Consider the following 57,671-nt stretch of genomic DNA (forward strand, 5'->3'; position numbering starts at 1 on the left):
CCTGATCAATGATCTTAAGTTTTAAGTCAAATCCAACGGATTTTTTTTGACAGTCTGGTTTCTTTTCTTTCATGTTGTCCTGTAAATAGTTGTTGATTTTTTGTCAACCTATTTCAGGATTTTACATGGGGTAATATAACCGCAAACGTCTTGGCGCTTGGCGAGGTATGGGAGTAAAGATGCGAGATTTTTCCATTAAACACAAATTTTACAAATACAAAACCATCTTTAAATTAAGCCTAAAACCCAAATATCTTGTAACGGCTGTTGGCAGATGGTTTTTTTATTTATTCTGATTGTCCGTTTCCATTATTCACTTTGACTTTGACTTTTTTAAAATTTCCATTTTCATCTTCTTCCAATTTATTTTCTCCAATTAAATAATATTTGCCTTTTTCTTTAATTATTCGATTTTCAAAATCTTTATCTTCTGATATAAACGCTTTTGTTTCTGCAATTTCATTCCAAGTTCCACTTTTTAAAGACCAAACAGAAACTTTATTCCACCAACCTTCAGTTGTTCGAGAAAAGATTATTATTTCATTTGCATTATCATTATTTAAATCTTCAATTTTCGCAACAACAATTCCTAAACTTTGTGCTATAGTTATTTTTGGAATATTCTCTGTGAACTCAATATTTATATCACAATTATTTTTCCCGCATTCAATTTCATTTGTTTCTAAATTCCATTTATAATTTACAAATGCAGTATCGTTAATTTCATCATTATTAATATCTCCAATAAAAAACTTTCTGTTTTCTATTTCAATTTTCGAGTTTTTAGAAATAGGTTTTTCTGTTTTAGTTTGACAACCAAAAAAGATTAAAATTAATATTAAATATCTGATTTTCATATAAATATCTTTCATTTTCTGTCGCTCGAAACTGTCTGCTAACGTTTCGCGGGTTGCAGAAGTGGCGAACTTCGTAACCGCAATTTTTCTGCTAAGATAAAATATCTTGCGAAAGATAAACGTGAATTTACCACATATTTCGCCATTTTTGCAAACCGCTGTTGGCAGAAGTATTTTTATTTATTATTGATTTGGTAATAAGTACAGAATATTTTTTTTCCAATCTATAGTCAATAAATAATCTTCAAAAAATCCATTGCCGATTAGTGACGAAACGCCTTTTTCTAATAAAATAGTTTGATTAGTTAGTTCAATTTCGCCAATTCTAATTTTTTCAATTTTAAATGTTTGTTTTGCTTCTTGGCTGTTTTTTTGTTCTTCTTTTAAATTTCCTACAAACGAACTGTTCGCAGTAAATCTTCCACTTGAACCAGTATCAAAAATAAATTTATGTTTTGTATTATTTATTTCAATATCTAAATATGATAATCCATAATTTTCTTTATGCATTTCAACTTTTTTATGTTCTCTACTTGATAAATCAATTTTATCAGTAAATCTGATTACTTTATTTTTAAAATCAATTTGCCAATTTGCTTTTCTCATTAAGTTGTTTCCTATTACTCCGTCTATTTTTAAATTTTCATAATCCTTTTTTATGAAGTTTAAATCTAGAAGCATTCCATATGTATTTTCAAAAATAATATTTGAGATAGAAACTTTTGGTAATTCAATCAAAGCGTTTTTTTGTGCAGAAATTGAACTTCCAGAAGCTTCGCCTTCTTTTTTAAATTTATATTCTATTTCTTTTGAGATTTCTTGGTCAATTAAAGTTACTGCCGCACCAGTATCAAAAATAAAGTTGTATTCTTTGTTTGAAATATTTACCTTAATAAAAATATGTTTTTTATTATATTCAAAAGGTATTTCTGTTATATAATCTTTTTGGTTTACAAATCCGCTTTTACAAATTTGTTTTAAATTTTGACTTACACAATTGTAGTTTGTCAAACATAATATTGTTAAAAGTAATAATGTGATTTTTTTCATAGTTTATTTTATTTGTGCAATTTTTCAGAATATTTTTGCCAACTTGTATATATGTATGACTTTATTGTACCTATATAACTAAATCTGTGTAGATAAGTATAGAAACGTTCCTACATTACTTTATTTCAAATATATAAAATAATTTCTTACAAATTTATATTTATGCAGTTTTACCATATGAAAAATGTTGTTATGCGTATAAAAAAAAACGGCAGTTAAAACAATTTTTAAATGCCGTTTTTGATTATCAAAAAATAAAATTTAAATTATCTCTTCTACAAATTCCTTGATTTTTCCAGTTCCATTTTGGGTTAGATGTTTGATAAAAGCACTTCCTATAATGGCACCTTTAGCATATTGAGTGGCTTGGTTAAAGGTTTCTTTATTGCTAATTCCAAAACCAATTATTTGTGGGTTTTTTAAGTTCATGTCAGAGATGCGTTTGAAATAATCAGCTTGTTCCGCACCAAAACCAGTTTGTGATCCTGTAACACTTGCCGAACTTACCATGTAAATAAATCCGTCAGAGACACTATCTATAAAGTTAATGCGTTCTACTGCAGTTTGTGGCGTGATTAGAAAAATATTTTTTAATCCGTATTTTTCAAAGGTTGCTTTGTATTCATCCGCGTAAACATCAACAGGAAGGTCCGGAATAATTAATCCATCAATTCCTATTTCGGCACATTTCTGGCAGAAATTTTCGATTCCGTATTGTAACATCGGATTGAAATAGCCCATGATCACTAAAGGAATGGTTACTGTTTTTCGGATGTCTTTTAGTTGGTCAAACAATACTTGAGTGTTCATTCCGTTATGAAGGGCTTTTGTTGAGCTGGCTTGAATTGTTGGTCCATCTGCCAAAGGATCACTGAAAGGCAAACCAATTTCGATCATATCGACACCATTTTTTTCTAAATCTTGAATGATTTGAACGGTATCGCTTAAATTAGGATATCCAGCAGAGAAATAGATGGAAAATATCTTTTTGGCTTCTTGTAATTTTTTATTTATTCTGTTCATTTTATATTTTTTTCTACTCTTTTACCAATTTTTGCATTAGTAGGTTTTAAAGAGAATTTATTTGTTTAAAATAATCAAGTTTTTGAAAACTATTTAGGTCATCGTATTGGATTCGCGTAAGGGATTGCAGTGTAAATCCTTTTCCTTTTTTTCTTAAAAAAGGAAAAGATTGCAACGAAAAGCCCGCCCGCCGCTGTAACGCTAGTGAAAGCGGGGAAACGCCCCAAAAAATCTTTTATAATTTAAAATAATCGATATATGTATTCAAATCTTTATCGCCTCGGCCGGAAAGATTGATCACTACGATGTCCTCTGGTTTAAATTTCATTTCGTCCAGAACGGCAAAGGCGTGCGCGCTTTCTATAGCGGGAATTAAGCCTTCCATTTTAGACAATTTGATTCCCCATTGCATGGCTTGATCATCTGTAATTGACACAAATTGAGCTCTTCCTGTAGCGAACAAATGCGCGTGCATAGGGCCAACTCCTGGATAATCTAGCCCTGCAGAAATAGAGTAGGGTTCTGTGATTTGTCCATCAGTAGTTTGCATCAACAATGTTTTACTACCGTGAATAACACCTACTTTTCCTAAAGCTGATGTAGCAGCACTTTCGCCAGAATGAACGCCTAAACCGGCAGCTTCGACAGCAATTATATTTACCTCTTCATTATCAAGGAAATGGTAATAGGTTCCGGCAGCATTGCTACCACCACCAACACAAGCAACCACATAATCCGGGTTTTCACGACCTTCTTTCTCTAATAATTGTTCCTTGATTTCCTTAGAAATTACGCTTTGAAAACGCGCTACCATGTCTGGATACGGATGCGGTCCCACAACGGAGCCAATAATATAGTACGTATCAACGGGATTATTAATCCAATCGCGAATGGCTTCATTAGTAGCATCTTTTAAAGTTTTAGACCCTGACATTGCCGGACGAACCTCGGCGCCCAACATTTTCATACGAGCTACATTTGGCGCTTGACGCTTAATATCGACTTCGCCCATGTACACAATGCATTCTAATCCCATAAGCGCGCAAACTGTAGCGGTTGCAACACCGTGCTGTCCTGCACCCGTTTCAGCAATGATTCTGGTTTTACCTAATCGTTTTGCTAAAAGGATTTGGCCAATGGTATTATTGACTTTGTGCGCTCCCGTATGACACAAATCTTCTCTTTTTAGATAGATTTTAGTGTTGTATTCTTCCGACAAACGTTTTGCAAAATAAAGGGGTGTAGGACGACCCACATATTCTTTTAGCAAAGCATCAAATTCAGCTTGGAATTCAGGTTCCGCTGTTATTTTTAAATAGTTTTGGCGTAGTTCTTCGACATTTGGGTATAACATTTCAGGAATGAAGGCACCTCCAAATTCTCCGTAATAGCCTTTTTCGTTTACGTGGTATGACATGATTTTTTCTTTTTATTGTTTTATATTTGAGATACGAATGATCGCATCTTTAGATAATTCTACATTCTTTAATCCAGGTTCTATTTCAAATTTGCTATTGACGTCAATGGCATGAATAGGTAAATTTGTTTTCAATATTTCTTGTACACTTTGTAATTCCTCAATTCCAATTCCGCCGCTTAGAAAAAAGGGTTTTGTAGAAGGATAATTTTCAAGTGTTTTCCAATCGAATGTTGTTCCGTTTCCTCCCGGTAATTTTCCTTTAGTGTCAAAAAGGAAGTAATCACAAACGGTTTCATAAGGTTTTAAAAGTTCAAAATCAAAGCTATCATCCACTGAAAACACTTTTATAATTTCGATTTCAGTGCGCATTTTATTTTTTAATTCTTTACAGAACGTAACAGATTCTGAGCCGTGCAATTGTATGGCTTGTAAATCGTGCTTTTCGGCTTTCGCCAAAATTACGTCTATAGTTTCATTTACAAAAACCCCAGTTTTCTTAATCGATTTCGGTAAAATTGGAATAATTCCATCAAAATAACGACTTGATTTTTCCCAGAAAATAAATCCCATATAATCGGGTAGGAGCGATGCTACTTCGAGTATGTTTTCAGGATATTTCATGCCGCAGATTTTGATCCCAAATCCCCCAGCCCCCCGAAGGGGGAATTGTTGCGACGGATTTGCACCGCAATTTTTATTGTTATTATTTCTTGAAAATGATTGCATAATAAAATTTATTTATCTGTTGCTAGTTCCCCCTTCGGGGGTTAGGGGGATTAAATTTTACTAATAAACTCTTTGGCTGCCTTTCCAGCATTATCCGTTTTCATAAAATTTTCTCCTATTAAGAAACCTTTGTAGCCAAATGGCTTTAATTCGGTTATTGCTTCAATTGACGAAATGCCACTCTCTGATACTTTTACGAAATCATCTGGAATTTGTGCTGCTAATTTCTTGCTGAAATCTAAACTCACTTCGAATGTTTTTAGGTTCCTGTTATTTACGCCAATCATATCTAGTGTAGGCATTATTGATTTTTCTAATTCCTCCTGATTGTGGACTTCTAGTAAAACTTCTAAGTTTAAACTTTTTGCAAATTCAGATAGCGATTTGATTTCTTCACGAGTTAAAACTGCAGCAATTAGTAAAATTAAATCGGCTCCGTGGGCTTTTGCTTCTAGTATTTGGTATTCGTCAACGATGAATTCTTTACGTAAAAGTGGAATATTTACCGAGGCTCTAGCCAAAAGTAAATCGTCTAACGAACCTCCAAAATATTTTCCATCGGTTAAAATTGAAATTCCGCAAGCACCAGCTTCTTCATATCCTTTTACCACTTCTTCGACAGTAAAACCATAATTGATTTCTGCCTTTGAAGGCGAACGACGTTTGTGCTCGGCAATAATTCCTGAGGTGCTATTTTTTAAACTTTTACTCAAAGAAATAGTCTTTTTTTCGAAGAAAATCGATGCTTCCAATTGAGAAACTGGAATGATTGATTTCTTGAGAATAACTTCTCTTTTTTTGTCGATTATAATTTTGTCAAGTATATTCATATTTGTTTTTACTGCTAAGGAATTCTTTTAATCTTTTTTTGCCACTAAGGCGCAAAGGCACTAATTTTTTATTCTGTGTTAATCTGTGTTAATCTGTTTGCAAATTTTTATACTGCAAGCACTTAGATTCTTAATTTGTATTTATCTACTCAATTCTTGTAATTTCTTCAAAGATAAAAGTCCTTTTCCAGACATTAAACTCTCTTTTGCTATTTGAAATCCTTCTAAAGGACTACATTTTGTCACCGTCGCAATGGCCATTCCTGCATTGGCACAAACCACGTTGTTTTGCGCTTCAGTTCCTTTGCCTGATATAATATCGATAAACATTTGCGCCGATTCATCAATAGTAGTTCCGCCTTCTATCTGGCTTTGCGCCAAAAGAGAAACACCAAAATCTTCTGGATTCAGCATTCCTTCTCGATTGTTGGTTATCATCTTCGTTGGTCCTGTCAGTGATACCTCATCATAACCATCAAGCGAATGCAAAATCGTGAAATTTGTGTTTGTATTTTGGTACAAATAGGCATACATTCTTGCCAATTCTAAATTGAAAACACCTACTAATTGATTTTGAGGAAAGGATGGATTTACCATTGGCCCAACCATATTAAAAAAGGTTTTTACTGCTAATTCTTTTCGGATGGGACCTACGTTTTTCATAGCAGGATGAAATAAAGGAGCGTGCAAAATTGCAATTCCAGCTTGGTCAATACTACGTTCTATAAAATCAGATTCATTGCTAAATTTAATTCCTAATTTTTCCATTACATTACTTGATCCTGAAATAGAGGAGAGACCGTAATTTCCGTGTTTAGCGACTTTAATTCCAGCTCCTGCAGCTACAAATGATGCTAAAGTAGAGATGTTAAAAGTATCTTTTCCGTCACCACCCGTTCCACATAAATCAACCGTATTGTACGCCGATAAATCGATGCGAATACACAAATCAAGTAAAGCTTCACGAAACCCAGAAAGTTCGTCGATACTTACACTACGCATCATGTAAACAGTCAAGAAAGAGGCGATTTGGCTAGTATTGTAACTGCCGTTGGAAATGTTTACTAAAACATTTTTAGCTTCTTCCTTCGAAAGCGTTTCATGATTGATCAATCTGTTTAATATATTTTTCATTTTTTTTTAAGATTCAAATGGGGTATATGATTTTGGATTCTTTTTTTTAAGGCTAATTAAATCCTACTCGCTTTTTTTATGTTGTGCCATGTATTTTAAATAATCAACTATTTCTTGGGACTGCTGTTGGGTTATTCCTAAAGTCGGCATTTTTACTTTATGTCTAAAAGAGGCAGGATTAACTATATAAGCAACCAATTCTTTTTCCTTCCAATACTCGGTAACACTTTTTGGATAGTTTAATTCTGGGCCCATAGTTCCTCCAATTTCATTTATGGCATGACAGGTAATGCATTGATTTTGAAATAAATTATAGCCTATTTCAACTTTTTTATTATCTATAGGAAATAATTCATTACGGGATGTATTACTAGGTTCAAGATGAATTTTTATCAAATTATAAGGCCATTTGTAACGGCTATCTTTTTCTGAAACGGATTCGTAAACGATATAAAAAGGCGTAGCGTCCATTTCGTTTTCATTTTTAATTATTTTCTCCCATTTCAAACCTTTTGGAGCTTCGACATCTTGGAAGGCTAGGAAAGATTTGGTGTTCAAAAATAATTCTAATGGCATTTCGGGTTTGTAACCGTCAATACACTCAAAAACAATTTTAGTGTTTTTTATATCAATTGTACTTAATTCAACTTGGCTTTTAATCAATTTTTCAGCGTTTACTGCTTTGTATTTTTTTATTTTATGATAAACAGGATCATTAACAATTGTAACAATGGTATCTTTTCCTAACTTATTTTTTGCTTGTAAATCAAGCAAGTCCAATGTTATTTTTTTTTGCGTAGAATTTCTAGTTTCTATTTTTTGCTCCGTATTTTGATGACAAGAAATAAAACTGAAAGTAAGTAGTAAAATAAATACAATATGGATTTTGACTATTTTCATTTTTTAAAAATAAAAGTGGAACCGATTTTTAAGGACTGCTAATTATTAATTATTAGTTTTTTACCCAGTTTTCTAATATCTTTTTTCCATTTGGTGTTAGCACGCTTTCAGGATGAAATTGTACGCCTCGGACATCAAAAGTTCTATGGCGTAACGACATTACCTGCCCATTTTCGTCAAAAGAAGTTGCTTCTAGAACATCTGGTAAATTAGTATCTACAACCCAAGAATGGTAGCGACCTACTTCAAATTCGTTTCCTAAACCTTCAAATAAAAGCTCATCATCAACTACTGTTTTTACCATTGTTGCTACTCCATGATAAACATGATCTAAGTTAGAAAGTGTTCCGCCAAAAACTTCGCCAATCGCTTGTTGTCCTAAACAGACTCCAAAAATACTTTTTGTCGAAGCATATACTCGGATTACTTCTTTTAGCAATCCTGCTTCATCTGGAATTCCTGGGCCTGGAGAAAGTAGTATTTTATCAAAAGCTGCAATTTCTTCAATATCAAATTCATCGTTTCTAAAAACGGTTACCTCACAATTTAAATCTTCAAGATAATGCACTAAATTATATGTGAAACTATCGTAATTGTCTATGACTAGTATTTTTCCCGTAGCCCCCGAAGTTGGAACTGTTGGTTTAGTTGTATTTTTATTTTCCATTTTAAAATTTTTTAGTCTCGTCTTCCTCCCCTTCGGGGACGGCTTGGGAGGGGATTTATATTGTTTCGGCTAAATCTAAAGCGGCATTTAACGCTCTTAACTTGTTGTAAACTTCTTGCATTTCGCTTTCTTCATCAGAGCTGGCAACAATTCCTGCACCGGCTTGTGAATGCAATTGATGGTTTTTACTGAGGAAAGTACGAATCATTATAGCATGATTAAAATTACCTTCAAAATCCATGAAGCCAATCGCTCCTCCATAAAAATTACGATTTGTTTTTTCGTAGTCTTCAATCAATTGCATAGCGCGATGTTTAGGCGCTCCGCTCAAAGTTCCCGCAGGAAATGTATCGGCAACTACTTGCATGGTTGTGGCTTTTTCATGTAAATGTCCCGTTACTTTTGAAACCAAATGAATTACATGCGAGAAGAATTGTACTTCTCTGTATTTTTCAACGTTCACATCATGACCATTGCGACTCAAATCATTTCTGGCTAAATCTACTAACATTACATGTTCGCTGTTTTCTTTTTTATCTTCTGATAATTGTTTAGCAAGAACGGCATCCTTTTCGTCATCACCTGTTCTTTTGAATGTTCCTGCAATAGGATGGATTTCCGCTTTACGATCTTTTACGATAATTTGAGCTTCAGGAGAAGATCCAAATATTTTAAAATCGCCATAATCAAAAAAGAATAAATAGGGTGAAGGGTTTATGCTTCTCAAGGCGCGATATACATTAAACTCATCTCCTTTAAAACCTTGAGTAAATCGTCTGGATAACACCAATTGAAAAACATCGCCTCTAAAACAATGTTTTTTAGCCAAAGAAACATTGTGCTTGAATTCCTCGTCGGTTAAATTAGAGAAACCTTCTCCTTCTTTACTGAATTTATAAGAAGCAATATTTCGGGATTGCAGTAATTGCTCAATCTCTGAAATGTTGTTTCTATCATCAACACTATGACAAAAAATATATGCTTCATTTTTAAAATGATTAATCGCAATAATATTTTGATAAACTGCATAATAGACATCAGGAATCGTATTACTATTTTCTTTTTTGGCAATAGCTACTTTTTCAAAATAACGAACGGCATCATACGAAATGTATCCAAATAATCCGTTATTGATGAATTTAAAATCATTTTTCTCTGATTTAAATTGATGTGAAAACTCCTCAATGATTTGTGGTATATCGGTATTTGAGTCGATAATTATTTTCTCAACATTTCCGTCAGGATACGTTTTAGAGATAGTCTCATTTTCAATTTTTATCAAAGCAATAGGATTACAACAGATGTAAGAGAAACTATTATCATTACCGTGGTAATCACTACTTTCTAATAACAAACTATTCGGGAATTTATCTCTAATTTTAAGATATACACTCACAGGAGTGATCGTATCAGCGAGAATTTGTTTGTGTTTTGTATTTAAGATATACTGTTTCAAGAGAAATAAATTTAATAATTACTATTTTATTGGCACAAAAAAAAGGCTTGTCGTGATGACAAGCCTTTTATATTTATAGTTCAAATAATACTATAGGAGCTTAGTTCACGACGTTTGACGTAAATTGTTCCACCACCAAGTATTGTTTAAAATTGTGTTCATGTTTTATTTTATTGCAGCAAATATATAAATGTAATTTGATTATTCAAATAGATCAAATGTTAATTTTTTTTATAAATGGTTTTATTTTTTCTTATTTAAAAAAATAAAACCCCAACAATTTCTTGCTGGGGTTTGTAAAATGGTGTTTTGTAAATTAGAATTTTAAAGCTACAGTTAAATAGAAATTATCATTGATAGCTTTGTCTCCTAGGTTATCAAAGAAACTTCCAGAACCATATTTAATATCATATTTAGTTCTGTCAATTTTTAAATTAGTTGTAGCAGTATTTGCTGTTGTAGCAAGATCAAAAATTACTGGTTTAGTAATGTTTTTTATTGTTAAATCAGCAGTTACAGTATATAAATTAGGTGATTTAGTAACAATTTTTTTGAAAACTAAAGTAGCTGTAGCAAATTTATCAGTTCCAAAAAAGTCATCCGCTTTCAAGTGACCTTCTAATTTCTCTTTACCTTGTCCTTCTTTTAAGTCAGTTACAATCATTGAATTCATGTCTACTGTAAATGTTCCACCTACAACATTTTTCCCTTTAAAAACAAGACTACCGTCTTTTAGGTTTACTGTTCCTTCATGTTGTCCTGTTACTTTTTTTCCTGTCCAGTTGATTGTACTTTTTGTAACATCTACTTTTTTTGTTTGTGCTGATACTGATGTTGTAGCTAGAACTACTACTAATGCTAATGCAATTGCTTTAAAATTTTTCATTTTTTTTGTAAATTTAATTTAAGGTTTAATAATTATAGAGTAATAAATAATTCTTCGTTTGATTTTCTAACTTTTTTGAAATGTTGCGTAGCATCTTCCTCATGTCTGTAGCCAAGAGTTGCTATTAATGTGGCGTTCAGTCCTAATTTATCAAGTCCTAATGCTTGGTTAACTTGAGCTGGAACAAAACCTTCCATTGGAGTAACATCAATTTTTAAGTCAGCCGCCGCATTCAAAAGATTTCCTAAAGCCAAATAGGTTTGTTTGGCAGACCAGTTGTTTTTTTCATCTTCTGATAGTGCTGTGATCGTCTTTTTCATAAAATCAATGTAGCCTTTCATACTTTCAAGAGTAACATTTCTTGTTTCACTAACATTTTTAAAATAACTGTCAATTCCAGTTACTCCAAAATTTAACTCATTAGCAAAAATAATGATATGAGAAGCATCTACTATTTGTGATTGTCCCCAAGCCGCTGGTTGCAATTGGGCTCTTAATTCTGGATTTTCGACAATAATAATTTTATATGGTTGTAATCCGTAAGAAGAAGAACTTAAACGTATAGCTTCTTTTAGGATAGCAATTTCTTCATTTGTTATTTTTTTGGAGCTATCGAATTTTTTTGTAGCGTATCTCCAATTTTGATTTTCTATAAAGGTATTCATGTTGTTTTTATACGTTATTGGTTTCTAAATTTCTCTAATAAATAGTTTAACTGAATAATTTCGTCTGAACTTAAGTTATTAGAAAAAAACTGCTCGTGCTGTATTACTTTAGGATCAAGATCTTTAAGTATATCTAATCCTTTTTGGGTAATTAGAACTTCAATTTTACGTCTGTTTTCTGGGCAAACTTTTCGGGTAACGAAATCTTTTAATAATAGTTTGTCAACTAATCGGGTGGTATTACTCGTTTTAGCCAGCATTCGTTCTTGTATCATCGACATATTTGCAGGATTTCCTTTTTGACCTCTTAATATTCGAAGTACATTATATTGTTCTCCGGAGATATCATAAGATTTAAGTATTTCATTAAATTTATCGGTAATCATACTCTGCGTGTACAAAATATTTAGGATGATTTTTTTAGAATTATCCATCGGTACTGTTGACTTTAAAACCTCTTCAATTTTCATATTTTATCTATATGTAATTTGTTGGTACAAATGTAACACTTTTTTTATTTGTATATACAAATGTTATTAATTTTTTTTATTAATTTTTTAATTATGCTGTTGAGCAATAACTGTTGTCTATAAAATTGGTAGCTTACTTTATAATTTAAAAGCTAAAGTTTCAAATTATATTAATTAACAAAAGAGATTTTCTACTTCATTTTTTGAGACTCAATTTTATTGCAATGCTAATGAAGTATTATTTCAGGTTTAAGTATTTAGTGTTAAAAAATATTTAAGTTTTTCGTTTTTTATTTACAATAATATTTTGTTATATTTAACTTTTAATCAAATTCATAAGCATGAATAATGACGAGCCTACCTACAATGATTTACTTGATCTGATAAGAAATAAGGATCTAGAAATAAATAGGCTATTAAAAAAGGAGCAATCTTTCTTAAACTTTGATTTTTACCAAAAAGGATCTCAAGATTTAGTTTGCATCGCTGGCTTTGATGGGTTTATTAAAGAGACCAATCTCGCTTTTCTAAAAACCTTAGGTTATAGCTTAGAGGAATTACTATCTAATCCTCTTCAGAACTTTATTCATCCTGATGATCGCTATAAGACAAATGAAGAATTGGTGTTATTATCAAAGTTTCAATCTTCGATTTACTTTGAAAATCGCTATATAAAAAAGAATGGAGATATTGTTACGATAGAATGGACAATCACTTTGTCTCCCACACAGGAATTTGTTTATGGAATAGGTAAAGATATTTCGGAAATTAAAAAGAGTCAACTGCACCTACTTTCAAATCAAAAATTACTTAGTGATGCTCAAAAAATTGCTAAAATAGGCAGTTGGGAACTAGACATGCAAGATCAAAAAATGATTTGGTCTCAAGAGTTATATGTACTCTATGAAATAGAAACATTCTCCGATCAAAACCTCTTTGAAGAATTTACAAGTATTTATTCAGAACAAAACAAAAAATATTTTTTTAATAAAATTGAGCAATCACTCATTAATAAACTACCATTTGAAGTAGAGAAAAAGGTCACTTTGTCAAATGGTAATAAAAAATGGTTTCGTTCAATCGTTACTCCATTAATTGATAAAGAAGGATTCGTTATAGCCTTACGAGGAAATACACAAGATATTACAGAGAAAAAAAGCGCTCAAAAAGCGCTTAAAAGTCAGGAAAAGGCTTTAACCGACTTTAAACTGAAATTATTTGAGCAAGAAAGCAATGCAAAGTTTAAGAATTACATTGCTAATGCTCCTGATGGAGTTTTTGTAATCGACAATGAAAGAAATTATTTAGAAGTCAATGAAGCTGCCATTCAATTGACGGGTTATTCTAAAGAAGAACTATTGAAAATGAAATTTGGGGAACTTTCTTTTAGTAATGATCTTGATCATTCAATTGCTAAATTCCAGTTGTTAAAGAAAACGGGAATGATGAAAGGCGAAGAAAGAATTCGTCGTAAAAATGGGGAACAAATATGGTGTTTTCTTGATGTTGTAAAACTTTCTGAAACATTATATCTTGGTTTTTTTAAAAATATTACAGAAAAGAAAAATACAGAGAAAAAGATTGAGCAAAATGAAAAAAGATTTCGTGCTCTAGTAGAATATAATGATGGGATTATTGCCATATTAGATAAAGATCTCAATACTATTTTTAGAAGTTCTTCGTCAGAGCGAATTACAGGATATTCAGATGGCGAATTTAAAATAATCAAAAATTCAGACTACTTTCATCCCGATTACTTAGATTATGTCAAAAAAAATATAGAGAAATCTCTTGAAAATCCCGGAATACCAATACCAATACTTGTTCAAATTAAACATAAAAATGGACATTATATTTGGTTACAAGGAGTTTTGAATAATAGAATTTTAGATCCTAATGTTGGTGGCATCATTTTGAATTTAAAAGAGGTAACAGAAGCTAAAATTGCTCATGACACTATTGTAAGTGAAAAAGAAAAATTTGATAAAATTGCTGCAACTTCGCCGGGTTTAATATATTCGATGCGACAAACCGTAGATGGAGCTTTACATTATTCTTATGCTAGTAATGCAATACAAGATATATATGGTTTTTCGTTTGAAGAAATTAAAAATGATGCCAATAAAATATTTAAACTCATACATCCACTTGATTATGAAAAAGTAGTTTCAAGTATAAAAGAAACTAAATTAAAATTAGTTCCATTAAAATGTGAATACCGTTATTTTCATCCACAAAAAGGTTTAGTTTGGCACGATGTCAATTCTTTGCCTGTTGTTGAGCCAGAAGGTACCGTAATTTGTCACGGTATTGTCACAGATATAACTCAGAGAATTTCTACAAAGCAAAAAATAATCAAGGCCAATAGACTTTATTCCTTTATAAGTCAGATGAATCAAATGATTGTTAGAACAGTAGATCAAGAAACGCTATTTAGAGAAGCCTGTAAGATTGCTGTAGCATTAGGCAAGTTTAAAATGGTTTGGATTGGACTTTTAGATGAAACAAATCATCAAATCGTTCCTGTAAGAATGGAAGGAATTGATAATGATTATTTTTCTAAAATAAAAACAATCTCTATAGAAGATGGACCTTTAGGGAGAGGACCTGCAGGTCGTTCTATCAGAGAAAATCAATATATTGTATGTAATGATATTGAAAACGACCCCATGATGTTGCCCTGGAAAGAACATGCATTATTGTGTGGTTATAATTCTTTAATGTCGGTACCAATAAAAAAGTTTGGTAAAACAATTGGAGCTTTTTCTTTTTATGCAGATGAGAAAAACTTTTTTGACGCAGAACAAATTCAACTTTTAGTAGGTGCTACCAGCGATGTTGCTTTTGCGTTAGAAATTTTTGAAAAAGAATTATTAAGAAAAAAAGCAGAAGAGGAAGTTTTAGAAAGCGAAAAAAGATACCACACGCTAACAGTAGTTTCTCAAGTTGGAATATTTAGAACTGATTTAGCCGGAGCTACAACTTATGTTAATCCTTACTGGTGTCAAGTTTCTGGTTTGTCCTATGAGGAAGCCATAGGAAAGGATTGGTTTAAGGCGGTTCATATAGAAGATAGAGCTTCATTGATTGAAGGATGGAAAAATGCTTCCAGTAATCAAGAATTATCTTTATCAGAATTTCGTTTTGTTCGTCCCGACGGATCCATTGCTTGGGTTATTGGTAAAGCCATGCCAGAACGAAATCTTAAAAATAAAATTATAGGATATATAGGTACCGTGACTGATATTACGGAGCGTAAGCTTGCCGAAGAGGCTATTTTAGAAGAAAAACAGCTCTCGGAAATGATAATTAATAATCTTCCAGGCATTTTTTATCTCTATGATGAAAAAGGAATTATTAGTAGATGGAACAAAAATTTCGAAACAGTTTCAGGATACAACACGGAGGAAATTGCTAAGATGAAACCAGTTGATTTTTATGATATAGACTTTAAGGATAAAATACAAAGTAGAATAAAATCATTGTTTGAGAAAAATTCACCTGGAATAGAAATTGAACTTTTTACCAAAGATAAAAGTAAGATTCCATTTTATATTAATTCCCATTGTCTAGAATACAAAGGGAAAAAGAGAATTTTAGGAATGGGATTAGACCTTTCTGATATTAAAAAGGCAGAACAAAAAATAAAAATTGCTAACGAAAGATATGAAATGATATCGGCCGCTACAAACGATGCCGTTTTTGAAGTTGACTTGATAACGGGTGAAAGTTGGAATAACAAAAGATTTGTAGAACTTTTGGGTTTTGGTAGTACCAACCGTACAGGTGTTAATAACAGTGTAATTTGGCGTTCAAGAGTGCATCCCGATGATCGAGAAAGAGTAACCAAAAAAATGGATGATTCGTATGCAAGCGACGTAAGTTTATGGTCTGATGAATTTCGTTTTCAAAAAGCAGATGGCACTTATGGAATTTTTTATGACAGAGGAATTATATCCAGAGATGAGGAAGGTAGAGCAATTAGGCTAAATGGAGCCATGATTGAAGTCACAGAATTAAAAAATATTAAAGAGCAACTTATTAGTAGTGAAGATAAATATCGAAGTTTGGTCGAGCAAGCCTCTGATGCTATTTTTATTAATGATATTTCGGGTGATTTATTAGAAGTAAATGATAGTGCATGCCAAATGTTGGGATATACCAATCAGGAACTTTGCTGTAAAAATATAAAAGAATTATACACTAATAAAGAAATTAAAGCGAGACCCATACTATTTGAGGAATTATTAAATGGAAAAAGAACTTTACTAGAACGCACTATGCTGCGTAAAGATGGAACTCTAATTGATGTAGAAATTACAGCCAAAATGATTGCTGATGGCCGAATAGTAGCTATTGTTCGTAATATTACCGAACGCAAAAAAATAAATGATGACTTCAAGAAAATGAATAAAAAAATGGAAGCCATTCTTGGTGCTATTCCTGATTTATTGTTTGAAGTAGATTTGAATGGTGAAATTTACAATTATCATTCCCGTCGTAATGATTTATTAGCAATGCCAGCACAATTTTTCTTGGGAAAGAAATTTACAGATATACTTCCTTTAGATGCAGCTAATATATGTTTATCGGCTATTAATGAAGCTTATGAAAAAGGCTTTTCAGCAGGAAAACAATATACACTACAACTTAAAAGCGGTCTGCATTGGTTTGAACTTTCTGTCGCTCCAATGAAAGAAAATTTTAATGATGAAACCCATTTTATATGTTTATGTCGTGATATAACAACGGCCAAAGAATCAGATTCTGCACTTTTTAAAAGTGAAGAGCGTTACAGAGGTTTACTTAATAATCTCGATGCCGGTATTGTGGTTCATGCAGCTGATACTTCTGTTGTGGTTGCCAATAAAAAAGCAGCAGAATTATTAGGATTAAGGGATGATCAAATCATAGGTATTTCAGCTTTTGATTCTACTTGGAAATTTCTAAATGAAGATAAGACGGTTATGGAGTTAGATAATTTCCCTGTAAGCCAAATTATTAGAAATAAAGAACCTCTAAAAAATTTCACATTAGGAGTTACTCGTTCCAATACTCAAGATCTAATTTGGTTGTTAGTCAACGGATATCCTGATGTAGATCATTACGGAAACATCATCGAAATTGTAGTTAGTTTTTTAGACATTACCGAACAAAAAGTGTTGGAAATGGAGTTGCTTAATGCTAAAGAATTAGCAGAATCTGCCAATAAAGCGAAGAGTGATTTCTTAGCCAACATGAGTCATGAAATTAGAACTCCATTAAATGGTATTATTGGTTTTACCCATTTATTGGTTAAATCTGATCTCAAGAAAAATCAGGCAGAATATATGAATACTGTCAATGAATCTGCTATATCGCTAATGGAAATTGTCAATGATGTTTTGGATTTTTCTAAAATTGAGTCTGGCAAATTAGAACTTAATATAGAAAAAGTAAATCTCAATAAATTAGCCACTCAAATTATTAATTTATTTAAATTTCAAGCCAATCAGAAAAGAGTTGCTTTGATTTTAAGTATTGATAAAACTATTCCAAACTATATTCTAGCCGATTCCATTCGATTAAAACAAATATTAGTCAATTTATTGAGTAACGCAATTAAGTTTACCAGTTTTGGAGAAATTCATCTTGATATTAATGAAATTCCTTCGGATGAAAAAAAATACACTACTATTAAATTTTCTGTAAAAGATACTGGTGTCGGAATCAAAATGGCTAATAATGAGAAGATATTTCAATCTTTTGTTCAAGAGGATAACTCAACCAATCGTAAATTTGGTGGCACCGGATTAGGTTTGGCTATTTCAAATCAGCTAGCGGGTTTGATGGATAGTAAATTACAGTTAATTAGTAAATACGGAGATGGAAGTGATTTTTTCTTTATTGTTAAATTTAAAAAAGTAAAAAATAAAGACACCTCACAATTAATGCCAAAACTAGTACCAATTATTAGTGATGAGCCTACAACAATTCTTGATGGTATCAAAGTATTGATAGTAGAGGATAATAAGATCAACATGCTTTTGGCAAAAACATTAGTAAAACGAATTATTTCTAACTGTACTATTTTTGAGGCATATGATGGTAACGAAGCAGTTGAAATTTATAAAAAAGAGAAACCCGATGTTATTTTAATGGATATTCAGATGCCCAATAAAAATGGATATGAAGCAACACAAGAAATTAGAGAATTAAAAGATTCTGAAAATATTCCTATAATTGCAATTACGGCAGGAATTTTAGTTGGAGATAAAGAAAAGTGTCTTGTTGCGGGAATGAATGATTATTTACCCAAACCAATCATCAAATTAGATTTAGAAAAAGTTTTATGCAAATGGCTAAAAAAATCCTGATTTCTCCTATAAAACAATTGAATTAATCTAGAAAATAATTATTCAAAATGAATATCTTTTAGTACCCAATTCCAACGAAAATTTTTAATGATTTTATCAAAAGAAAAAGCCTGTACTATAATACAGGCTTTACTTTTATACAAGAATTTCAAGTTTATGAAGCTAGAATGTTTAATTCAACCATACAAGCTTTCATCATCTGATACGTTCTTTCGATATCATTATCTAAACCTATAGAAAAACGAATTAAACCATCTGTCAATCCCATTTCTATTTGTTCTTCCATTGGAATTTCGCTCGATGTTGAGGTTCCTGGAGCACTAAATAGTGTTTTATAAAATCCTAAACTCACAGCTAAATAGCCCAAGTTTTTAGACTGCATTAATTCCATTAACGCATTGGCTTTTGCCAAAGTGCCTACATCTAGTGTCATCATTCCTCCAAAACCATATTCTGGATTAATCATCGTCTTGTAGATTTTATGACTCGGATGACTTTCTAAACCTGGATAAACAGTTATTAATCCGTCTTTTTCAAAACGTTCTGCAAGATACATGGCATTATGGCTGTGTTGTTTCATACGAATGTGTAGCGTACGCAAATTTTTCATTACACTCGCCGAACGCATACTATCCATTGTTGGCCCAAGCAACATACTAGCACCACTATTTACATTTTTTAAACTATTAATAAATTCAGTAGAGGCACACGTTACTCCGCCTACCGTATCACTACTTCCGTTAATGTATTTTGTTAAGCTATGAATCACAATATCAGCGCCTAATTTTGCTGGAGAAACGGATAGTGGTGAAAAAGTATTATCAACTACAAGCGTTAAATTATGACGTTTTGCAATTTTAGATAAACCTTCAATATCTGCTACTTCAAGCAAGGGATTACTCACAGTTTCACAATACAAAACTTTAGTATTTGAAGTGATCGCATTCTCTACAACGTCAAGTTTTGTAATATCTACAAATGCCGTTGTAATGCCTAATCTTGGAGCAAAATTTTTCAAAAACGCATACGTTCCTCCATAAATAGTCCTGCTTGAAACAATATGATCACCCGTTCCGCATAATTGTAATAGAGTAGGAGTAATAGCTCCCATTCCTGATGCCGATACATTAGCCGATTGAGTTCCTTCCATCGCTGCCAAAGCTTTGTCTAAATACAAATTACTAGGCGAAGAATGGCGAGAATATAAGTAGCATCCTTCCATATTTCCTTCAAAGGTGTCGAACATGGTTTTCGCCGAAAGGAAAGTGTATGTAGAGGAATCAGAAATCGATGGATTTACACCACCAAATTCTCCAAAGTATTGTAAATCTTGAATGTTGTCTGCGGGGTTAAAGTTTTTCATATCTATTTTTTTAGGAGCTATTTCCTGCTATTCGCTATATCTTTTAGTCGCTATCGCTCCTAAAAGGATGCCGCTTCTATCAGGGCTAGGTTTTTAGTTGTTAATAAGTGAATTCAAAATAACATGATTTCAGTTTATTAATCAATGCTATAGTTTTATATTAGATTTTAAAACTATCAAATGATGTAATTGTAAATTAATTATCTAAATTAGCTTTCAAAATAAGATTATTATAGATTTTATTTCAATTCAAATTCTAAAAAATGACATTAGACGCAACCGATAAAAAATTACTCTTCCTATTGCAATCAGATTGTAAGAAAACAACCAAAGAGCTTTCTCTTAAATTAAATCTCTCCGTAACTGCAGTTTATGAACGCATCAAAAAACTAGAAAGAGAAGGGATTATCGACAAATATGTGGTGCTTGTTAATCGTTCTAAAGTCGAAAAAGGGTTTGTTGTTTTTTGCCATCTAAAACTAATACAGCATACAAAAGAATTTATTTCAAAGTTTGAAAGTGAAGTAATACAACTCAAGGAAGTTTTAGAGTGCCATCATGTAAGTGGTGATTATGATTATATTCTGAAAATTGTTGTCAAAGATATGGAGGCGTATCGAGAATTCTTAGTCACAAAACTCACTACTTTAGAGCACATAGGAAGTACACACAGTACCTTTATGATTAATGAAGTTAAAAACACGACAATAGTTGCTCTTTAAAGCATATTAAAGAATAGCCGGTTTTTTTTTACCGCTTAATATTTTTTTTGATTTTAGTACATTTTGGAATTCTTATTAACGATAATTCAATTTGTATTGTATTGTGTTATAACCATTTGTTAATGAATGCATTTTCTTAGCAAAAAACCTTGCTAATTAAACTTTAAACAAAACTTAATTCCTTAATTTTGTGCAACATTTTATAAAAACACACTAAAATAAATTACTATGAGTTCATTTGACGTAGTCATTATAGGTTCAGGACCTGGAGGATATGTATCAGCAATTCGTTGTGCACAACTGGGTTTTAAAACAGCAATTATCGAAAAATATTCTACTTTAGGTGGAACCTGTCTAAATGTAGGTTGTATTCCTTCTAAAGCTTTGCTTGCTTCTTCTCATCATTATAGTGAAATTTCACATTTTGCAGAGCACGGAATCGAAGTTTCGGGAGAAGTAAAAGTGAATTTAGAAAAAATGATTGCACGCAAACAAGCTGTTGTTGACCAAACTTCTGGTGGTGTGAAATTTTTGATGGACAAAAATAAAATTACAGTTCTTGAAGGTTTAGGTTCATTTGTAGATGCTACGCATGTTGCGGTTGCTAAAGCGGATGGAACTTCTGAAACTATCGAGGCTAAAAATATAATTATTGCTACTGGTTCTAAACCATCTTCTTTACCATTTATCAAATTAGATAAAGAAAGAATCATCACTTCTACAGAAGCGTTAAAACTGAAAGAAGTTCCTAAACATCTAGTTATTATTGGTGGTGGAGTAATTGGTATCGAGTTAGGTCAAGTATATTTACGTTTAGGAGCGCAAGTTTCTGTAGTAGAATATTTGGATAGAATCATTCCTGGAATGGATGCTTCATTGTCTAAAGAATTGACTAAAGTATTAAAAAAACAAGGAATGAAATTCTACGTTTCGCACAAAGTGAAATCAGTAGAAAGAAATGGAGAAGGAGTTGTTGTTCAAGCAGAAAATGCTAAAGGAGAAACAATTACTTTAGAAGGAGATTACTCTTTAGTTTCTGTAGGTCGTCGTCCTTACACAGAAGGTTTGAATGCAGACAAAGCTGGAGTGAAAATTTCTGACAGAGGAATGGTTGAAGTAAACGATCATTTGCAAACTAATGTTCCTAATATCTATGCTATTGGTGATGTTGTTCGTGGAGCAATGTTGGCACACAAAGCGGAAGAAGAAGGAACTATGGTTGCTGAAATTTTAGCTGGTCAAAAACCACATATCGATTATAACTTAATTCCTGGTGTTGTTTACACTTGGCCAGAAGTGGCTGCAGTAGGACAAACAGAGGAGCAATTAAAAGCTGCTGGAGTAGATTATAAATCAGGAAGTTTCCCTTTCAAAGCTTTAGGTCGTGCGAGAGCAGGAGGAGATTTAGACGGATTCGTAAAAATTCTTGCTGATGCAAAAACAGATGAGGTTCTTGGCGTTCACATGATTGGTGCTCGTTGCGCTGATTTAATTGCTGAAGCAGTTACAGCAATGGAATTTAAAGCATCTGCTGAAGATATTTCTAGAATGTCACATGCACATCCTACCTTTGCGGAAGCTATTAAAGAAGCTGCATTAGCGGCTACAGATAATAGAGCATTGCACGTTTAGAAAATTATTTATAAAATAGTAAATCCCAAATTCCAGAGTTTAAGATGGAATTTGGGATTTTTTTATTGTATTACTTAGCTTTCAGATAAATAATTAAAAACAGCTTTTACACAAATAAGTATCAAGTTTACAGTTCAAATTATTTGTAATTTTTTTTTGTTTTCAATAAAATAGTAAATCCCAAATTCCAGAGTTTAAGATGGAATTTGGGATTTTTTTTATTTTAGATTTTAGTGAGGTTTATTTCAAACTTCCTACCATGTCTTCAGGTTTTACCCAAGCATCAAAATCTTCTGCGGTTACATATCCTAAACGAACGGCTTCGTCTTTTAAAGTGGTACCGTTTTTATGTGCTGTTTGCGCAATTTCAGCCGATTTGTAATAACCAATTTTAGTATTTAAAGCTGTAACTAACATTAATGAGTTGTCAACTAATTCTTTGATGCGTTTGTAATTTGGTTCGATACCTTGAGCACAATGTTCATCAAAAGAAAGACAAGCGTCACCTAATAAACGAGCCGATTGCAAAAAGTTAGCTGCCATTAAGGGTTTGAAAACATTTAATTCATATTGCCCTTGCATTCCACCAACAGTAATAGCAACGTCATTCCCCATCACTTGAGCGCAAACCATAGTTAACGCTTCACATTGTGTTGGATTTACTTTTCCTGGCATGATCGATGATCCCGGTTCGTTTTCTGGAATAATGATTTCTCCAATTCCTGAACGTGGTCCAGAAGCTAACATACGAACGTCATTAGCAATCTTATTTAAAGAAACTGCTAATTGTTTTAAAGCTCCGTGAGATTCTACAATAGCGTCATGTGCTGCTAATGCTTCAAATTTATTTTCAGCAGTAACAAACGGATGTCCTGTAAATTCTGCAATATATTGAGCAACTTTTACGTCATATCCTTCTGGTGTATTTAATCCAGTTCCTACTGCAGTTCCTCCTAAAGCTACTTCTGATAAGTGAGCCAATGTATTTTTAACTGCTTTTAAACCGTAGTTTAATTGCGCTACATATCCTGAAATTTCTTGTCCTAATGTTAGTGGAGTAGCATCCATTAAATGCGTACGTCCAATTTTAACCACATTTTTGAATTCAATTGCTTTAGCGTGCAATGTATCTCTTAGTTTTTCAACTCCTGGAATGGTAACTTCTACCACTGCTTTGTAAGCTGCGATGTGCATTCCTGTTGGAAAAGTATCATTAGAAGATTGTGATTTGTTTACATCGTCATTCGCTTTGATGAATTGTTCTCCTTCACCAATATTAAAACCTTTAAGTACTTGTGCACGATTTGCAACAACTTCATTTACGTTCATGTTACTTTGCGTACCAGAACCCGTTTGCCAAATTACCAATGGAAATTCATCATCAAGTTTTCCAGCTAATATTTCATCACAAACAGCAGCTATTGCATCTCTTTTTTCTGTAGGCAAAACTCCTAAATCACAATTAGCGTAAGCAGCCGCTTTTTTTAGATAAGCAAAACCTTCAATAATTTCTTTAGGCATAGATGCCGATGGACCTATTTTAAAGTTATTACGAGAACGTTCAGTTTGTGCACCCCAATATTTTTCTGCAGGAACCTGCACTTCACCCATGGTGTCTTTTTCTATTCTAAATTTCATGTTGTTAGTATTTATAAATATGTAGTTTACTAGATTTTTAGCCCCGATGGAAACGGAAATCCTTTACTTTTTTTCTTAAAAAAGAAAAGATTGGAGAGCACAGCGGGAATAGCTCCAAATTCTGAGTTCAAAAATACGGATAATTCCTTTTTTATAAAAATTCATTAGTAGTTTTTATACTTTTTTATTGGTATGAAAAGGAATTAGACTTACATTTGTGGCTACATTCAAAAATTCCGGAAAACATGTTTGAATTTTCACAGTATTTAGGCTTTTTACTTTTCTTAACCGTTCTTACTATAGGATTCTGGTTAATGTTTTTTTTAGTTAGTTTCGTATCCTATTGGGTAGGTGGTGCAACTTGGGAAGCATACAAAGAGAAAAGAGATAAAAAGAAGCAAGAACAACAATCAGTTTAAAACTCTTTGTTAAATAAAAAAAGGACTCATTTACATGGGCCCTTTTTTTTGTGCTTATTTGTTTTTATATTATAAAAAAAGGACCCCATTTCTGGAGTCCTTATTTATTTTATCCTTGAAAGTCACCTTCACTATCATTTTGATTTTGTTTAGGTCTTTCTCTTTCATTTTTAGGCTTGTTAAAGCGGTATGTAAATGATAAAGTAAACTGTCTTTGTCTGTATTGCATTTCGCTGTATGAATTTACAACACCTGCTAAATAATTTTCAGTAATTCTTTTTCTAGAATTAAATACATCACTTACGTTAAATGCAAGAGTTCCTTTTTCCTTCAAGATGTCTTTGCTAAAGGCTAAGTTCGCTCCAAATACACCTAAACTTTTACCTTGAGCGCTTGTTTGTGGTGCGTTATAACTTGCATTTGTTTGCCAATCAATTTTGTAAGGCAAGGTTATTTTTGATGTTATTCTTGAAGACCAAGAAGTAGCAATATTTCCAAAGTCTTGAATCACTAAGTTACTGTTAAAATCAGTATAGGAGAAATCTCCTTGTGTTTCTGTTCTGTAGAAATTGAAATTCCCATTTAATTTCCACCATTTATAAGGAGAATAATTCAAAGTAAATTCAAATCCTGTTCTGTATTCTGTTGCTATATTGATAGGTGAGCTAATTAATACTGGCGTTCCGTTAACGAAAGCACCTGATTCTCTTCGTGCAAATTGAAATGAATCCGAAGTTTTGTTAACATACAAAGAAGTATTAAAGGTCAATTTGTCCCATCTTTTGATAAAACCTAAATCAATTGCATCAGAGAACGCAGGATTTAAATCAGGGTTTCCAACAAAAATGTTGATGTTACTAGATAAATTACTAAAGGGATTTAAAAAACGCCCTCTAGGTCTTTGTATTCTGCGACTATAGCTTACAGAAGCACTACTTTTGTCTGATATTTCATAAGTGAAAAAGGCACTTGGAAAAAAGTTGTTGTACTTTTTAGTATTATAATTATTGGTGCCTAATAAATTGATTTCAATATTTGAATCTTCAAAACGAAGTCCAAAAAGAGCAGAAAATTTATCAATTTTTAACCCATATTGTGTATAAAGAGCATTTACTTTCTCTTTATATTCTAGTGAATTAGTAAAGTTGTTGTTAATTACGCCATCATTTTCTACTTCGTAATCAGTAAGTAATTTTGAAAAATCACCACGATATCCTGCTTCAAATTGACTTCCTTTTCCAAAAGGTAAAACATAATCCATTTGAATTAAATTTCTACCTTGTGTCTGATTATTTATTGTATTGTCAAATTTAACAATATTTGTGTTGGTTGCTTTGTCAGTAATTATAGCATCGTTCAGATCATCACTTGTAGAAAACGAACCGTCAATTGTTAATTTATGGCCGTCTCTTTTGAATTTTTTAATAAAATTTGTTGTAAATTCTACGCTTTCACTATCGCTAATTTCTCCATTGATTCTATTGCGAGTGTAATCATAATTAAAACCGGAGTCGTAATAATTTTGAAGAACATCATCAACATTATCCCCTTTACTTTTTCTATAATTTATAGCGTTTGTCCATGAAGTTGATTTATTTAAATATAATTCGATACCAAAATTACCATTATACCCTTTGTTATTTCTTTTATTGTCTCTGTTCTCGTAGATATAATTACGGGTAGTATTGTCTGGATTTAAATATTCTGAATTAGTGAATGAGTTTCCCGGACTGTTGCGATTGTTATATCCTTGAGTGGTAAAAAGGTTGAAATTTTTTGATTTATAATTTATATTTCCGCTCAAACCATAAGTTTCTGGATATCCAGTAGAAGCTATAAATGTTCCGTTTAAACCTTGGTTTTTTCCTTTTTTCAAGATGATATTTAATAAACCTCCACCACCTTCAGCATCATATCTTGCAGAAGGATTTGTTATTACTTCTACTTTTTCGATAGCATCTGCTGGAATCAAACGCAATGCTTCGGCTATATTAATCGCATTTGATGGTTTCCCGTCAATAAGTACTCTAACATTATCATTGCCACGAAGACTTACATTTCCTTCTACATCGACAGAAACAGATGGAATATTGTCTAAAACATCACTTACTGTTCCACCTTTTACCATAAGGTCACTTCCTACATTGTAAACTTTCTTGTCTAATTTAATTTCAACAGTTGTTTTTTCGGTACGAATAACAACCTCGTTTAATTGGTTTACATCTTCTTCTAAACTAATTAAACCTAGACTGCTAGTTGTATTTAAAGCCTTTTGTTTAATTTCTTTAATCTTGAAAGATATGAACTCAATTTTTATATCATAAATACCTGGTTTAATTTCGATATCAAATTCTCCTTTGGGATTGGTAATACCACCAGCAATTGCTTTGGGATTGTTTGCAGCAAAAAAAGTTATGGTTGCGTATTCAAGCGGTTGATTACTTGTTTTTTCAACTACTTTACCTGAAATTTTTATTTTTGCAACTGGAGATTCCTGAGCAAAACTGAAAATGGTTGTTAGAAAGAGAACAAGAATTAAAACAGATTTTATTTTTTTCATTTTTAAAAACATTGGTTATATACTATTAGACTATAAAAATTGATTTTGGTTTAAAACCAGAATTCATAAATATATGTTAATTAAAGTGTGCTCAGAATATTAAATAAAACCTTCTAGTTTTTCTAAATCTCTTGCTATTATTGCTTTATTATCTTTGATTACAATAGGTCTTTCAATCAAAATAGGGTGAGTTATCATGGCTGTAATTATTTCTTGATCACTCATTTTGTGGTCTTTAAATTGATCTATCCATATTTGTTCTTTTTTTCGAACTAAATCAATTGGATTAATATTTAGTTTTTCGATGATACTTGATAATTCGTCAAAGGATGGAGGGTTTATTAAGTAATTAATGATTTCAAAATCTTTTTTTGAATGTTGCAATTCTAGTAAACAATTTCTAGATTTTCCACAACGTGAATTATGGTATATTTGTATCATATTTATTATAATTAGTTTGTAAAAGTTGTCAATTTTATTTTTATCTCGCAAAAATAAGATTTGTTTAGCTGATTACACATTAAATTAAACAAAAATTTATGTTTATAGAACAAGGAGTTAAACCAGAAAATCACTTTTGGAAGTATATTTTGGGATCGTTGGCTATTATATTTGCTTCATTCGTTGGGCAAATTATATTTGCAGCAGCAATATTGTATGATTCGTTTTCAAGTAAAAAGTTGTATCCAACCACAAATGATGCAGTAATGAGTTACTTTGATTCCAATCTAACCTTGTTGTTAGTTTTGTTTTCTTTTGTTTTTACAATGTTAGCAGTTTATGGTGTTGTGCATTTGATACACAAACAAACTATTCTTTCCGTTACAACTTCTAGAAATAAAGTAGATTGGAAACGTATTATATTTTCCTTTTCTCTATGGTCTGCTTTTACTATTATTACTACTTTGTTGTCTTATTTTTACGATCCTACTAACTTTATATTTAATTTTAAACCCATTCCATTTGCAATTTTAGCAGTAATAGCCATACTTCTTGTTCCGATACAAACAAGTTGTGAGGAATATATTTTTAGAGGTTATTTAATGCAAGGTTTTGCCAATTTGGCTAAAAACAAGTGGTTTCCGCTGTTATTAACGTCTTTGATTTTTGGAAGTTTGCATTATTTTAATCCTGAAGTAGCTAAAGTGGGTCCAATAATCATGGTCTATTATATAGGAACCGGATTTTTTTTAGGAATAATTACATTAATGGATGAAGGGATGGAACTTGCTTTAGGATTTCATGCTGCTAATAATTTGATTGGTGCATTGCTCGTAACTGCAGATTGGACTGCTTTACAGACACATTCAATTTTTAAAGATATTTCTGAACCATCGGCAGGATATGAGGTTTTTTTTCCTGTTTTAGTTATTTTCCCTTTACTTTTATTTATTTTTAGTAAAAAATACAATTGGAACAATTGGAAAGAAAAATTAACTGGAAAAATTTAACCTTTTCGATAATTAAATAATAAATGAATATGAACCATAAAGTTACCTATAAAAATGTCCATAATTTATTTAAACTTAATGGGTATCATCTCAATAAAAATGATTTATGTCGAGTAGCCTATAGTTTTATTAAAGAAGGTGAGGGGTATGAAAAAGACATGGGCGACTTTATACTCGATTGGTTTGATCAGAAATCATTTATTGAACTAACTACCTCCGGCACTACTGGCGCTCCTAAGATTATCCGAATTGAAAAAAAAGCAATGGTTAATTCTGCACTTGCAACGGGTGATTTTTTTGATTTGAAACCAGGTGACACCGCTTTGCATTGTTTACCGATGAAATATATTGCGGGTAAAATGATGTTTGTAAGAGGATTAATTTTAGGATTAGCAATTGATTTTGTAGCACCCACTTCACATCCTTTAATTCGGGAAAATGCGAGTTATGATTTTGTTGCTATGGTGCCTTTGCAAATTCAAAATTGTTTATCTGAATTCGTTAACGTCAAAAAGATAATTATTGGAGGAGCTAAACTCAATAGTGAATTGAGAAAAAAGCTACTAAAAATAAAGTCTAAGGTTTACGAGACTTATGGAATGACAGAAACGATTACTCATATTGCTGCAAAGAAAATAAATGAAGAGGTTTTTTCGCTTTTACCCAATGTTGCAATTAGTCAAGATAATCGAAATTGTTTGGTAATTAGTGCTCCCAATCTTACGTCTGAACTTTTAGTTACGAATGATTTAGTAACAATAGTCAATGAGAATCAATTTATCTTTCTAGGCAGAATTGACAATGTGATTAATAGTGGAGGAATTAAATTAATACCAGAAAAAATTGAAGACAAGTTGGCTCAAAAAATTGCCTCCCGATTTTTTGTAATAGGTGTTGCGGATGCCAATTTAGGAGAGAAATTAGTACTTATTATAGAAGGGGATGAGTATCCTTTAGAGGAAACTATTTTTGATGATTTGGATAAATATGAAAAACCAAAGGCTGTTTTTTTTACTAAAAAATTTATTGAAACAGAAAATGGAAAAATAAAAAGAAAAGAGATTTTAAAAAATATTTAGTTTTTAATCATAAAAAAAGCATCTGATGAAAACAGATGCTTTTTTTATATGTAATTGATTAATTTTAATTAAACTTGAATTACTCCTAAGTTAAATTTTTTCTCAATAGGAGAATGATTAGCAGCTTCGATACCCATAGAAATCCATGTTCTAGTATCAATAGGATCTATAATAGCATCTGTCCATAATCTAGAAGCCGCATAATATGGAGAAACTTGTTCGTCATATCTCGCTTTTATTTTATCAAATAATGCTTTCTCTTTTGCCTCATCTACAATTTCACCTTTCGCTTTAAGCGAAGAAGCTTCAATTTGCGCTAATACTTTTGCTGCTTGTGTACCACCCATTACCGCTAATTCTGCACTTGGCCAAGCAAATATTAATCTAGGATCATAAGCTTTACCACACATTGCATAATTTCCTGCACCGTATGAATTACCAACAATAACTGTGAATTTTGGTACCACAGAATTAGAAACAGCATTTACCATTTTTGCTCCATCTTTTATGATTCCTCCGTGCTCAGATTTAGAACCAACCATAAATCCCGTAACATCTTGTACGAAAACTAAAGGAATTTTCTTTTGATTGCAATTGGCAATAAAACGAGTCGCTTTGTCTGCACTGTCAGAATAAATTACACCTCCAAATTGCATTTCACCGTTCTTAGTTTTGACTACTTTTCGTTGGTTAGCAACAATTCCAACTGCCCAACCATCAATTCTCGCATAACCCGTAATAATGGTTTGTCCATAACCGTCTTTATACGCTTCAAACTCGGAATTATCAACTAAACGATTGATGATTTCCATCATATCATATTGTTCATTACGTGCTTTAGGTAAAACTCCGTAAATCTCTTTTTCATCTAGTGCTGGTTTTTCTGCTTTTATTCTGCTAAAACCGGCTTTATCAAAGTCACCTATTTTGTCTATAATATTTTTTATTCTGTCTAAAGCGTCTTTATCATCTTTCGCTTTGTAATCTGTGACTCCAGAAATTTCACAATGTGTGGTTGCTCCACCTAATGTTTCATTATCAATACTTTCTCCAATAGCAGCTTTAACCAAGTAGCTACCAGCCAAAAAGATACTTCCTGTTTTGTCAACAATCATAGCTTCGTCACTCATAATTGGTAAGTAAGCACCACCAGCAACACAACTTCCCATAACAGCAGCAATTTGAGTAATACCCATACTACTCATTTGAGCATTATTTCTAAATATTCTTCCAAAGTGTTCTTTGTCAGGAAAAATTTCGTCTTGAAGCGGAAGATATACTCCAGCACTATCAACCAAATAAATAATTGGAAGACGATTTTCCATAGCAATTTCCTGTGCGCGTAAATTTTTCTTAGCCGTTATAGGAAACCATGCACCCGCTTTTACGGTAGCATCATTGGCTACTACTATACATTGTTTGCCTCTAATGTATCCCATTTTTACCACTACGCCACCAGAAGGACAACCGCCGTGATCCGCGTACATTCCTTCGCCAACAAAAGCGCCAATTTCAATGCTTTTTGCTTTTGGATCTAATAAATAATCGATGCGTTCTCTTGCTGTCATTTTACCTTCAGCATGTAATTTTTGAATGCGTTTTTCGCCACCCCCTAATTTAACCACCGTTAATTTTTGGCGTAATGTGGAAAGTAAAAGTTTATTGTGATCTTCGTTTTTGTTGAAGTTTAAATCCATGATGAAATAATATTAAAAAAATTTGCGCTAAAATACAAAATCAAATGGAATCAATTTTAATATTTTATCATATTAGAAAGAAAATAGAATTTATATTTCGTTTTAATACAAAAAAAACAGAATTTTAGTTCTGTTTTTTATGAATTCAATAAAATACGTATTATTTATTTTTAGATTCGTTTACTAATCTTTTTAGAATAGCCCATTGTTTTAGAGCATCTCTAGCTTCTACTGCGGGATATCCTAACATGGTTTTTCCTGCTGGAATATCACCAGTTACACCTGAACCAGCACCTACGATTGCACCATCTCCTATAGTAGTATGGTCTTTTATAGAAGCGCTTCCTCCTATAATCACTCCATTTCCTAATGTTACAGAGCCTGCTAATCCGCTGTTACCTGCCATGATACAAAATTTACCCAGTTTACTATTGTGTCCAATTTGCACTAAATTATCAATTTTGCAACCATCGCCTAAAACAGTAGAACTAAATTTACCTCTATCAATACAAGAATTAGCTCCTATTTCTACATTATTACCTATTATTACGTTACCTATTTGAGGTATTTTTACAAGACCTCTTTGTGGATCAGGACGAAATCCAAATCCGTCTGCACCAATAGTAGCATTAGGGTGTATAATACAATCGTTACCAATAATACAACGTTCTCTGATAACTGTTCCAGACCAAATTACAGTATTTTTACCTATTGTAGACTCATCAAGTATCGTTACGTTAGGATAAATAGTGCTGTTGTCTCCAATGATCACTTTTGGTCCTATATAACAACCTGCACCAATTCGAACTCCATTACAAATAGTTGCTGTGGTGTCTACAATTGCAGTTGGATGAATATCAGTATGAAAAATTGGAGTAGGTGGAGCAAAAAGTTCTAAAACTTGAGACATTGCTAAATCAGCATTTTTAACCTTTATAAAAGCCTTATTTTCTCCAGGTTCAATAGAAATATCTTCATTTACAACGGCAACACAAGCTTTAGAAGATTGCCATAATTTCTCATATTTTTTGTTTCCAATAAAAGAAATTTCAGTTTCATTAGCTACTTCTAGTTGTTCTGGAGCTGTAATGTTATGAGACGTATTTCCGACGATAACTCCTTTTAATATTTCATTTATTTCTTGAACAGAATAAGATTTCATTATTTGTAGTTTGGATTTGGTTAATTACTCATCAAATAAAACAAATTGGCTTTAAATTTCCTAATATTTCCAGATTCTTTAACAAGAATAAAAATGGTATTTATGTAAGGATTAAATGAAATTATAGAACAATTTGGTACTGTAAAAGTTTATTTTTGCCGGCGATATTAATATTTTTAATTATGAATTTGACTTCAATAAAGTTAGCAATAGTTGTTTTTTTATTCTCTATTTTTTCTGTAAATGCGCAGATTCAAGCTTTGTTTAATAATAAAACACAGCTTAGAAATATGACCGAACGATGGGAGTTGGATACCACTTCAGTAAGAGGGACATTCTTAATTACACCGTATAAACCCATATATGTTATCCCGCTTAGATGGTCTAGTTCTCCTAATGAACAACCTATTTCTGTGAATGAAGGTCCAGATTATGTAGCTCCAGACGGAGTGAACTATAATAATATTGAAGCTAAATTTCAATTGAGTTTTAAAACTAAGATTTTACAAAGTATCTTTTGGGGACATGGTGATTTGTGGGTTGGATATACTCAAGTTTCGCATTGGCAAATTTATAATGCTGCTTTGTCACGTCCTTTTAGAGAAATTAATTATGAGCCTGAAGTGATTTTGAATGTTCCTGTAAAACTTAATATTTTAGGTTTTAAAACCCGAATGGTTGGTGTGGCTTTTAATCATGAATCAAATGGCAAAAGTAATCCCTACTCGAGAAGTTGGAACAGAATAATTTTTCATGCTGGTTTTGAACGCAATAATTGGAGTGTTTATGTTAGACCTTGGTTTGTTTTACGAGCAAAAAAAGATGACAATCCGGATATTTCCTCTTATATAGGACGAGGTGATATGAACGTTATTTATACTAAAAATGGAAATATACTGTCATTAACGGGTAGTTATAATTTTAATTTTAATTCGAAAGCAAACGGTGGCGCTTCTTTCTCTTGGTCTTATCCAATTAAAAATAATTTAAAAGGATTCTTGCAAGTTGCTCATGGATACGGAGAGTCTATGATCGATTACAATCATCTGCAAACTAGTGTAGGTGTAGGGGTTTCTTTAATTGAATGGTTTTAAATTTGGGAGTACAGATCATAGTTTTTCTCAAAAAAAACTTCCTAAAAATATAAAAGCCTCACCACAATTTCTGTATCAGAAAGTGGAGAGGCTTTTTATTTATCCTTTTATTGTATTAGGATTTTTTTTAAATAAATGGATTCAGGTAGATACCCTAAAAATCGAATTTAGTACAAAATCTGGTTTTAACAAGAGTTCTATTCTTCTTCTTCCTTTTGTCCCATCATCATCAAATAGGCTTTCAGGAATTCATCAATTTCCCCATTCATTACGCCATCTACGTTGCTGGTTTCATAACCTGTACGAACATCTTTGACTAATTTATAAGGTTGCATAACGTAATTTCTAATTTGAGAACCCCATTCTATTTTCATTTTTCCAGCTTCAATATCTGCGCGTTGGGCTTGCTTCTTTTTTAGCTCTATTTCATACAATTGGGAACGTAGCATTTGCATGGCACGTTGTCTGTTGTCTTGTTGTGATCGTGTTTCTGAACATTGTATTTGAATTCCAGTAGGTTTGTGAAATAATTGCACTTTAGTTTCTACTTTATTTACATTTTGTCCTCCTGCACCACTTGATCTAGACGTTGTAATTTCTATATCAGCAGGATTTATATCAATTTCGATACTATCATCTACAAGGGGGTACACATAAACAGATACAAAAGACGTGTGTCGTTTAGCATTACTATCAAAAGGCGAAATACGAACCAATCGATGAACGCCATTTTCTCCTTTTAAATATCCAAATGAATAATCGCCTTCAAATTCAAGAGTAACGGTTTTGATTCCCGCAGCTTCTCCTTTTTGAAAGTTAAGTTCTTTGATTTTATAACCATACTTTTCGCCCCACATCATGTACATACGCATAAGCATTTCTGCCCAATCGCAACTTTCTGTTCCTCCTGCACCTGCAGTAATTTGTATAACAGCGCTCAAGGTATCGCCTTCGTCTGAGAGCATGTTTTTAAACTCTATCGCTTCAATGTGACTTTGGGTCAAATTATACTGTTCGTCAAGCTCTTCTACAGCAAGTTCCCCTTCTCTATAAAAATCATAGGCGAGTTGCAATTCATCCGTCATTTCAACGGCTTTATTGTAATCTTCGATCCATTTTTTTTTATTTCTGAGGTTCTTTACAATTATTTCGGCTTCTTTCGCGTTATTCCAAAAGTCTGGAGCAAAAGTTTTTTCTTCTTCGTTAGAAATCTCAATTAATTTGGCATCAACGTCAAAGATACCTCCTCAACGCACCAAGGCGCTCTACAATACCTTTTATTTGTTCGGTAGTTGTCATAAATTATGTAATTTTGTGTTGCAAAAATAGATAATTTTTAATGGAGGAGCAAGTTGATACTTCGACACAATATAAATAATAAACACTATATGGAAATAAATTTAGTTAGCGATACCATTACAAAACCATCACGCGAAATGTTAGTGCACATGTTAAATGCAGTAGTTGGTGATGATGTTTACAAGCAAGATCCAACCGTTATTGAGTTGGAGGCCAAGGTGGCTGAAATGTTCGGAATGGAAGCGGGGCTTTTTTTTCCGTCAGGAACGATGGCCAATCAAACGGCTATAAAGTTACATACCCAACCAGGAGAACAACTAATCGCTGATAAATATGCTCATGTTTACCACTATGAAGGAGGTGGAGTATCTTTTAACAGTGGTGTTTCTTGTTGTTTATTAGATGGAGTTCGCGGAATGATTACTGCGGAACAAGTAGCTAGTGCAATCAATGATCCTGAGTTTTATCACAGTCCGATGACCAGTTTAGTATGTGTAGAAAATACGACTAATAAAGGGGGCGGTGCTTGTTATGAATTAGAAGAATTATATAAAATTAAGCAAGTTTGTGAGGCTAACAATTTAAAATTTCACATGGATGGTGCCCGTATTTGGAATGCTTTAATTGCCAAAAAGCAAGATCCAAAAGCATTCGGACAACTTTTTGATACCATTTCGGTTTGTTTGTCCAAAGGTTTAGGCGCACCGATAGGTTCTGTTTTACTAGGTGATAAGGAAACAATACATAGAGCACTACGTATTCGTAAAATACTTGGAGGCGGAATGCGTCAAGTCGGTTATTTAGCTGCCGCAGGAATTTATGCTTTAGATAATAATATTGAGCGTCTTTCTGAAGATCATAGGAGAGCGAAGGAAATTGCTGAAGTATTAAAAAATGTTTCTTGGGTAGAATCAGTAGAACCGGTTGAAACTAATATTTTGATTTTTAAATTAGTTCCTAACTGCATCGAAAAAAACTTAATTGAATTGCTGAAACAGAAAAATATTTCTATTAGTTCAATGGGGCAAGGAAAACTAAGAATTGTAACGCACCTAGATTACAGAGAGGTAATGCATACTTACGTTTTAGAAACTCTATCAAAACTGTAAATAAAAGATGATGAATTATGAGTTTTATAATTGAAAACTCATAATTCATCATTTAAAATTATTTAAATAAATCTTCCATTCCTGGAATCATTGGCATATCCATTTTAGTAACAGCATCTAATTCTGATTGGTTTAATTTAGTTGCTTTTTCAATGGCTTTATTTAAAACTAAAATTAAATAGTCTTCTAATTGCTCTTTATCTTGAAGCAAACTATCATCGATTGCAATAGATTTTATAGCCGTATTGGCAGTTAAGGTAACTTTTAATAAAGCATCATTACTTTGTTCGTTTATCAAAACCGTATCCAAACGTTTTTTTGTGTCTTCTATTTTTTGTTGGGTTTCTTTAAGTTTACCCATCATTCCCATTAAATCCATATTTAAATATTTAAATTAAACTGAAAAGCAAAATTAGTATATTGCATACTGATAATCAATAAAAATTCATGAAAAATAAGATCGTCTTAAGTTGTCTTTGTGTTATTTTTGCAAGTTCATACACTAAAATTAAAGCACAAAAAATGTCAAAAAATATTCCGACTCCAATCGCTAAAATAATTCCCAAAACCTTAGAAAAGCATGCTGCAAAAAGAGTAGATAATTACTTCTGGTTGAACGACAGAGAAAATCCTGAAGTTATTGATTATTTAAATCAGGAAAACACTTATTATGATGCCATGACTGCCGATACGAAAGGTTTTCAAAAAGAATTGTACGAGGAAATGAAATCACGTATTAAGGAGGACGACCAATCTGTACCGTACTTGTACAACGGGTATTACTATATAACACGTTTTGAAACTGGAAAAGATTATCCTATTTATTCTAGAAAAAAAGGAACTCTTGACGCTGCAGAAGAAATATTATTTAATTGCAATGAAATGGCTGTTGGGCATTCCTACTTTCAGTTGGGAGGTTTAAGTGTAAGTCTTGATAATAAATATGTTAGTTTTGGTATGGATACTGTAGGAAGACGTATTTATACTATCCAGATAAAGAATTTAGAAACAGGCGAAATACTCTCCGATAAGATTGAAAACGCTACAGGAAGTTCTGTTTGGGCCAATGATAATAAAACTATCTTTTATACTAAACAAGATGAAGTTACACTCCGTTCAGATAAGGTTTTTAAACATAAATTAGGAACAAGTGCAGTTGATGATATATTAGTTTTTAATGAAAAAGATGATACTTTTAATGTCTCTGTTGGTAAAGAAAAATCAAAAAAATATATTGTAATTGGATCAGGAAGCACTTTGACTACTGAATATAGAATTTTAAACGCAGATACTCCTGACGGAGAATTTGTAGTTTTTCAGCCAAGGGTTCGTGGTCTAGAATATAGTATTTCTCATTTTGGAGATTCTTTCTATATTATGACTAATAAGGACAAAGCAACTAATTTTAAGTTGATGAAAACTCCTGAAAACGCAACTAAAAAAGAGAATTGGAAAGATGTTATTGCCCATAGAAAGGATGTTTTATTAGAAGATATTGAAATTTTTAGCAATTATCTGGTAGTCGAAGAGCGATCTAATGGCTTAAATCACATAAGAATAATGCCTTGGAGCGGGCAAGGAGAATATTATTTGCCTTTTGGTAGCGAAACATATAGTGCTTATACTACTACAAACGTAGATTTTGATACTGATATTTTGCGTTATAGTTATCAGTCATTGGCTACTCCGTCTTCTGTTATCGATTTTAACATGAAAACCAAAGAGAAAGAAGTCAAAAAAGAACAACAAGTTCTTGGTGGTCAATTTGATAAAAATAATTATATCGAAGAACGTGTATGGGCTACAGCTACTGATGGAACTAAAGTACCAATCTCTATGATTTATAGAAAGGGATTAAAAAAAGACGGTAACAATCCTCTTTTACTTTATGCTTACGGTTCTTATGGAGTTACTATGGATACGTATTTTTCTTCAACTCGATTATCAATACTTGATAGAGGTTTTGTTTTTGCAATAGCACACATACGCGGTGGTGAAGATTTAGGAAGACAATGGTATGAAGATGGGAAATTACTAAAAAAGAAAAACACCTTTACTGATTTTATTGATTGTTCTAAATTCTTGATCAGTGAAAAATATACTTCACCAAAACATTTGTATGCTGAAGGTGGTTCTGCAGGAGGTTTATTGATGGGTGCAGTGGTAAATATGGCTCCAGAATTGTATAATGGAGTCATTGCACAAGTTCCTTTTGTTGATGTAATAACTACCATGTTAGACGATACAATTCCGCTTACTACAGGTGAATATGACGAATGGGGAAATCCGAACGTAAAAAAATATTATGATTATATGTTGTCTTATTCACCATACGATAATGTAAAAGCACAAAATTATCCTAATATGTATGTTTCTACAGGACTTCATGACTCTCAAGTACAATATTGGGAACCTGCGAAATGGGTTGCTAAGTTAAGGACTCAAAAAACAAATGATACAGTTCTATATTTAAATACGAATATGGATGCGGGTCATGGTGGCGCTTCTGGACGATTTGAAGCATTAAAAGAATTAGCAAAAGAATATACTTTTTTATTAGATTTAGAACAAATTAAAAAGTAATTACTTTTTTTTGTTAAATTTGTATCGTTCGTGAATAATTTATAAATTGTTCTCGACTAACTATTTTTTTATGAAAAATGAAATAAATGCTTACAATAATGTTTTAGAATTAATAGGAGATACTCCACTTATTAAACTAAATAAAGTTACTGAAGATTTAAAAGGTAATTTCTATGCTAAAGTAGAAGCCTTTAATCCAGGACATTCCTCTAAAGACAGAATAGCATTATACATAATTGAAGAAGCTGAAAAAAAAGGAATATTAACTCCAGGTGATACAATAATCGAAACTACATCAGGTAATACTGGTTTTAGTTTAGCGATGGTAAGTATCATAAAAGGATATAATTGTATTCTAGCTGTTAGTTCAAAATCTTCAAAAGATAAAATAGATATGCTTCGTAGTTTGGGTGCAAAAGTATATGTGTGTCCAGCACACGTTGCCGCAGATGATGAACGTTCTTATTACAATGTGGCAAAACGTTTGCATGAAGAAACTAAAGGTTCGGTATACATCAATCAGTATTTCAATCAATTGAATATTGATGCGCATTACAAATCTACGGGACCAGAAATATGGAAACAAACAAACGGTAAAATCACACATCTTGTAGCTTGTAGCGGAACGGGAGGAACTATTTCTGGAACGGCTAAATATTTAAAAGAGCAAAATCCAAATATTAAAATTCTAGGAGTTGATGCTTTTGGTTCGGTTTTAAAAAAATACCATGAAACAAAAGAGTTTGACAACGACGAAATTTATCCATACAGAATTGAAGGTCTAGGGAAAAACTTAATTCCATCAGCTACAGATTTTGATGTTATTGATAAATTCATAAAGGTAACAGATGAGGAAAGTGCACATGCAGCGAGAGAAATCACCAAAAAAGAAGGCTTATTTGTGGGTTACACTTCTGGAGCTGTAATGCAAGCTATTAAACAATACGCAGAACAAGGAGAGTTTGATGAAAACAGTAATGTTATTGCTATTTTTCCGGATCATGGTTCTCGTTATATGAGCAAAGTGTTTAGTGATGATTGGATGAACGAACAAGGTTTTTTTGACAGTATTAATCAAGAAGAAGCTCAAAAAATAGAATTTATAAAATAACATATATTCATAAAAAAAAGTCCCATTTGCAAATGCAAATGGGACTTTTTTTTGAAGTAAAAAGACTGATTTTTTAATAGTTTATAATTCTTAGCTTATTAAAAAATGTTACCAAAGCTTATTTAAGTTTAAACTAGCGTATTCCTTTTTATTTAATCTAATAACTCAGGATTACTAAGTAATAATTCTATCTTTTTTATAATGATGGTAATTTGATTCATTTGTAATTCTATGTTTCTAAAAAAGAGACTAATGTCTCTATTGACCCAACTTTCAGAAATAACCCTTGCACCCAAACTCATTCTTAAAACAGCACTTTCAAAACCAGTACTATATTTTACATTTACGGCTTGACCTATGTGACATTTTTGTGCAGCAAGTCGAATGATTTCTATCGAAGAACCTTCAAACTGATCTGATAAATCAGAATTTAATAAAGTATATAGCTTTTTAACTTTATCAACAGATAAAGGTTCATTGTCTTTAAGAATGAAGAATGGGAAAATGGTTCGTATATTTCTAATTCCAAATTCTTTACTATAGTAAGTTTTAGATTTGGTTTCATCACCATAAATAGGCTCTAAAAAAGAGGCATCTTTTATAGAGTCATCCACAAAATTACAAAACATCTCAATTCCCATATTTCGATATAGAACAGGTGTTTTATAGTATCGATCCATTTCTACTATGGCAGCATTCCAGCGCATATAAGAGCCATAGTTATATCCTTCTGATAATTCATTTGAACAAAACCATGAAGTGGGCCAGTCGGAATGATTATAATACTGGGTTAATCCTTTAGGTAACGAAGTTTTTACAGAACGAATTAATTTATTTACATTTTTAGGTAAAATTAATGCTCCGCAATAGGGTGGACCAGTGAAGTATTTACTTCCCGTAATAGTAACAATATATCCTTTACTAAGATAATTTTGAATGTCTTTTGGATCTAATCGCAGTTGTGAACCATCTACAATTATCTGAATGGATAACTTTTTAAGTGAATTTAGTTTTTGAATAAATCCATCACTAGGAGATTGATATCCTAATTTTGATTGATCCATGGTATGCAATACCACATGTCTCCCTAGCTCATTAGTTCTAGTAATGGCATTCAGCACTTCTTCGTCTAATTGATCAGATGATTTTAATACTCCATTTTCATCTCTAAAAGGAATTTCAATCAAATCGACATCTCTAAAACCTTCAATTCGATCTCCTTTTTTAACCGGATAATTTAAAGCTGTCGTATTTTCAAAATGATTCCCTTTTAATGCAGAAGCCACACCGCTGCCAGTTTCGTCAGAAGCAACTAAAATATGCGTAATGTTTTTTTCGGAGATAATTTGAGTTATCGCTGCAATTTGAAGAGAAGAATCGGTACCTGAGGGTGAAAAAATGATTTCACATTCTTCATTTAACTTGAATGTTTTTCTAAGATTATTTTTCAATAACTCAGTAAACTCTATTGTTGTTTTTTTGAATCCGTTTTTTAGGCTATTATTAATTAAAATGCTTCTGACTTTATCGGTTTTGTCAAAAGCAAAATTAGAAACACTTGTAGCTGTTGACGAAGCAAAAGTAAAAGCATCTGGTCTAGGAAAAGGTCGGCAACCGTATTTATTTAATAATTCAATTTCATCAATATTCAATCTAAGATCACCTCCAGCCATTAATAAATATTCTGTTGGTTTTGCAAGATTTTCTATAATAGGCTTCCAAGATTCTTTACATTCTTTTCCAGATGTTTTCAAGCCATGAAAAACATCAAGTCCTTCATGATTCAAAGAAGATTCAGTGCTAAAATCAGTTTCATTTTTAATTAAATTAATTAAAAAATAATCAAGATTTTCTAGTTTTTCTTTATCGTCTTTAGGAAGTAATTTATAAAATATTCGAGTCACTTCAAGTGCCGCAATATCGCACAATACAATGTCTTTTTTTTCATTGTTTAAAGCCTTATACCACAGTTGCCATTCGATACCATATCTTAAATAAACTAAAGCTAAAACGGGTTGATTTAAAAAGTCAGCACCAATTATAATCGATTTATTGGGGATAATTTTAAAAACAGTAGGCTCTGTAGCAGAGGTAATAATATTGATATTATTTATTTTGGGTACCGTATTAAATCTTTTTAAAACGCGAACTAAGTAGTTTACATTTTCCTTTTCGAATAAACTAGTTCTATTGTATTGATTTTCAATTAGAATGTTGTTTGTCATAGATGTTATATTTTAAAACGTTCATCTGAACGAAGTTCTTTAATTAGGAATAAATACTTGATCAACTAAATATTGTTCCTGTTTGATAAGCTCAAATTTTAGATTTGTATGATTTAAATCTACAAAATCCCAAATGGTTTAAAGCTTTAAATTTATAGTGTAGTATTTTTTTTGAGGAATTGATCAAATTTAAAACAAAAAAAATCAATTGAAGTTCAATGACCAACAATAGTTATTCTTTTTTGCAATACAAGTCTGTTTTTATTTCATTAAGACTTACAACTAATTTGATAATTGTAATTAAGGAATAAAACAACCATAAATTAGGAATCGAAAAGTCCTTTTTACAGAAGCAAAAAGGACTTTTTTGTTGAGTATGAAATAGGATTAACTAAAAAAAACTAGTTCTCTTCCATGGTGTGATATACGTTCATAACGTCATCATCTTCCTCTAGCTTTTCTATTAATTTTTCAACATCAGCTACTTCCGCTTCTGTTAGTTTTTTGGTAATTTGAGGGATTCTTTCAAAACCTGACGAAAGAATTTCAATCCCTCTATGTTCTAATTCTTTTTGTATAGTTCCAAAACTATTAAAAGGCGCATAAATTAATATTCCATCTTCATCTTCAAAAACTTCTTCAGCACCAAAGTCAATTAATTCTAGCTCTAATTCCTCAGGATCCATTCCGTTGGCTGGAATTCTAAAATTACACGTATGGTCAAACATAAATTCTACTGAACCCTGAGTTCCCATAGTTCCGTTACATTTGTTAAAATAGCTTCTTACATTAGCCACAGTTCTATTATTATTATCAGTCGCCGTTTCTACTAAAAGTGCAATTCCGTGGGGTGCGTATCCTTCAAATAAAACTTCTTTATAATTGGCAGTATCTTTATCGGTTGCTTTTTTTATAGCGCGTTCTACGTTTTCTTTAGGCATATTTGCAGCCTTTGAGTTTTGTATAACAGCTCTTAATCTGGAATTCGCCTCGGGATTTGGTCCGCCTTCCTTAACAGCCATTACAATATCTTTTCCAATTCTGGTAAATGCTTTGGCCATTGCTGACCAACGTTTCATTTTTCTACCTTTTCTAAATTCAAATGCTCTTCCCATTGCTATTTATTATTTTGTACTGCAAAAATACAGTTATTAGTTATTTATTCAAATATTTTTTGAACTCAATTAAAACTGTATTTAAAAATAAAGTTGATTTTATCTAACTCTTTATTTTTTGATTAAAGTATTGTAATCGTTTAAAATTGCTATTGCCTCTTCTAAATAGGGACTGTTTTTTATATTTTTTATTTTGTAAGTATTAATATCTTGTTGCAAAGTGTCTGATTTTAGTTTTTCTAAATCGGTGGTGTTATTAGAAATGACTAAATCACTTTTAGTTTCAACAATTTTTTTTACTTTATCCCAAAGTGAATCTATTTGATGTACATCTTCAAAAACATCTTTAAAGATTAATCTTGTTGGTTTTTTTGGTGTATTATAAAATAAATTGATTTGTTCATTAGCCAAGTTAATTTCATTAAATATGAGTTTATTGGTCACTCTTAAATTACTACTTTCAATTACCTGTGCAAAATAATTTTTGGGTAAAGGAACAAACTTTACTTTCGGAATAATATCTTCATTTTTAAAAGCCGTTTTATAATTGGCCTCGCTAGAAATAACATTTTCAAATAAAACCGGCAATACTACATCGGGTAAAATTCCTTTTATCTGATTGCTTTCACCAGTAATTCTATAAAATTTTTCAACTGTAACTTTTACAAAATCTTGTTGCCTTTGCTCGTCTAATGGCAAAATAGATTGCATTGTTGCTTTTCCTAATGACTTGCTTCCTATTACAATTCCTCTATTGTAATCCTGAATTGCTGCCGCAAAGAGTTCGCTAGCAGATGCCGAATTTCCATTTATTAATAAAACAATTGGGCCATCATATACATTGTCTTCATTACAAACTTCTAAAATAATTTGTTCGTTTTTATTATTCACTAAAATAGATAACGGACCTTTTTCAATAAACATTTCAGCAAGTTTCACCGCTTCTTCTATTGATCCTCCACCATTATCTTGAAGATCGATAACGAGTCCTTTTATATTGTCTTTTTTAAGTTTTGCAATCTCAAGGGCAACATCATCAGCACATCCTTGTACAATTGTGCCATCAAAGTTGGAATAAAAATTAGGAATATTAATGTATCCTACTTTTGTTTCTTTTTCGGCAATGAAGCTATAAACGGCATTTGTTGTCGCCTTCATGATTTGTTTTTGAAGCAAAACATTTTGTATAGTTCCATTTTTTTTCTGAATAGTAAGTTCTATTTCGGTATTAAAATCTGACGAAATCATTTCTCCAATTTTTTCAATAGACGAGCAAGAAACGGCATATGCAACGCCCTTATTGTTAGAAACTTTTAAAACTAAATCTTCTTTTTCTAATTTATTAGTTTTTGCAGCTGGTCCTCCAGGTTCAATTTCTGTAATGATAATTTCATCATTTTGTCCTAAACTAAAATTTAATCCCAAGGAAAGAGTACTGGTAGACAAGCCAGACATAAAACTTGATTTTGCAGCTAGAGAAAAATAATTAGTATGTGGATCAAAATAAGTGCAAAAAAGATTCAAAAAAGTATTTTTAAGATCTTCTTCGATTTGATTTTTATTCTCTAAAATATTATCTACTTGACAAATAGTAGCATCAAAAAGTTTTGTTTTATTCACTTTTTCTAGAGTCGAAAAATTTTGTGCTAATGAATCTAAGTTAACGCTCAGTTTAGCAATATCTTCTAGAATAGTGTATCTAAGCCTCTTTTTCCAAACGCGTTCTAAGTCTTTAGCGACTAGATCAAATGGAAAGTTTTTTTTAGAAAACCGAATCGAATCTTTACTTGTGTAGTCAAAAGGATCATTTTGTATTTTATGAAGCACTTTTTTCTTCCTGATCAAAGCGTTTTTGTAAACAGAAACAAACTCATTCATAAATGAGCAATTATTTTTTAAAATATAATCGTCTAATTTAAGTCTATGCCTGCGTAATTTTAAATATTCTTTTTTGGTAAAAATATTTCTATTAAAATCGAGTGCGTCCATAAAAGTATCAAAAACATAAACAGATAAACTGTCGTCTACTTTTTTAGGTTTAAAATGCTCTTCTTGTAACAATGTATTTATTTTTAAAGCTAATTCACAGGTATTCTCATTTTGCTGCGCTAATAATGAAAATGGAGCCAATAAAAATAGGAGTAAAGTTTTTTTCATTTGTTTCAAAAAGAATAGATTCTATTGGTACTTCAAAATTTTATTTATAAAAAAGTAACCACAAATGTACACGTTTTATTTCGTGAAATTTGTGGTTCGTTTTTATTATTATTTACGCACAAAGCGCTACTATAATGTTATTTCTATTTCTTGTAAAAAGGTAATTTTACCACTTTTGCAGGAACATCATTTTTACGAATTCTAATAAAAATATCGCTGTCAATAGCACTGTTTGCTACCGTTACATAACCCAATCCAATTCCTTTGTTCATAGAAGGAGACATTGTTCCAGAAGTTACAATTCCAATTACAGCTCCATTTGCGTCTACAATTTCGTAATCGTGTCTTGGCACAGCACGCTCTTGCATTTCAAAAGCAACAATTTTTCTAGTAACACCTTCTTCTTTTTGTTTTTTCAAGTTCTCAGAGTTGGTAAACTCTTTATTGAATTTTGTAATCCAGCCTAATCCAGCTTCAAGAGGAGAAGTAGTATCGCTGATGTCATTTCCGTACAAACAAAAACCCATTTCCAAACGCAAAGTATCACGAGCTGCTAAACCAATTGGTTTGATTCCGAAAGCTGCTCCAGCTTCAAAAACTTTATTCCAAATCGCTTCTGCTTGGTCATTTTTACAATAAATTTCAAAACCTCCAGAACCAGTATATCCAGTTGCTGAAATAATTACGTTATCAAAACCAGCAAAATCACCAACTTCAAAATGGTAATAAGGAATCGCAGCTAAATCTAATGAGGATAAAGGTTGCATTGCTTCAACTGCTTTTGGCCCTTGAATAGCAAACAACGAATACTCATCCGAAAGGTTTTTCATATCCGCTCCTACATCATTACGAGCTGAAATCCATTCCCAATCTTTATCTATATTCGAAGCATTTACTACTAATAAATACTCTTCTTCTTTCATTTTATAGATAATCAAATCATCTACAATTCCACCGTCCTCATTTGGCAAACAAGAATATTGCGCTTTACCAATTGTTAAAGTCGATGCATCATTCGAACAAACTTTTTGAATCAAAGCCAAAGCATTTGGTCCAGAAAGTAAAAATTCACCCATGTGCGAAACGTCAAAAACACCTACAGCATTTCTCACTGTTTCATGTTCAGCATTCACTCCTTCATAAGTAATTGGCATATTGTATCCAGCAAACGGAAGCATTTTAGCTCCTAAACTTTCGTGTATGTGCGTAAGCGCAGTATTTTTCATTGTGTTGTTGTATAAAATTTGAAGTCGCTAATTTATTGCTTTTTTATGGAGTAGCAAAGAAGACAGCAAGCAAAATTAAAAGATTCAATCGTTTTCGTTAATCTAGAAATCACAGTTTCCACTAATTATTTTCTGGAGCTATTTCCAGCTATTCATTTCAAGTCCTCGCCTCGCTAAAACGCTCTGCTGTGGGCTTTCCATTTCTATCTGGGCTAGGGTTTTGGTCTTTAATTCTCGTTTTATCTTTAATACATCAATTATCTATTTCATAAAAAAAATGGCTTCACCACTTTTGTTTTAAGAGTGAGGAAGCCATTCCAAATAATAAAGTGTTATTTATTTATTTATTTATTTATTTCGAAAGTGTCAGTCCAAGTTACACCACTAATATCGGTAAGAATCACTTTGTAACTTCCATTAGATAAATGAGCCAGTTTTTCCTCTCTGATCTCCAGATTTGCTTTGGCACCCAAAGGAATAATCATGCTGTGTTTTCCGCTTTTTATTTGAGCAACATATCGATTTTTAATGTTCTCTTTTGGAAAATTAGCCAACGCCTTTTGATCTAATTCTAAAATGGTATTTTCATTACCATCGACAATTTTAATACCAATTAGGAACGAACCATATACATCAGCGCCTTCAACTCTAAAGATTTGAAACGAAAGTACGTCTTGATTTAAAGTAGAATTAGTGATTTCAATTTTAGGTTTAACTGATTTATTGTGTAATGTTCCCCAAACACCTCCGTGAAAATATTGGTTTGTATATAAAGTAAGTGCTAAAATAGCGAGGGCACCACCAAACACAATTTTAGGCAAAATAGTAAATCGAATAGGCAAAACACCCGATCCTAACCAACTAAAAATTGGATGTTTTGTAATTTTATAATTTTTAGTTTGCAAGAAATAATCTAATGAATATTTGCCGCTTCCTGACAGAAAGATCGTAAATCCTGAAGCTACACCAAGAACTCCAATTTGCCATTCGTCTAGGCAAGTGGTACCTAACCAACCCGAACCTAATAAAATTCCCATTGCCAAACTAAATACGCCAATGCTCATTAGGCGGGTAAATAAACCAAGCATGATGAACAAACCTACAATGGCTTCAACAATCGTAAAAACCGCCATCGCCCACCACAAAGCATCAGGAGTAGTAACTAAATATTCTATAATGGGTTTAATTCCTAAAGCATTGGGTAAAAAGTGATTGAATTTTTCTCCAATATATCCTGCGGTGTCGGGATCTAATTTGTTTTCTAAAATCAATCGACGCCAGAAAGCTGAAAAGTAAGTCCATCCAACAACCAATCGTAAGGTCAACGTAAAAAGTCCAGCCATATGATACGACTGCAATAATTCTTTATTTTGCATTTTTTAAGTATTTTATAGTAAAAGATAATTTGAGTTTAAGCGAAATTCAGATCGTTTAAATCAAATATTTTTAGTCTTTTATATAAAATATAATAGGGAGGAATCCAGCTTGAAGCAGTGTTTGCTAAAAGGTATTGTTTTTTTTCAGAACGGTAAAGATTAGTAAATGCGACAGCAGTTAAGAAAGTACTTTTTTTAATGATCTTATTTGCGAATATCTTCGTTTCCTTTTTTTCGGAGTTGATTTCTAAAGCAGAGCAGTAATTCGAATTCGTACTGGCGCTCTTAACAGGATTTAGCGGTTTGGTTGTGCTAATTTCTAAACTAGATTCTAAGTTATTCCTAAAAGAACAAGGCGCAACTAACAACAAAAATGCCATTACAAGAATGACAAATGATTTTGTTGAAGTAATTACGGCTTTATTCATTATGAATTTTTTCAAAAAATATTTTTGGATTTTTTTCTAATCCCAAGTTTTCAAAAGTATTAAATAGGATTATGGTTTACAAATAAGTTTTCAAACTTTAAGAATTCCTTACCAATTTACGTGAACCTATTTTCAAAAACTCTTAAATTGGTTTTACTAATAATGTCGTATTTTATCAAAAGAGATTTATATGCTGTTGTTATGATAAATTTAATCTCTAATCTTAAATGTCTTATATATTTTATAAAACAACAATCGTTTTATTTACTTTGTCATTTCTGCTACAATTATTTTACAAATTTTCTGCGCAATTTCTTCATTGGTATAACATTCATGGTCTTGATTCGGAATCAGATTTTGTTCGAGATTCATTTTATTGACCCAATCATTATTTGGGCGAAAAGTATCGTTCTCACCATAAAATAATTTAATTTTTCCCAATGGCTTTTCAGTTTCATGACGCAATCTTGTAGAAGAAATTGCAAATAAGTTTTCAATTTTTAAACCTAATAATGCGGCTTTCCATGCAATAGTGCCACCAATACTAAACCCTAGAACGGAGATTTTTTGTTTCTCTTTTTGAATTAAAGTAGAAACTGCTCTGTCAATTCCGCCATTAACAAATTGATGATGTAAGTTTTCTTCTGAATAATCACTTTTATCGATTGTTCCTAAATCGCAACTATCATAATATTCTATTTCAAAATGATTTTCTAAAATCGAAGTATAATAAGTAATCCAATCTGATTTTTCTTTGCCCCACAAATCAGAAAGTAGTAGCAATCGTTGTTTAGTTGTATTCATATTCTTTAGAAGATAATTAATCTAAAGGTTGTGCCTTTTCTAATTTCTCTATTAATGCAGATTTAATGATTGTAAAAGCATAATCTTTTGCCTCTGCAAATGAAATCTCATATTTACGCTCTATATTTTGCAATTCAGCAGGGAAATAAGCAAGAATTTTGGTGTAATAATCATCTAAAATATCTTTAGATGGCATTTCAAAATTAATTCTCAACTGGAATCTTCGCATCAAAGCAATATCAATGATTTCGGGATGATTAGTAGCGCATATTAATAAAGCATTTTTTGGAAAATAATCAATTAACTGAATGATAGTATTCACCAAACGCCTCATTTCACCCACATCTTTATCGTCATTTCCTCTAGCTTTACCTATCTGGTCAAATTCATCTAAAAAAAGTACTGCTTTTTCTCTTCCTGCTTTGTCGAATACTTGCTTGATATTTTGTGAGGTTTCGCCAATACGAGAGCATACAATATTACTTAAATTCAATGTCAAAATAGGTTTTCCTATCGCATTAGCAATTGCTTTTGCGGTCGTTGTTTTTCCGCAACCTGAATTTCCTTGCAGCAGTATTTTGTTGTTTACAGGCAAGCCAAACTTAGTCAGTTCATCTACATATTTATGTTCTTTAATCAGTTGCTGAATGCTTTTTTGGTTGTAATGGTTTAAAAAAACATCATTCAAAGAAACAATTTCGGTGTCATTGATCAGTAGGTTGTGTAGCTCCATTTGTGTAATTGTGTATTTTGGCTACGAATTTAAGCAATAATAATCCGTAGAACTATACAATTATGTTTTGCGGGCTGTATTTATTATCAAGATTAACCAGTTAGTCTTTGGTAATTATTTTTTTTCAAAACTTTAAGGATATTTTAAAAAAAAAGCTAAACCCATTAAGTATTATTACTTCTTGGATTTAGCTTAAATAATTGAAATTTATATTCTTGGTTTTTTTAAAATCTTACAATAGTTTCTTTAAAAAAACAGCTAATTTATTCGGTTTGTTTCTGTATCCACTTTGTAATTTCGTTTAACGCAACAGGCGAAAATGTTTGTTCAATAGTAGCATATTCACTAGGTGAGCCTGTCGTACTTTCTTGAAATAAATGGTTTAAATTCGGAAATTCAATTGTAGTCACATTTTTATTACCACCTTTGATCAGTGCATTTTTGATTGCGGTTAAGTTTTGTTTTGGCGGAACTTGCAAATCTTTTTCTCCATTGACGGCTAAGACTGGGCATTTTACTTTTTCTAATGTTGGTTGTGGATTATATTTTAGAAAATATTGCATCCAAGGATTTGTTATTTGATTGACTTGCAAGGCAATATATTGTTCCTTTGTCATTCCATTTGGAATTTCAGTAGAATTATCATTTTTGATTAGTTCGTTAATTTTAGTCGTTAATTCTGTTTTTAATTTTTGTAAATCAGTAGATTTTACAACCATTTCAAAAAGTTTTGAATTGTTTTGAAAGGTAGTTTTTATTTCCGCTTCTGACGCTCCATTGGCTCTAGCAATTAGTTCTTGTTGCAATAACAATAGTTTATCACCTTGAATTCCTGTCCCTGCTAATAATACAATAAAGCTAATATCTTTAGATTTTGCCGATACCATTGGAGCAATTATACCACCTTCGCTATGACCCATTAATCCAATTTTTTTTAGATTAATTTCTTTCCTAGTTTTTAAATAGGTAACAGCACTTTCGACATCGGTTGCAAAATCTGCAGAAGTAGCTGTTTTAAAATCACCTGTAGATTGCCCAAAACCTCTGTCATCGTATCGTAAAACTGCAATTCCATTTTTTGTTAAATAATCAGAGATTACTAGAAATGGTTTATGCCCTAACAATTCACTGTCTCTATTTTGGGCTCCACTTCCTGATATTAAAATTACAACTGGATAATTACCCTCTTTTTTAGGGAGCGTTAATGTTCCTGCTAAACTGATATTCGCTTTTGCATTTGGAAAAGTGACGTCTTCTGAATAATAAGAATAGGGTTTTGTAGGTTCTTGAGGTCTTTTTATGACCTCTTTTTCTATCGTTTTTCTGGAGAGATTCATTGGGAATTCTTGACCACCTTGTTTAAAAGTTCCAACAATTTCATCGTTTTTTAAGGCTCCATTGTATTGAATTCGTGCATTGGTAACTTCAAATTTAATGGTCGAGTTTACAAAGGTAGTTTGGGTAACGGGAATGCCAGCAGCTCCTTGATCTGGGCTATCCATCGTAGAGGTGTAAAAAGCTCCTGATTTTGTTACATTAAATACAACACGCAATTGCATTCCTTGAACTTTTAAAACACCGTTCCATTGTCCGGTAATGTCTTGTGCAGACATCGCTATTGAAACGAAAAATATAAATAATACTATTGAAAGTGTTCTCATCTTATTTTTTTATAAAAACTTTTAATATTTAGCGGCTTGTCCTTCTTTAGGTAATGACTTGTTTATGAATGCTCTAATATCTTCATTCGCTGTTTCTAAATCATTTTTTCTCAAATACATCATGTGTCCGCTTCTATAACCTTTCCAACTCATTCTATCTTTTAGTTTTCCGCTCGGATCCATTTGCCACATATTGTATTTAGCATTAAAATAATCGCAAGCTCCATCATAATAGCCCGATTGTACCATCACGTTTAAATAAGGATTTTGAGCCATCGCTTGGCGTAAATTTTCACCTGTTGCATCGTTCGATCGATCCCAAGGGTGAACCGGTCCGAACATATTGTATTTAAAATCTGTTTTATAATTTAAATTATTTCTAAGATACATATTTATCGCAGGAGTGAAAGAATGCAACCAAGAAGTAAGTTCCGCATTAAAATCTGGACCATTTCCTGCATCTTTTTTATCAATCCCTTTGTAACGAGAATCAAGTCTTCCTACGGTGAAACCTTCATCTCGCAATAATTCCTTCCAGAAATAATTTAAAGGAACGTCTAGGTTGTTTTGTAGGATTACTTTATCTGAAATTCCAGAATAGCGCGCCATTTTAGTGGCTATTTCTTTTCTTTTTTGTTCCTCTAGCGAACTTCCTTTACTTAAAGCAGGCAACAGTTCATTCATCGTAAAGTCTTCAACCTCCGGAAGCATAGCCGTTAAATCTTTACTTTGTAAGTCACTACTAAGTTTATTATGAAACCAAGCTGTTGCAGCAAAATAAGGTAGTTTAAGTGCCGCTTCTGTTGCAGCACCACGAGTAATTCCCAAATCTGTAGGCGAAACTAGAATTACGCCATTAAGATACATCCATTCGCTGTTTTGTAATTCTAGTGCAAGCCCAGAGACACGAGTAGTTCCGTAACTTTCGCCAATTAAATATTTTGGTGAAGCCCAACGATTTGTGCGAGTGACAAATCCGCTAATCCAATCGGCTAAATATTTTATATCTGCATTGGTACCAAAAAATTTTGCTTTCGGAATATCTTTACTCGTTGTTCGTGAGTAAGCAGTATTTACTGGATTTACAAAAACAATATCAGCTACATCTAATATAGAATAAGGGTTTTCTTTGATTCCATAAGGTTGCAACGGATATCCTTCATCATCAATATTAATTAGACTAGGCCCTGTGTAGGCAATTTGCATCCATACCGAAGCTGAACCTGGTCCGCCATTAAAAGAAATTACCAATGGTCTCGAAGCACGATCTTTAATATTAGAACGCTCATAATAAGTATAAAATAATCCTGCAATTGCTTTACCCTCTTCATCCCAAACCGGCATGGTTCCCGTGGTTGCTTTATAGCTAATTTTTTGCCCTTTAATTGTTGTATTGTGCTCTGTGATTACACTTTGATCCGGATTAAATACAAGGTTTGAAGCAAAATCAGTGTCTTTGCTCACTTCTTTTTTCTCCTTTGTTTCTTGTGCATTAGCGTAATTTATAAATCCTGACAGAAGAACTACAAATAATAATTTTTTCATAAATAGATGGGTATAGATTGGTTGGCTAGTAATTATGTGGATACTAAAGTATTGTTTTTTGAAAGAATAACAAAAAGTATAGAAATCAATTTGATTCAATAATTGAAATTCACGCTTTCTATTATTAATAAATTAGAACAGGTTTTCTCTCTTTTCAATATAAAATTGTATTTTTAAAGAAACAAAATCGACTATGAAACCTATTTTTATTGACAAATCAGAAATTATAAAACGATATAAACCCATCAATAAATATACGCACAAAGGTATTCAAGGGCACGCATTATTAATTGGCGGCAGTTATGGAAAAATAGGTTCGGTTTGTTTATCGGCAAAAGCTGCTCTCAAAACGGGTTGCGGTTTAGTAACGGCTTTTATTCCCAAATGTGGTTATGAAATTGTTCAGATCTCCATCCCTGAAGTCATGGTGTTAACAGACAAAGAAGAGGAGTTTATTTCGAACATAAATTTTCAAATTCTGCCACAAGCAATTGGTATTGGGCCCGGAATAGGGCAGGAGTTTTCAACTCAAAACGCCTTTCAGAAATTTTTAAAATCCAATAAAATACCACTAGTTATTGATGCGGATGCTTTAAATATTTTATCGCTACATAAATCTTGGATGACTTTATTACAACCAAAAACTGTTTTAACTCCACATCCAAAAGAACTAGAACGACTTATCGGAAAATGGAATTCTGACGAAGACAAAATGGATAAAACTATCGCTTTTTCGCTTCAATACGATTTAATAGTGGTTATGAAAGGTGCACCAACATATATAATCGATGGAGATACAATTTACCAAAACACTACAGGTAATGCCGCATTGGCTACAGCCGGAAGTGGCGATGTGTTAACTGGAATGATTACAAGCTTATTGGCACAATCTTACGAACCACTAAATGCTGCGATTATTGGTGTTTATCTTCATGGTTTAACTGCTGATATTGCCTTGCCAGAAACGGGTTATCAATCTTTTATCGCTTCTACAATTATTGATACAATTGGTAAAACCTATCTGAGTTTAGAAAATAATATTGAACGACAAGAACTCCTATAAAATTAAGCGCAGATATTTGTAAGTTTGCAAACGCGCAAAAAAGCCATTAAAATTAGTTTATGGAAAATAAACCACAATTAAGAACTGTAAATGTTACTCGATACATTACTCCGTTGCGAGAAGGTGGCTCTTTGCCTGCTTTGGCGGAAGCCGATGACGACTTTAAATATGTATTAAAATTTAAAGGGGCTGGTCACGGTGTAAAAGCACTAATTGCCGAATTAATTGGAGGCGAAATAGCACGCGTTTTAAAACTAAAAATGCCAGAACTTGTTTTCGCAAATCTTGATGAAGCTTTTGGTCGCAGCGAAGCTGATGAAGAAATCCAAGATCTATTACAAGGAAGTCAAGGACTTAATTTGGCGATGCATTATTTATCTGGAGCTATCAATTATGATCCTGTAGTAACGGTTGTCGATGCAAAACTGGCGTCTCAAATTGTCTGGTTAGATGCCTATATAACAAATGTGGATAGAACTTTTAGAAACACTAATATGTTAATGTGGCATAAGGAATTATGGCTCATCGATCATGGAGCATGTTTGTATTTTCATCATTCTTGGAACAATTGGGAAAAGCATGCCCAAAGTCCTTTTGCATTGATAAAAGATCATGTTTTGTTGCCGCAAGCTGCTGTTTTGAATGAAGTAGATTCAGAATTTAAAGCCATTTTATCTCCAGAAGTTTTACAATCTATTGTTAATTTGATTCCAGAAGAATGGTTAGTTTGGGAGGATAGTGAGGAAACTCCCGAAGCGATTCGGGAAGTTTATCTTCAGTTTTTACTAATACGATTAAATCATTCTGAAATTTTTATAAATGAAGCCAAAAATGCAAGAAAAACACTTATATGAGTATGCGGTAATCCGTGTTGTACCAAGGGTAGAACGCGAAGAATTCCTTAATGTAGGTATTATTCTTTTTTGCAAAAGAGCCAAGTTTATAAAGATGCTTTTTACTATTGAAAAATCAAAAATAGAAATGCTTTGTAGTGAATTTGATGTTGATCAATTCCAATTAAACCTAGAGTCTTTTCAGAAAATTGCACATGGATCTAAAAACGGTGGACCTATAGCACAATTCGAGCTTTCCGAGCGGTTTCGTTGGTTGACAGCCTTACGAAGTTCAGCAATTCAGACATCAAGACCACATTCGGGCTTTAGTAATGATTTGGAACAAACAGCACAGCGTTTGTTTGAAGAAATGGTTCTATGAATAACGTTATGAAACTTGATTTAAATGTCTTGCAAGGTGAGCTCCCATGCTAAAACAAGCTTGAAGTAGATAACCGCCAGTAGGAGCATCCCAATCTAGCATTTCGCCCACGCAATAGTAATTCTCCATTTTTTTTAGTTGGAAATTGGTATCAACTGCATCAATAGAAACACCACCTATAGTTGATATGGCATCGTTTATTGGTGCCATACCACTAATTTCAATGGGTAAATTCTTGATGTTTTGTGCTAATAAAATTGGATTTAAATAGGTTTCTTTCGAGAGATATTTTTTTAAAAGTCCAATTTGTGCTAGAGTTAATTTCAGTTCTTTTTGAAGTGTTTCGCTGGTCTTTTTAAAGTTAGTATTCTTAATTTTTTGAGCAATATCTTCCTGATTCAGTGTTGGTTTTAAATCTAAAAAAATAGTCGCTATTTGTTGAATGCTCAATTCCTGGCGAATTTGTGGACTCAATGCATAAATCGCATTTCCTTCTAAACCAAAACGAGTAATTACCGCTTCGCCTTTTTGTTTTTTATTCAAACAGCTAATAGCAATATTTTTAAGCGGACAACCTTCATAATGCAAAATAAAATCTTCGGGCCAGTTTACTTGATATCCACAGTTGGAAGGTTGAAAAGGTACGGTAGAAATCTCTTTTGTTTTGAAAAAATCAACCCATAATCCATCTGATCCAGTTACTTTCCAGCTACTGCCGCCTAAAGCAAAAATTGTATAGTCAGATTTTATATCTATATTTTCATTAAAAATAAGAGATTGATTATTTCCCCAATTTGTCCAAGTATGATTGTATTTAATAACAACTCCTTGCTTTTCAAGAACCATTAAAATAGCATTCAAGACGGTAATTGGTTTTATTCCTTTTTCCGGATATACTCTTTTGCTACTGCCTACATAAGTTGGAATACCAATACTTTTTAACCAATTTCTAAAATCATTATTGTCAAAATTCCGCAATGCTTCTTCTAAAAAAGATGGCGGAAAATAGCGATGGATCATCTCCTCTAAAGGTTCAGAATGAGTTAAGTTAAAACCACCTTTTCCAGCAACCAGAAACTTTCGACCTAGTGTTTTATTTTTCTCGTAAATGGTAACGTTAAATTTCTCGCAATCTAGGAAAGCAGCGAGCATAAGTGCTGCTGGACCTCCTCCAATAATAGAAACTGATTTTTTCACGTGGCAAAAGTAGCGTTTATGCCATGCAATATCCTAAACTTATTCTAAAAACAGCAAGTTTATTGTACAATTTGGGCGTAACCCCAAGCAGAAAACTACTATTCAAATTACTATTTCGCTTTGCTTGAGGTCGGGCTTTGGGCTTTATCTTTATTTTTTCCTAAAAAAAATAAAGGATACCTCCGCAATCCCTTACGCGAGATCTCAGTCTATGAGGACAAATAGTGTAGATAGAAAATTTAAAAAATAATTTACGTAACTTAAATCTTAAATCTTAAATGTTCTTCTATGTCTTCTATGTTTAAAAAAAAAAACAACTTTTACAAAACCTTCTTTTCTAATACAATAAACTCTAAAGGTGTATCTGAAATCGGAATATGAAATTCACTTGCAGGAAAAGGTTCTCTGGCTCCAGTATCTACATAACCATTGCGTTTGTACCAAGCAATAAGTTCTTCTCGAACCGAAATAACAGTCATCACAATTTTTGGCAGTCCTTTTTCGTGAGCATGAATTTCTGCCTGTTTTAATAACTTTTTCCCAACCCCACTATTTTGTAATTCTGGAGAAACGGTCAACATTCCTAAATACAATTGCTGCTCTTTTACAACCAGCAATACACAACCAATAATAACATTGTTTTCCGTAAATTTTAAAATCGTATTAGCAGGATTAATAATGTTTTCTTGTAACTCTTGTTCCGTAGTTCTAAGTCCTTCTAATATATTTGCTTCAGTAGTCCACCCTTTTTTAGATGATTCTCCGAGATAAGCTGCGTTTATTAATGTGTTTAATGCAGAAACGTCTTCAAGTGTTGCAATTGTGATCATGCGAAATAATTGGATTTTGGTTTTATGTTTTCAAAGATAAAAAAGAATGTTGTTATTTCCTTTGCATTGTTTTGTATCTGGCTGATATTTCAAATATTTTGACTTTCAGATTGATGACGAAAACGTGAAATTTAAATTAACAATGTAAAAATGAGTAAGATCTAATATGAATTTTGTTTTTTTTATAAAATAACTAGTTAGTTTTGCCGTAATCTTAGCGCTTTTTAGTATTTTGGCATCAAATAATTTAGGTTTTAAATTAGATTACTATGAAATATAGAGTAGCAACTTCGTCATTAAATCTTAGAGATTTTCCGCCGACGATGGATAATTCTACGATTTTAGCAGATATTCCTTTTAGGCATACCGTTAAATTACTTGATGACACCGAATCTGATTGGTGGAAAGTAAAACTTTTAAATACTGATAAAGAGGGTTTTGTGTGTTCAAAAGATTTAGAACTTATTGACGAAACGATTATTAAAAATTCAGATATAGAAATTCCTAATTTTGAACCAAGTTCAAAATCCAGTCTAGATTCTAAAGAAGAAACCTATAAACCAATAGGCAATCCTGATATTCCTTTTAGAGATCTAACAAATGTAGAGACTAAAAAAGCTTCTATAAAAAAAATTATTGACAAATTAAACGTGTCAAAAAGTTTCAGATACCAGAAGGATGAAGCCGATACGTATTGCAATGTGTACACTTTTGATTATTGTTTTTTCACTAAAGTA

At 32.2% G+C, this 57,671-nt stretch carries 47 protein-coding genes (1 of these 47 running past the window's edge); 14 read left to right on the forward strand and 33 right to left on the reverse strand.

The window, feature by feature from the left end; genetic code table 11:
- Positions 1 to 287: 287 nt before the first annotated feature.
- The 13 genes from J3S90_RS10620 to J3S90_RS10680 all read right to left on the reverse strand — a co-directional run bounded on the left by J3S90_RS10620 (position 288) and on the right by J3S90_RS10680 (position 12,084).
- A complete protein-coding gene (locus J3S90_RS10620; protein ID WP_210646190.1) occupies positions 288 to 857 on the reverse strand; it encodes a hypothetical protein in 570 nt (189 codons plus the stop codon).
- A gap of 183 nt (positions 858 to 1,040) precedes the next feature.
- Positions 1,041 to 1,907 (reverse strand): aspartyl protease family protein, encoded by an 867-nt coding sequence (locus tag J3S90_RS10625; RefSeq protein ID WP_210646191.1) that lies wholly within the window; start codon positions 1,905 to 1,907, stop codon positions 1,041 to 1,043.
- Positions 1,908 to 2,168: 261 nt separating this feature from the next.
- On the reverse strand, positions 2,169 to 2,930 hold the full coding sequence (trpA, locus tag J3S90_RS10630; protein WP_210646192.1) for a tryptophan synthase subunit alpha: 762 nt from the start codon (positions 2,928 to 2,930) through the stop codon (positions 2,169 to 2,171).
- Positions 2,931 to 3,165: 235 nt separating this feature from the next.
- Entirely contained in the window at positions 3,166 to 4,347 is a 1,182-nt protein-coding gene (gene trpB, locus J3S90_RS10635; RefSeq protein ID WP_188051697.1) for a tryptophan synthase subunit beta, read from the reverse strand.
- 12 nt (positions 4,348 to 4,359) lie between these two features.
- Complete coding sequence (locus tag J3S90_RS10640; RefSeq protein ID WP_210646193.1) at positions 4,360 to 4,971, reverse strand: phosphoribosylanthranilate isomerase; 612 nt, start codon at positions 4,969 to 4,971, stop codon at positions 4,360 to 4,362.
- A 155-nt stretch (positions 4,972 to 5,126) separates the two neighbouring features.
- A complete protein-coding gene (trpC, locus tag J3S90_RS10645; RefSeq protein WP_210646194.1) occupies positions 5,127 to 5,906 on the reverse strand; it encodes an indole-3-glycerol phosphate synthase TrpC in 780 nt (259 codons plus the stop codon).
- A gap of 141 nt (positions 5,907 to 6,047) precedes the next feature.
- Positions 6,048 to 7,040 (reverse strand): anthranilate phosphoribosyltransferase, encoded by a 993-nt coding sequence (trpD, locus tag J3S90_RS10650; protein ID WP_210646195.1) that lies wholly within the window; start codon positions 7,038 to 7,040, stop codon positions 6,048 to 6,050.
- Between the two features lie 63 nt (positions 7,041 to 7,103).
- Entirely contained in the window at positions 7,104 to 7,940 is an 837-nt protein-coding gene (locus tag J3S90_RS10655) for a c-type cytochrome (RefSeq protein WP_210646196.1), read from the reverse strand.
- Between the two features lie 52 nt (positions 7,941 to 7,992).
- Entirely contained in the window at positions 7,993 to 8,607 is a 615-nt protein-coding gene (locus tag J3S90_RS10660; protein WP_188051702.1) for an anthranilate synthase component II, read from the reverse strand.
- A 55-nt stretch (positions 8,608 to 8,662) separates the two neighbouring features.
- The gene (locus J3S90_RS10665) at positions 8,663 to 10,063 is read right to left on the reverse strand and encodes an anthranilate synthase component I family protein (RefSeq protein WP_210646197.1); all 1,401 of its coding nucleotides are present in this window, start codon (positions 10,061 to 10,063) and stop codon (positions 8,663 to 8,665) included.
- A 316-nt stretch (positions 10,064 to 10,379) separates the two neighbouring features.
- Positions 10,380 to 10,949 (reverse strand): YceI family protein, encoded by a 570-nt coding sequence (locus J3S90_RS10670; RefSeq protein WP_210646198.1) that lies wholly within the window; start codon positions 10,947 to 10,949, stop codon positions 10,380 to 10,382.
- A gap of 32 nt (positions 10,950 to 10,981) precedes the next feature.
- Positions 10,982 to 11,614, reverse strand: coding sequence for an NAD(P)H-dependent oxidoreductase (locus J3S90_RS10675; RefSeq protein ID WP_188051705.1), 633 nt, complete (start codon positions 11,612 to 11,614; stop codon positions 10,982 to 10,984).
- A 14-nt stretch (positions 11,615 to 11,628) separates the two neighbouring features.
- Positions 11,629 to 12,084 (reverse strand): MarR family winged helix-turn-helix transcriptional regulator, encoded by a 456-nt coding sequence (locus J3S90_RS10680; RefSeq protein ID WP_188051706.1) that lies wholly within the window; start codon positions 12,082 to 12,084, stop codon positions 11,629 to 11,631.
- Positions 12,085 to 12,425: 341 nt separating this feature from the next.
- On the opposite strand from J3S90_RS10680, the gene J3S90_RS10685 reads away from it, so the two are divergent.
- On the forward strand, positions 12,426 to 18,440 hold the full coding sequence (locus J3S90_RS10685; RefSeq protein ID WP_210646199.1) for a PAS domain S-box protein: 6,015 nt from the start codon (positions 12,426 to 12,428) through the stop codon (positions 18,438 to 18,440).
- Positions 18,441 to 18,594: 154 nt separating this feature from the next.
- Here J3S90_RS10685 and J3S90_RS10690 read toward each other — a convergent pair whose 3' ends face one another.
- The gene (locus tag J3S90_RS10690) at positions 18,595 to 19,803 is read right to left on the reverse strand and encodes an aminotransferase class I/II-fold pyridoxal phosphate-dependent enzyme (protein ID WP_188051708.1); all 1,209 of its coding nucleotides are present in this window, start codon (positions 19,801 to 19,803) and stop codon (positions 18,595 to 18,597) included.
- A 263-nt stretch (positions 19,804 to 20,066) separates the two neighbouring features.
- On the opposite strand from J3S90_RS10690, the gene J3S90_RS10695 reads away from it, so the two are divergent.
- Together J3S90_RS10695 and lpdA are read left to right on the forward strand one after the other, a co-directional pair.
- Complete coding sequence (locus J3S90_RS10695) at positions 20,067 to 20,525, forward strand: Lrp/AsnC family transcriptional regulator (protein WP_210646200.1); 459 nt, start codon at positions 20,067 to 20,069, stop codon at positions 20,523 to 20,525.
- Between the two features lie 228 nt (positions 20,526 to 20,753).
- Positions 20,754 to 22,157, forward strand: a complete 1,404-nt coding sequence (gene lpdA / locus J3S90_RS10700; protein WP_210646201.1) for a dihydrolipoyl dehydrogenase — start codon at positions 20,754 to 20,756, stop codon at positions 22,155 to 22,157.
- Between the two features lie 240 nt (positions 22,158 to 22,397).
- Here the strand turns inward: lpdA and fumC are convergent, their stop codons facing one another.
- Positions 22,398 to 23,795: a class II fumarate hydratase gene (gene fumC, locus J3S90_RS10705; protein ID WP_210646202.1), complete on the reverse strand. Its 1,398-nt coding sequence runs from the start codon at positions 23,793 to 23,795 to the stop codon at positions 22,398 to 22,400.
- Positions 23,796 to 24,040: 245 nt separating this feature from the next.
- Between fumC and J3S90_RS10710 the strand changes: the two genes are divergently transcribed.
- Positions 24,041 to 24,214, forward strand: coding sequence for a hypothetical protein (locus J3S90_RS10710; protein ID WP_188050294.1), 174 nt, complete (start codon positions 24,041 to 24,043; stop codon positions 24,212 to 24,214).
- Between the two features lie 109 nt (positions 24,215 to 24,323).
- Here J3S90_RS10710 and J3S90_RS10715 read toward each other — a convergent pair whose 3' ends face one another.
- Positions 24,324 to 26,774 (reverse strand): outer membrane beta-barrel family protein, encoded by a 2,451-nt coding sequence (locus tag J3S90_RS10715; protein ID WP_210646203.1) that lies wholly within the window; start codon positions 26,772 to 26,774, stop codon positions 24,324 to 24,326.
- 99 nt (positions 26,775 to 26,873) lie between these two features.
- A complete protein-coding gene (locus J3S90_RS10720) occupies positions 26,874 to 27,215 on the reverse strand; it encodes an ArsC/Spx/MgsR family protein (protein ID WP_210646204.1) in 342 nt (113 codons plus the stop codon).
- Positions 27,216 to 27,313: 98 nt separating this feature from the next.
- Between J3S90_RS10720 and J3S90_RS10725 the strand changes: the two genes are divergently transcribed.
- Positions 27,314 to 28,225 carry a CPBP family intramembrane glutamic endopeptidase gene (locus J3S90_RS10725; RefSeq protein WP_210646205.1) on the forward strand — a complete coding sequence of 304 codons (912 nt, stop codon included), beginning with the start codon at positions 27,314 to 27,316 and terminating at the stop codon, positions 28,223 to 28,225.
- A gap of 29 nt (positions 28,226 to 28,254) precedes the next feature.
- A complete protein-coding gene (locus J3S90_RS10730; protein ID WP_210646206.1) occupies positions 28,255 to 29,304 on the forward strand; it encodes an AMP-binding protein in 1,050 nt (349 codons plus the stop codon).
- A gap of 68 nt (positions 29,305 to 29,372) precedes the next feature.
- On the opposite strand, the gene J3S90_RS10735 is transcribed toward J3S90_RS10730, so the two are convergent.
- Together J3S90_RS10735 and lpxD are read right to left on the reverse strand one after the other, a co-directional pair.
- Entirely contained in the window at positions 29,373 to 31,001 is a 1,629-nt protein-coding gene (locus tag J3S90_RS10735; protein WP_188050299.1) for an acyl-CoA carboxylase subunit beta, read from the reverse strand.
- A gap of 160 nt (positions 31,002 to 31,161) precedes the next feature.
- Complete coding sequence (lpxD, locus tag J3S90_RS10740) at positions 31,162 to 32,163, reverse strand: UDP-3-O-(3-hydroxymyristoyl)glucosamine N-acyltransferase (RefSeq protein WP_188050300.1); 1,002 nt, start codon at positions 32,161 to 32,163, stop codon at positions 31,162 to 31,164.
- 182 nt (positions 32,164 to 32,345) lie between these two features.
- Here lpxD and J3S90_RS10745 point away from each other — a divergent pair, with 182 nt between their 5' ends.
- Positions 32,346 to 33,257, forward strand: a complete 912-nt coding sequence (locus J3S90_RS10745; RefSeq protein ID WP_210646207.1) for a phospholipase A — start codon at positions 32,346 to 32,348, stop codon at positions 33,255 to 33,257.
- Positions 33,258 to 33,454: 197 nt separating this feature from the next.
- Here J3S90_RS10745 and prfB read toward each other — a convergent pair.
- A protein-coding gene (prfB, locus tag J3S90_RS10750; protein ID WP_210646208.1) for a peptide chain release factor 2 occupies positions 33,455 to 34,556 on the reverse strand; the annotation gives its coding sequence in 2 pieces (ribosomal slippage) (positions 33,455 to 34,492 and positions 34,494 to 34,556; 1,101 coding nt in all).
- Between the two features lie 89 nt (positions 34,557 to 34,645).
- Here prfB and J3S90_RS10755 point away from each other — a divergent pair.
- Complete coding sequence (locus J3S90_RS10755) at positions 34,646 to 35,665, forward strand: threonine aldolase family protein (RefSeq protein ID WP_210646209.1); 1,020 nt, start codon at positions 34,646 to 34,648, stop codon at positions 35,663 to 35,665.
- A gap of 58 nt (positions 35,666 to 35,723) precedes the next feature.
- Here the strand turns inward: J3S90_RS10755 and J3S90_RS10760 are convergent, their stop codons facing one another.
- Positions 35,724 to 36,044 carry a YbaB/EbfC family nucleoid-associated protein gene (locus J3S90_RS10760; RefSeq protein ID WP_210646210.1) on the reverse strand — a complete coding sequence of 107 codons (321 nt, stop codon included), beginning with the start codon at positions 36,042 to 36,044 and terminating at the stop codon, positions 35,724 to 35,726.
- 68 nt (positions 36,045 to 36,112) lie between these two features.
- On the opposite strand from J3S90_RS10760, the gene J3S90_RS10765 reads away from it, so the two are divergent.
- Both J3S90_RS10765 and J3S90_RS10770 read left to right on the forward strand, forming a co-directional pair.
- Positions 36,113 to 38,248, forward strand: coding sequence for a S9 family peptidase (locus J3S90_RS10765; protein ID WP_210646211.1), 2,136 nt, complete (start codon positions 36,113 to 36,115; stop codon positions 38,246 to 38,248).
- Between the two features lie 70 nt (positions 38,249 to 38,318).
- A complete protein-coding gene (locus tag J3S90_RS10770) occupies positions 38,319 to 39,359 on the forward strand; it encodes a PLP-dependent cysteine synthase family protein (RefSeq protein WP_210646212.1) in 1,041 nt (346 codons plus the stop codon).
- Between the two features lie 152 nt (positions 39,360 to 39,511).
- On the opposite strand, the gene J3S90_RS10775 is transcribed toward J3S90_RS10770, so the two are convergent.
- From J3S90_RS10775 to J3S90_RS10820, 10 genes are all read right to left on the reverse strand, one after another.
- Complete coding sequence (locus J3S90_RS10775) at positions 39,512 to 41,584, reverse strand: hypothetical protein (protein WP_210646213.1); 2,073 nt, start codon at positions 41,582 to 41,584, stop codon at positions 39,512 to 39,514.
- Positions 41,585 to 41,985: 401 nt separating this feature from the next.
- Complete coding sequence (locus tag J3S90_RS10780; protein ID WP_188050308.1) at positions 41,986 to 42,699, reverse strand: YebC/PmpR family DNA-binding transcriptional regulator; 714 nt, start codon at positions 42,697 to 42,699, stop codon at positions 41,986 to 41,988.
- 111 nt (positions 42,700 to 42,810) lie between these two features.
- Positions 42,811 to 44,856, reverse strand: coding sequence for a S41 family peptidase (locus J3S90_RS10785; RefSeq protein WP_210646214.1), 2,046 nt, complete (start codon positions 44,854 to 44,856; stop codon positions 42,811 to 42,813).
- 143 nt (positions 44,857 to 44,999) lie between these two features.
- Positions 45,000 to 46,082 (reverse strand): glycine cleavage system aminomethyltransferase GcvT, encoded by a 1,083-nt coding sequence (gcvT, locus tag J3S90_RS10790; RefSeq protein ID WP_188050310.1) that lies wholly within the window; start codon positions 46,080 to 46,082, stop codon positions 45,000 to 45,002.
- Positions 46,083 to 46,426: 344 nt separating this feature from the next.
- Positions 46,427 to 47,458, reverse strand: a complete 1,032-nt coding sequence (locus J3S90_RS10795) for a TQO small subunit DoxD (RefSeq protein WP_210646215.1) — start codon at positions 47,456 to 47,458, stop codon at positions 46,427 to 46,429.
- A 35-nt stretch (positions 47,459 to 47,493) separates the two neighbouring features.
- Positions 47,494 to 47,886: a hypothetical protein gene (locus J3S90_RS10800; protein ID WP_188050312.1), complete on the reverse strand. Its 393-nt coding sequence runs from the start codon at positions 47,884 to 47,886 to the stop codon at positions 47,494 to 47,496.
- A gap of 264 nt (positions 47,887 to 48,150) precedes the next feature.
- Entirely contained in the window at positions 48,151 to 48,690 is a 540-nt protein-coding gene (locus J3S90_RS10805) for a dienelactone hydrolase family protein (protein ID WP_210646216.1), read from the reverse strand.
- Between the two features lie 16 nt (positions 48,691 to 48,706).
- On the reverse strand, positions 48,707 to 49,423 hold the full coding sequence (locus J3S90_RS10810) for an AAA family ATPase (RefSeq protein WP_210646217.1): 717 nt from the start codon (positions 49,421 to 49,423) through the stop codon (positions 48,707 to 48,709).
- A gap of 263 nt (positions 49,424 to 49,686) precedes the next feature.
- The gene (locus tag J3S90_RS10815) at positions 49,687 to 51,084 is read right to left on the reverse strand and encodes an alpha/beta hydrolase family protein (protein WP_210646218.1); all 1,398 of its coding nucleotides are present in this window, start codon (positions 51,082 to 51,084) and stop codon (positions 49,687 to 49,689) included.
- Between the two features lie 21 nt (positions 51,085 to 51,105).
- Positions 51,106 to 52,629, reverse strand: coding sequence for a S10 family peptidase (locus tag J3S90_RS10820; RefSeq protein WP_210646219.1), 1,524 nt, complete (start codon positions 52,627 to 52,629; stop codon positions 51,106 to 51,108).
- Positions 52,630 to 52,822: 193 nt separating this feature from the next.
- Between J3S90_RS10820 and J3S90_RS10825 the strand changes: the two genes are divergently transcribed.
- Genes J3S90_RS10825 through J3S90_RS10835 form a run of 3 tightly spaced genes read left to right on the forward strand, consistent with a single transcriptional unit; the run spans position 52,823 to position 54,907 of the window.
- Entirely contained in the window at positions 52,823 to 53,692 is an 870-nt protein-coding gene (locus J3S90_RS10825; protein ID WP_210646220.1) for an NAD(P)H-hydrate dehydratase, read from the forward strand.
- Positions 53,693 to 53,751: 59 nt separating this feature from the next.
- Positions 53,752 to 54,546 (forward strand): HipA family kinase, encoded by a 795-nt coding sequence (locus J3S90_RS10830; RefSeq protein WP_210646221.1) that lies wholly within the window; start codon positions 53,752 to 53,754, stop codon positions 54,544 to 54,546.
- Positions 54,524 to 54,907 carry a DUF3037 domain-containing protein gene (locus J3S90_RS10835; RefSeq protein ID WP_210646416.1) on the forward strand — a complete coding sequence of 128 codons (384 nt, stop codon included), beginning with the start codon at positions 54,524 to 54,526 and terminating at the stop codon, positions 54,905 to 54,907. Before J3S90_RS10830 ends, J3S90_RS10835 begins: the two co-directional genes overlap by 23 nt.
- 6 nt (positions 54,908 to 54,913) lie before the next feature.
- On the opposite strand, the gene J3S90_RS10840 is transcribed toward J3S90_RS10835, so the two are convergent.
- Positions 54,914 to 56,104, reverse strand: coding sequence for a BaiN/RdsA family NAD(P)/FAD-dependent oxidoreductase (locus J3S90_RS10840; protein ID WP_210646222.1), 1,191 nt, complete (start codon positions 56,102 to 56,104; stop codon positions 54,914 to 54,916).
- Positions 56,105 to 56,424: 320 nt separating this feature from the next.
- Complete coding sequence (locus J3S90_RS10845; protein WP_210646223.1) at positions 56,425 to 56,934, reverse strand: GNAT family N-acetyltransferase; 510 nt, start codon at positions 56,932 to 56,934, stop codon at positions 56,425 to 56,427.
- A 269-nt stretch (positions 56,935 to 57,203) separates the two neighbouring features.
- Between J3S90_RS10845 and J3S90_RS10850 the strand changes: the two genes are divergently transcribed.
- Positions 57,204 to 57,671: the 5' portion of an SH3 domain-containing protein gene (locus tag J3S90_RS10850; RefSeq protein WP_210646224.1), read on the forward strand. Its footprint extends 441 nt past the window's final position; 468 of the gene's 909 nt are visible here — the first part of the coding sequence; its start codon is at positions 57,204 to 57,206; its stop codon lies beyond the right edge, outside the window.

This window comes from Flavobacterium flabelliforme (genome assembly GCF_017948675.1).
In the GTDB taxonomy this organism is placed as follows: Bacteria; Bacteroidota; Bacteroidia; order Flavobacteriales; family Flavobacteriaceae; genus Flavobacterium; species Flavobacterium pygoscelis.

Coding starts and splice junctions, on each gene's coding strand:
- J3S90_RS10845 (WP_210646223.1), bottom strand. CDS start 56,934: ATGATCACAATTGCAACACTTGAAGACGTTTCTGCATTAAACACATTA.
- J3S90_RS10655 (WP_210646196.1), bottom strand. CDS start 7,940: ATGAAAATAGTCAAAATCCATATTGTATTTATTTTACTACTTACTTTC.
- lpxD (WP_188050300.1), bottom strand. CDS start 32,163: ATGAAATCTTATTCTGTTCAAGAAATAAATGAAATATTAAAAGGAGTT.
- J3S90_RS10695 (WP_210646200.1), top strand. CDS start 20,067: ATGACATTAGACGCAACCGATAAAAAATTACTCTTCCTATTGCAATCA.
- J3S90_RS10755 (WP_210646209.1), top strand. CDS start 34,646: ATGGAAATAAATTTAGTTAGCGATACCATTACAAAACCATCACGCGAA.
- J3S90_RS10760 (WP_210646210.1), bottom strand. CDS start 36,044: ATGGATTTAATGGGAATGATGGGTAAACTTAAAGAAACCCAACAAAAA.
- J3S90_RS10715 (WP_210646203.1), bottom strand. CDS start 26,774: ATGAAAAAAATAAAATCTGTTTTAATTCTTGTTCTCTTTCTAACAACC.
- J3S90_RS10685 (WP_210646199.1), top strand. CDS start 12,426: ATGAATAATGACGAGCCTACCTACAATGATTTACTTGATCTGATAAGA.
- J3S90_RS10820 (WP_210646219.1), bottom strand. CDS start 52,629: ATGAAAAAATTATTATTTGTAGTTCTTCTGTCAGGATTTATAAATTAC.
- J3S90_RS10795 (WP_210646215.1), bottom strand. CDS start 47,458: ATGCAAAATAAAGAATTATTGCAGTCGTATCATATGGCTGGACTTTTT.
- trpD (WP_210646195.1), bottom strand. CDS start 7,040: ATGAAAAATATATTAAACAGATTGATCAATCATGAAACGCTTTCGAAG.
- lpdA (WP_210646201.1), top strand. CDS start 20,754: ATGAGTTCATTTGACGTAGTCATTATAGGTTCAGGACCTGGAGGATAT.
- J3S90_RS10680 (WP_188051706.1), bottom strand. CDS start 12,084: ATGAAAATTGAAGAGGTTTTAAAGTCAACAGTACCGATGGATAATTCT.
- J3S90_RS10730 (WP_210646206.1), top strand. CDS start 28,255: ATGAACCATAAAGTTACCTATAAAAATGTCCATAATTTATTTAAACTT.
- J3S90_RS10800 (WP_188050312.1), bottom strand. CDS start 47,886: ATGAATAAAGCCGTAATTACTTCAACAAAATCATTTGTCATTCTTGTA.
- J3S90_RS10775 (WP_210646213.1), bottom strand. CDS start 41,584: ATGACAAACAACATTCTAATTGAAAATCAATACAATAGAACTAGTTTA.
- J3S90_RS10660 (WP_188051702.1), bottom strand. CDS start 8,607: ATGGAAAATAAAAATACAACTAAACCAACAGTTCCAACTTCGGGGGCT.
- J3S90_RS10770 (WP_210646212.1), top strand. CDS start 38,319: ATGAAAAATGAAATAAATGCTTACAATAATGTTTTAGAATTAATAGGA.
- J3S90_RS10780 (WP_188050308.1), bottom strand. CDS start 42,699: ATGGGAAGAGCATTTGAATTTAGAAAAGGTAGAAAAATGAAACGTTGG.
- J3S90_RS10725 (WP_210646205.1), top strand. CDS start 27,314: ATGTTTATAGAACAAGGAGTTAAACCAGAAAATCACTTTTGGAAGTAT.
- J3S90_RS10830 (WP_210646221.1), top strand. CDS start 53,752: ATGGAAAATAAACCACAATTAAGAACTGTAAATGTTACTCGATACATT.
- J3S90_RS10720 (WP_210646204.1), bottom strand. CDS start 27,215: ATGATACAAATATACCATAATTCACGTTGTGGAAAATCTAGAAATTGT.
- fumC (WP_210646202.1), bottom strand. CDS start 23,795: ATGAAATTTAGAATAGAAAAAGACACCATGGGTGAAGTGCAGGTTCCT.
- trpC (WP_210646194.1), bottom strand. CDS start 5,906: ATGAATATACTTGACAAAATTATAATCGACAAAAAAAGAGAAGTTATT.
- trpA (WP_210646192.1), bottom strand. CDS start 2,930: ATGAACAGAATAAATAAAAAATTACAAGAAGCCAAAAAGATATTTTCC.
- J3S90_RS10640 (WP_210646193.1), bottom strand. CDS start 4,971: ATGAAATATCCTGAAAACATACTCGAAGTAGCATCGCTCCTACCCGAT.
- J3S90_RS10710 (WP_188050294.1), top strand. CDS start 24,041: ATGTTTGAATTTTCACAGTATTTAGGCTTTTTACTTTTCTTAACCGTT.
- J3S90_RS10785 (WP_210646214.1), bottom strand. CDS start 44,856: ATGAAAAAAACTTTACTCCTATTTTTATTGGCTCCATTTTCATTATTA.
- J3S90_RS10745 (WP_210646207.1), top strand. CDS start 32,346: ATGAATTTGACTTCAATAAAGTTAGCAATAGTTGTTTTTTTATTCTCT.
- J3S90_RS10620 (WP_210646190.1), bottom strand. CDS start 857: ATGAAAATCAGATATTTAATATTAATTTTAATCTTTTTTGGTTGTCAA.
- J3S90_RS10675 (WP_188051705.1), bottom strand. CDS start 11,614: ATGAATACCTTTATAGAAAATCAAAATTGGAGATACGCTACAAAAAAA.
- J3S90_RS10805 (WP_210646216.1), bottom strand. CDS start 48,690: ATGAATACAACTAAACAACGATTGCTACTACTTTCTGATTTGTGGGGC.
- J3S90_RS10690 (WP_188051708.1), bottom strand. CDS start 19,803: ATGAAAAACTTTAACCCCGCAGACAACATTCAAGATTTACAATACTTT.
- J3S90_RS10810 (WP_210646217.1), bottom strand. CDS start 49,423: ATGGAGCTACACAACCTACTGATCAATGACACCGAAATTGTTTCTTTG.
- J3S90_RS10815 (WP_210646218.1), bottom strand. CDS start 51,084: ATGAGAACACTTTCAATAGTATTATTTATATTTTTCGTTTCAATAGCG.
- gcvT (WP_188050310.1), bottom strand. CDS start 46,082: ATGAAAAATACTGCGCTTACGCACATACACGAAAGTTTAGGAGCTAAA.
- J3S90_RS10735 (WP_188050299.1), bottom strand. CDS start 31,001: ATGGATTTAAACTTCAACAAAAACGAAGATCACAATAAACTTTTACTT.
- trpB (WP_188051697.1), bottom strand. CDS start 4,347: ATGTCATACCACGTAAACGAAAAAGGCTATTACGGAGAATTTGGAGGT.
- J3S90_RS10625 (WP_210646191.1), bottom strand. CDS start 1,907: ATGAAAAAAATCACATTATTACTTTTAACAATATTATGTTTGACAAAC.
- J3S90_RS10835 (WP_210646416.1), top strand. CDS start 54,524: ATGCAAGAAAAACACTTATATGAGTATGCGGTAATCCGTGTTGTACCA.
- J3S90_RS10765 (WP_210646211.1), top strand. CDS start 36,113: ATGAAAAATAAGATCGTCTTAAGTTGTCTTTGTGTTATTTTTGCAAGT.
- J3S90_RS10825 (WP_210646220.1), top strand. CDS start 52,823: ATGAAACCTATTTTTATTGACAAATCAGAAATTATAAAACGATATAAA.
- J3S90_RS10670 (WP_210646198.1), bottom strand. CDS start 10,949: ATGAAAAATTTTAAAGCAATTGCATTAGCATTAGTAGTAGTTCTAGCT.